Below are 55,453 nucleotides of genomic sequence, written 5' to 3' on the forward strand. Positions count from 1 at the left end.
CCGCACTGACCCAGGTGTTCAACCGTTCCGGCGGCGTGCCGCCGAACCTGGACGACGCGAAACGACTGCGCGCGCTGTTCGAGCTGGTGCAGGAAGCCAACGCCGGCGGCCTGCTGCTGGCCTACCACGACCGCTCCGACGGCGGCGTCATCACCACCTTGCTGGAGATGGCGTTTGCCGGCCACTGCGGGCTGGAGATCCACCTGGATGGCTGGGCCGAGGCGACCTTGCGCGCGCTGTTCAACGAGGAGCTCGGCGCGGTGGTGCAGGTGGCCGAGGCGAACCGCGAGGCGTTCGAGGCGCTGTTGATCAAGCACGAACTGGCCGGCGTCAGCCACCGCATCGGCCGACCGAAGGAAAAGCTGGGCATCAAGCTGTTCCTGGGCGACGAGACCTTGTTCAAGTGGCACTGGAGCACGCTGTTCAAGGCCTGGAACGAGACCAGCCATGCGATGCAACGCCTGCGCGACAACCCGCTCACCGCCGACGCGGAGTCGGAGTGGCGGCTCGACGACGCCGATCCGGGCATCACGCCGAAGCTCAGCTTCGACCCGGCGCAGGACGTCGCTGCAGCGTTCATCGGCCAGGGCGTGCGCCCGCGCGTCGCGGTGCTGCGCGAGCAGGGCGTCAACGGCCAGGTGGAGATGGCGGCCGCGTTCACCCGCGCCGGCTTCGACGCGGTGGACGTGCACATGTCCGACCTGGCCAGCGGCCGGGTGAAGCTGGCCGAGTTCCGCGGCTTCGCCGCCTGCGGCGGCTTCTCCTACGGTGACGTGCTCGGCGCCGGCCGCGGCTGGGCCACCTCGATCCTGTACAACGACTACCTGCGCGCCGAGTTCGCCGCGTTCTTCGCCGATCCCACGAAGTTCGCGCTCGGCGTGTGCAATGGTTGCCAGATGCTGTCGCAGCTGAAGGAGATCATTCCCGGCGCGCAGCACTGGCCGAAGTTCCTGCGCAACGCGTCCGAACAGTACGAGGCACGCCTGGCCACGCTGGAGATCCTCGACACGCCGAGCCTGTTCTTCAAGGGCATGGCCGGCTCGCGGATTCCGGTGGCGGTGGCGCACGGCGAGGGCCGGGTGAGTTTTCCGCACACCTGCAGCCCGTCGAAGTCGAACGGCGCCGTGCGCTTCGTCGACAACCGCGGCAGGCCGACCGAGAGCTTCCCGCTCAACACCAACGGTTCGCCCGGTGGCTTGGCCGGTTTCACCGCCGCCGACGGCCGCGTGACGATCATGATGCCGCACCCCGAGCGCGTGTTCCGCAGCGTGCAGCTGAGCTGGCATCCGGAACAGTGGGGCGAGGATTCACCGTGGATGCGCATGTTCCGCAACGCTCGCGTGTGGTGCGGCTGACCGCCTACCGCGTCGCGAGGCACTGAGTGATGGTCCGGCGTCATTCGCCGGCATGGCGTGTCGTACTGCCACTACTGGCCTGGCTGATCCTGCTGGCGCTGCTGCCGTGGTGGCTGGGCCTGCCGCTGCTGCTGGCGCTGGCGATCGCGGTGGCCGTGCTACCGCAGCGGCTGGCCGACGAGCATGCCGCCTTGATCCGGCGCACCCTGCGCTGGGGCCTGCCCGGCATGCTGTTCGCGCTGCAGCGGACGCTGGGCGGCGATGCCTTCGCCTGGGGCGCGGCCTTGCTGGGTGCGTTGGCCGGTTACACCATGCTGGCCGGGCTGGAGGCGTGGCTCGACCGCGAGCTGCGTCGCGCGCCGGCGGCGCCATCCGCCGAGTGGCCGGAACTGGCGATGGCGCCGATCGGTCCGGCGGCGGAGATCATCGAGCTGCAGCTGCCGGCATGGCAGCTCGCCACCGGCGGCCTGCCCGATCCGCTGGGAGGTTGCGTGGCCCACCGCGATGGCGCATACGTTTTCGAGATCGGCGAGCGCATCGCCGGCGCCGACGCACCGGTCGCCTTCAGCCCCGGCGGGCGCTGGTTTGCCGCGCAGCTGCGCCACGGCCGCGGCGTGCTGCTGTGGGATCGCCAGCGCGAGCGGCAGCACCGCCTGCGCGGCTGGCGCCTCGACGGCTGGTACCGCGGCCAGCCGTACCTGGTGCGCCGCGACGGCGACATGCCGCTGGCGCTGTCGACCGTGCTTGGCGGGGACGACGCGGATGAAAGCTGAAGCCGCCGCAGGCCACGGGTCGCTGGCCATGCCGTGCGGGCTGTTCTCCCTGCGCGCATCTTTGCGCATACTTGCCGAATGAGCACGCCCGCTTCCCAACGATCACCGTTCGCGCCGGCGCTCAGCGTGGTCGTGGTATCCGCCGACAGCGGCCCGAGCTTGCGCGAATGCGTGCGCAGCGTGCTGGCCAGCACGCTGGCGCTGGAGTTGATCCTGGTCGACAACGATTCGCACGACGGCGTGCCCGAGGCGATCGAGCACGTGCATGCGCACGACCCCCGCCTCCGCTTGATCTACAACTCCCGCAACCTGGGCTTCGGCCCGGCGGTGAACCTCGCCGCGAAGCAGGCGTACGGCCAGGCGCTGCTGATCCTCAACCCCGATTGCCTGTTGCCGCAGGACGACCTGCAGCGATTGCTGGACCTGCTTTCCGGGCGACCCGGAGCGGGCCTGGTCGGCGCCGTAGTGTGCGATGCCGAGGGCCACCCCGATCCCGCGTCGTGGCGCCGCGACCCGCTGCTGTGGCGCGCGCTCAACAGCCTGTTCGGCCGCACCGGCGAGAAGATCAACATCGAGCGCGAGATTCCGGCCGAGGTGGTCGAGGCCGAGGCGGTATCGGGCGCGGTGATGCTGATGCCACGCGCGCTGTTCCAGCGTCTCGGCGGTTTCGACGAGGGCTATTTCCTGCATTGCGAAGACCTGGACCTGTGCCGCCGCGTGCGCAACCTCGGCTACCAGGTGCTGCTGGCCGGCGACGTGCGCGTGCAGCACGGCAAGGGCAGCTCCAGCCGGCACCGCCCGGTGTTCGTCAGCCGCCACAAGCACCGCGGCATGTGGCGCTGGTTCCGCAAGCACGACCCGGCCGCGCGCAATCCACTGGTGGCCTGCGTGGTGTGGCTGGGCATCTGGGGACATTTCCTGCTGCAGATTCCCGGCCAGCTGCTGCGGCGGAAAGCGAGGAGCGAGTGAAGGGAAGCGGAAAAATGGAGAAGGCAAAAGCGCCTTGCAGTGTCGCTGCTGTTCTCGCACTCCTCGCTTCTCTCTATTCACCTACCGCCCTATGAACGCACGCACCATCTCCCTTCTTGCCACCCTCGGCCTGCTGGTGATGACCGCCGTGTGGGGCTCCACCTTCGTGCTGATCAAGGACGTGGTCGGGCGCATGCCGGTGGCGGATTTCCTGGCCGTGCGCTTCGTCATCGCCGCCGTGGCCATGCTGGTGCTGTTCGCGCGGCCGGTGTGGCGGCTCGGCCGGCGGCAGGTGCTGCATGGCCTGCTGCTGGGCGCGATCTACGGCATCGGCCAGTTGCTGCAGACCTGGGGCCTGTCGCTGATCGCGCCCAGCGTCAGCGGCTTCGCCACCGGCATGTACGTGGTGTTCACGCCGATCCTCGCGCTGCTGCTGCTCGGCCAGCGCATGGCCGGCGTGGTGTGGCTGGCGGTGGGGCTGTCCACCGCGGGCCTGGCGCTGCTCTCGCTCAACGGCGTATCGGTGGACCTTGGCGTGTGGCTGACGCTGGCCTCGGCGGCGCTGTATGCGCTGCACATCGTGCTGCTTGGCCAGTGGTCGCGGCAGGGCGAGGCGTTCGGCTTGTCGGCGGTGCAGATGGTGGCGATCGCCGCGGTCTGTCTGCTCGCCACCGCGCCGCACGGGCCGGTGCTGCCGCCGGATCGCAGCGCCTGGTTCGCCGTGCTGTACATGGCGCTGATCGCCGGCGCCGGCGCGATGCTGATGCAGACCTGGGCGCAGTCGCACCTGCCGGCCACCCGCGCGGCGATCGTGATGACCACCGAACCGGTGTTCGCCGCCGCGTTCGCCGTGCTGCTCGGCAGCGACGTGCTGAGCTGGCGCATGCTCGCCGGCGGCGGGCTGATTCTGGCGGCGATGTACCTGGTCGAGTTGATGCCGCGGCGCGCGGCACTGTCCGCCGAGGCGGTCCATCACGAGGTGTGAGGCCTCGATGCACGTCGTGCTGCGCGCGTCTGCAGGGCGATGCGCACCAGGTACACCACGATCGCCACGTTGCCGACCAGCGTCGCCAGCTTCAGCCAGCCGAAGCGGTGCAGCGTCTCGTACAGTTCCAGCGGGATCAGCGAGCCGGTGGCGATCACGGTGAACCATTCGGCCCAGTACTTGCCCAGCCACAGGCCGATGCCCTCGATGCCGAACAGCACCGCGTAGCCGAGCGCGACCGCACCGACCGCCACGAAGCGGCTGGGCCCGAAATCCTGCAGCAGGCCGACCAGTTTCCAGCGCAGGCCGTTGCTGTCGGTCAGCGAGAGGTGTTCCAGCCAGTGCACCAGCTGTTCGAAGCTCTGCTGGTGGTCGAGGTGGAACGCCGCCATGGCTACCAGCAGCAGGCAGGCGGTCTTGATGATCTCGTAGACCGCGATGACGCGCAGGCCGGCATGGCGCGGTTGGGTTGCGGCCGGCGCGGGAGCAGGGGCGGGTTCGGCAGTGGGCATCGAGTGGCGATCGGAGTGGTTGGCGCTATTGTCGCCGATCCGGCGCCGGCGCCGGCGCTGTGCGGCGGCCGCGGCGATCGTCCATGCGCCCGTCATGCCGCAAGCTGCCACACTACGGGTGACGACCGCGCGAGCCGGAGGCGTTCGCGAAGACCGTTTTCTTCTTTCGGAGAGCCGCCATGCCCGATCGTGCCGAGGATGCCAGCTCCGCCGCGGCGACCAGCGGCGAATCCGCGCCGCACGGACCGTCGGCCGTCGGCCTGCATGACGCGAAACTTGCCGGTTGGTATGGCGAGGACAGCGGCGAGCTGTTCCGCGGCATGCCGATCGGCGCCGGCGACGTGGTGGTGGACGTCGGCTGCGGTGCTGGCGTCAACAGCGTGTTCTGCGCGCGCCATGGCGCCCACGTCTACGCCATTGACCGCGAACCGCAGGTGATCCGCGAGCTGCGCGCCCGGTTGAGCGTCGAAGCCCGCGGCGAGTACGCCGCGCTGGTCAGCGATGCGAATCCGCTGCCGCTGGACGACGGCATCGCCACGCGGGTGGTCTGCACCGAGGTGTTGCAGCATGTCGAGGATCCGCGCCGAATGCTGGCCGAGCTGGTGCGGGTCGGCGCGCCCGGCGCGCTCTACCTGCTCAGCGTACCTGGCGCGTTGCAGGAGGCGTTGCAGGACAAAGTGTTGCCGCCCGAGTATCGCGAACTGCCCGGTGGCGCCCTGCGGGTGATCGGTCGCGACGAGTTCGCGCAGTGGGTTGGCCAGGCCGGCCTGACGGTGGTGGAGCACACCCAGCACGGCTTCTTCTGGTCGATCTGGTGGGCATTGTTCTGGGGTTGCCAGGTGGAGCTGCACGACCCCGCGCACTCGGTGCTGGATCACTGGACCGCCGCCTGGCAGTCCCTGCTGGAGATGCCGCAGGGACTGCAGCTCAAGCGGCAGCTGGACGAATTCATGCCGATCAGCCAGATCATCGTGGCGCGCAAGCCCTGAGCGCGGCACTGCGGCGAACCGTGGCCGTGCTGTCGGATACTCCCCGTGCGCCGGCCCCTCCCGCAACAGGAGAGGGGCCGGGTGCTCAGCAGCAGCGTCCGCCAGTGCCCTTGTAGCGCGCTTCCTGGCGCTCGCGGAAGAACTCCTTGTAACTGGGCACCTCGCGTTCGGGGTGATGCTCGCGCAGGTGCTTCACGTAGATGTCGTAGTCGGGCACGCCGCAGCACAGGCGGGCGGTTTGCACCGCCCACTTGCCCACGGAACGGAAGCTCGCATTCATCGCGTCGTCCTCAGCCGGCCACGCTCGCCAGCGCCACGTACGGTTCCTCGTGCGCGGTCGGGTGGTTGGTCTGCCAGCCCCTGATCGCAGCGCGCAGGCAGAAGATCACCATCGCCACGACCAGCGCCATGAACAGGCCGGTCATCGCCATGTCCACGTAGTTGTTGGTGACGATCTGCTGCATCGCCGCCTGGGTCTTGGCCGGTGCCAGCAACTGGCCCCGCTGCATCGCCGCCGCGTACTTGTTCGCGGCGGCGGTGAAGCTGATCGGGCCGACCAGTTTCTCGTAGCCGGCGGTGAGCGTGCAGATGATCAGCCACAGCGCCGGGATGCCCGGCACCCATACGTAGCGCTCGCGCTTGAGCTTCACCACCACCACCGTGGCCAGCATCAGCGCGATCGCGGCCAGCATCTGGTTGGCGATGCCGAACAGTGGCCACAGCGTATTGATGCCGCCGAGCGGATCGACCGCACCCTGGTACAGGAAGTAGCCCCACAGCACCACGCAGATCGCGGTGGCCAGCAGGTTGCCGGTCCACGACTCGGTGGCCTGCAGCGGCTTGTGGATCAGGCCGGCGATCTCCTGGATCATGAAGCGGCCCACGCGGGTGCCGGCGTCCACCGTGGTGAGGATGAACAACGCCTCGAACAGGATCGCGTAGTGGTACCAGAACGCCACCATGCCCTCGCCGGGGATGATGTTGTGCAGCAGCTGGGCCATGCCCACCGCCAGCGTCGGTGCGCCGCCGGCGCGGCTGAGGATGCTGTTCTCGCCGATGTCTTTCGCGGTCCGCATCAACTCATCCGGAGTCACCACGAAGCCCCACTGGCTGATCGTGGTGGCGGCCTGCTCCACGGTGGTGCCGATGATCGCACCGGGCGCATTCATCGCGAAGTACACACCCGGGTGCAGCGAGGCGGCGGCGACCAGCGCCATGATCGCCACGAACGCCTCCATCAGCATGCCGCCGTAGCCGACCATGCGCGCCTGGCCTTCGTTGGCCAGCAGCTTCGGCGTGGTGCCGGAGGCGATGATCGAATGCCAGCCGGATACCGCGCCGCAGGCGATGGTGATGAACAGGAACGGGAACAGGTTGCCGGCGAACACCGGGCCGGTGCCGTCGATGAACTTGGTCACCGCGGGCATCTGCAGGGTCGGCGCGGCCAGGAAGATCGCCAGCGCCAGCAGCGCGATGGTGCCGATCTTGAGGAAGGTGCTGAGGTAGTCGCGCGGCGCCAGCAACAGCCACACCGGCAGCACCGAGGCCACGAAGCCGTAGCCGATCAGCCACCAGGCCAGCGTCTTGGCATCCATGTCGAAGATCGGCGCCAGCGCGGCAGAGTCGGCCACGAACTTGCCGGCCCAGATCGAGGCCAGCAGCAGCACCAGGCCGATGATCGACACTTCCAGGATGCGGCCCGGGCGGAACCAGCGCATGTAGCCGCCCATCAGGAACGCGATCGGGATGGTGGCGGCCACGGTGAAGGTGCCCCACGGGCTGTGCGTGAGCGCCTTGACCACCACCAGCGCCAGCACCGCCAGCACGATCATCATCAGCACCAGCACGCCGATCATCGCTACGATGCCGGGCATCGGGCCCAGCTCCTCGCGCAGCATGTGGCCGAGCGAGCGCGCGTCGCGGCGCAGCGACAGGCCCAGGATCATGAAATCCTGCACCGCGCCGGCGAACACCACGCCGAACAGGATCCACAGCGTGCCGGGCAGGTAGCCCATCTGGGCGGCCAGCACCGGGCCGACCAGCGGGCCGGCGCCGGCGATCGCGGCGAAGTGGTGGCCGAACACCACCCACTTGTCGGTCGGCACGTAGTCCAGGCCGTCGTTGCGCAGGACCGAGGGTGGTGCGCGGGTCGGGTCCAGCTTCAGCACCGAGTGTTCGATGAACTTGCCGTAGAAGCGGTAGCCGATCACGAAGATCGCGATCGAGGCGGCTACCAGCCAGATTGCGTTGATCGGCTCGCCCCGGCGCAGGGCCACCACGCCCAGGCAGAACGCGCCGACGATGGCGATGGCGACCCACAATATCCTGCTGGCAGGGCTGGGCTTGGGCATGACGGCGGCTTGCATGGGCGGGCTCTCCTGGGCAGTGCCGCAAGATTCGTACCGTCGGCCGTGGCGGTCAATCCCGAAACCGGCAAAGCGGCATTAGCCATTGGTCGAATAGCGAAGCCCGCGTCGTCACGCCGTGACGAGGCGGCGACGCTACACTGGCCCCCCCCCTGACCACAAGGAATTCGTCATGCGCATCGCGGTTCGCTACGGTTTGCTGAGCCTTGTGCTCGCCGTCGCCGCGCTGCCGCTGACGGCCACCGGTTCCGGTCAGTTCAAGGGCCTGCTGAACAAGGTCAAGCAGTCGACGCAGCCGTCCAGTTCATCGCAGCTCGGCAACAACCTGCCGACCAGCGACATCGCCGCCGGGCTCAAGCAAGCACTGGCCAAGGGCACCACCAACGCGATCAACAGCCTCGGCCGTGACGGCGGCTTCTGGAACAACAGCAAGGTGCGCATCCCGCTGCCGGGCAAGCTAGAACGGGCCGGCAAGCTGGCGCGCCAGCTGGGCCAGGGCGCCAAGGTCGACGCGTTCGAGCTGAGCATGAACCGCGCGGCGGAGAAGGCGGTGCCGCAGGTGGCTGAGATCTTCGGCGACGCGATCCGCAGGATGACGCTGGACGACGCGCGCGGCATCCTCGCCGGCGGCGACCACGCGGCCACCGATTTCTTCCGCCGCACCGCCGGCGACGCACTGACCGCGCGCATCCACCCGATCGTGGCCAAGGCCACCGACAGCGTCGGCGTCACCCAGAAGTACAAGTCGTTCACCGCCGGCAGCATGGGCGGCGAACTCGGTGGCGTGCTCGGCGCGCTCGGCGGCGGCAATTCGAACAAGGGCGGCAGCCCGCTGAACCTGGACGACTACGTAACGGCGAAAACCCTGGACGGCCTGTTCACCACCATCGGCGAGCAGGAGCAGTCGATCCGCCACAACCCCGCCGCACGCACCACCGACCTGCTGAAGAAGGTGTTCGGCGTTTGAAGCCGCTTGCGACTTCAACAAATGGGTACGAGGCTTTGCCCGGCTTTCTGCCGTTGAAGCATGGGGCATCGCCGCTTGTACCGGCATCGCATCGACCACAGATCACCCAGTAACAGTGTTCAAGGCGAGGTCCTCATGGTCCGTGAAATCCTCAAGATGGGCGACCCGCGCCTGCTGCGCATCGCGCCGCTGGTGCGCCCCGCGATGCTGGGCAGCGCGGAACTCGATGCGCTGATCGCCGACATGTTCGAGACCATGCAGGCCGCTGATGGGGTCGGCCTGGCCGCACCGCAGATCGGTGTCGATCTGCAGCTGGTGATCTTCGGCTTCGAGCATTCCGAACGCTACCCGGACGCGCCCGAAGTGCCGCGCACCATCCTGCTCAACCCGGTGATCACGCCGCTGTCGCAGGACATGGAGGAGGGCTGGGAAGGCTGCCTGTCGGTGCCCGGCCTGCGCGGCGCGGTGAACCGCTGGACGCTGATCCGCTACGAAGGCATCGACCCGAAGGGCGCGCGCATCGAACGCACCGCCGAGGGCTTCCACGCGCGCGTGGTGCAGCACGAATGCGACCACCTGATCGGCCGGCTGTACCCCTCGCGCATCACCGACTTCAGCAAGTTCGGCTACACCGACGTGCTGTTTCCGGGGCAGAACATGGAGACGGCCGATGCGCGCAATGTGGAATGACACCGTGCTCGCAGAGAGCAACGATACGGTGGTGGTCGAGGGCAATCACTATTTTCCTGCCGATTCGCTCCGACGCGAGTATTTCCGCGACAGCGATCATCACAGTGTCTGTCCGTGGAAGGGCACGGCCAGTTACTACGACCTGGTGGTCGGCGATGCGGTCAATCCGCAAGCGGCCTGGTACTACCCGCAACCGAAGGATGCCGCCGCGCAGATCAAGGGTCGCGTGGCGTTCTGGCATGGTGTTGAGGTGGTGAGCTGACTACCTCGGTTGCCGTCGGGTCCAGCATGCCGGTACGCATCGCGGCCGACTGATGCCCTTGCGCAGCCAGCGGCTGCACAAGGGCATTGTTGTCGTCAGTGCTTTTGATCCTGCACGGCCTTGGCTGCCGATTCCGCGTCGTCGAACCGCCACGCCGGCTTGTTCGTCCCGTCGAGGTTCAGCTGCGCGCGCGGGAGGCCGTCCTTGCCGTTGAGCTTGATGTGGGCGCTGTTGGTATCGGTGCCCAATTCAATGCCAGTGTCCTTCGCCTTGGGATCGCCGTAGTTGATGATCATCCCGGCGAAGCCTTCCTTGTCGTCGACCATCATGCCGATCGCATCATAGGGCGGAGTGGCCCGGTCCAATCCGAACACGGCACGCCCCATGCCCATGTAGCCCATGCCGCCGCGCTCATTGCCCTTCGGGTCGTACAGCGTCAAGCCGTAGTTGTCGCCATCGCCGATGCGCTTGTAGCTCTCGCCGCCAATGAAGGGTGCGGGCATTTGTCCAAGCGCGAGGCGGTCCGCGCCGGTCGCGCCGAGGAAGATGATGCCGTCGGAGGCATCGTCCTTGCGCACGCGGTCCTTGCTGGCCGGTACCGGTGCGCCGATCAGGATGCGGTCGTGTCCCTGCGCATCGGTGATCACCAGGCCCTGTGCCCGGAGAATCGGGTCCGGTCTGGTCGGTGTGTCTGGCTTGCGCAGCAATGGCACGGCAGCCAGTGCGATCACCGCCAGCAGGGCGATGATCACCAGCATGCGCAAACGCGCTACTTCCCGTTGCAAGCGATTCCAGTCTTCCACGCGGACGTCGGTCTGTTCGGACATGCGTTGTCTTCCTTTTCCGGGTTGGGAATGCTGGGCCGGGCAGTCGCGACGCGGCATGCCGCGGACGCGCGCAGCTCTCACAGCTTACCGCGGCCGCACGAGTGCTGGTGCGCGCGGGAACACCGCCTGAACTTGCGGTGGCGTAAGCTGCTTGAGGGCGAATCTCTGCCCGGGAGAAGTTCGGTGAAGAAAGAAGATGAAACGCACATGCAGATCGTTTCGGCGGACATCAGCTCGGAATCGCTGACCGGCATGGTGATCTTCCGGCCGCATTGCATGTCCCGTGCGGGGCGCAAGGTGGACGAAGCCGGCAAGAGCGGCAACTGGTATGCCTTGCGTCCCGCCGAGGTGCGCAGCTTCGCGCGGGCGCTGCTGGATGCGGCCGATACGCTGGATCTGAAAACGAAGACGCTGCAGGCGGCGAAGACGGCGACGGGCTGACCGCTGTGCCGGCGCGCGACTCGAAGGGAGCGCGCATCGAACGCACCGCCGAAGGCTTCCACGCCCGCGTGGTGCAGCACGAGTGTGACCACCTGATCGGTTGGCTGTACCCCTCACGCATCACCGACTTCGGCAAGTTCGGCTATACCGAGGTGCCGTTTCCGGGCCAGAACATGGAGACGGCTGATGCGCGCGATGTGGAATGACACCGTTCTCGCAGAGAGCAACGATACGGTGGTGGTCGAGGGCAACCACTATTTCCCCGCCGACTCGCTCCGGCGCGAGTATTTCCGCGACAGCGATCATCACAGTATCTGTCCATGGAAGGGCACGGCGAGTTACTACGACCTGGTTGTCGGCGATGCGATCAATCCGCAAGCTGCCTGGTACTACCTGCAACCGAAAGATGCCGCCGCGCAGATCAAGGGGCGCGTGGCGTTCTGGCATGGTGTCGAAGTGGTGGGCTGACGACCTCGGCTGCCGCGGGCGCAGCGCTCGCGGATGATGCAGCACGCCCGAGAGAACATCCCCCGAGGTGGCGGCCCTGCTGGACAGCGTGTTGCTGTGGCACCTGCTGCATGACGGTTATCTGCTGGCGCTGCCCCTGTGCTGGCTGTGCGGTCGGCTGCTGCCTGGCGCGCTGGCGGCTGAATACCCATCAGTCGCTTGGCAGCAGGAAGGAATCAGCGAAGCCAGTTGAGTGTTTCGGACAACGTGGCATCGGCGGTGTGCACCGCAGCTGCAAAATCATCTTTGTTGCCGGCTTGGCTAGCACGGTACTCACCCACTACGAAGCGAAGTAGAGCAGGACTCCGGGGGTGTTGAGTGTGGCCGCCGCGGAGTGCAAAGTTGACAACCGCAAAACCATTTTATAAATTGGTTTTGCGGCATTATGTCGTACTCCGGAGAAAGTCATGCCAACCATCACACTCTCAAAGGCCCTTCACGAGGAGCTGCAGGCGCTCGCGGGTGGAGCATTCGTAACAACAGTGCCCGAGGTAATTGAGCAGCTTTTGGAAGCATGGAAGAAAAAGGACGATCACAGCGCCGCAGAAAAGGGCAGGGGGGGCGAAGACCCATCGGGGTCTCACAGGCTCAGGAGTCCTCGTGAACGCGGCATCGAAGTCGTGTTTGACGGCAACAGAATTTCTGCTGTTTCGGTACCCGATTTGTACAGACAAGTCGGCAATGCCTTGCTTGCCGGTGGGTACGCGAAAAAAATGAATGAGCTTGATCCGTTCAGTACGAGCAGTAGACGATACTTGTACTCGTCGAAGGGTTTGCATCCGACTGGAGCACACTTCGTTCAACCTGTGAAGGTCGGCCCGTTTGTGATGGAAGCGCATAAAGACTACAAGAATGCGTTGGCCCATCTTGCCAAGCTATGCGGAAAACTTGGCGGCAGTCTCGACTACTGACGTTGGACTCAAGATTAACGATGGGCGTTGATCTGAGCGCGCAGCTTCAGCGTGGCGGTGCGCGCGGTTTCGGCGAAGTTCTCGTCGTGGCCGGCGTAGAGGATCGCACGCGAAGAGCTGATCATCAGACCCGTGCCGTCGGCGGTGGCGCCGTGTTCAAGTACGGCCTCCACGTCGCCGCCCTGGGCGCCGATGCCGGGCACCAGCAGCGGCATGTCACCGACCAGGGCGCGCACCTTGCCCAGTTCCTCCGGCCAGGTGGCGCCGGTGACCAGCGCGCAGTTGCCGTTGGCGTTCCAGTCGCGGGCGACGGTCTCGGCCACACGCAGGTAGAGCGGCAGGCCGCCGCAGTCCAGCGCCTGGAAGTCGGCGCCGCCGGGGTTGGAGGTGCGGCAGAGCAGGATCACGCCCTTGTCGGCGCACTCCAGGAACGGCGCGATGGAGTCTCGGCCGAGGTAGGGGTTGAGCGTCACCGCGTCGGCGCGGTAGCGCTCGAACGCCTCGCTGGCGTAGTGCTGCGCGGTGGAGCCGATGTCGCCGCGCTTGGCATCGAGGATCACCGGCACGCCGGGATGCTTCGCGTGGACGTGCGCAATCAGTCGCTCCAGTGCGTCCTCGGCGCGCAGCGCGGCGAAGTGCGCGATCTGCGGCTTGAACGCGCAGACGAGGTCCGCCGTGGCGTCGACGATGGCGGCGCAGAAGGCGAACACCGCATCGGGCGCGCCGCGCAGGTGCGCGGGGAATTTTGCCGGTTCCGGATCGAGGCCGACGCAGACCAACGAGTGGTTGCGCTGCCAGGCGGCTTGGAGGGAAGACATGAAGTGCATCGGTGGCTCCGTTCCAGGTTCCCCTTCTCCCTTTGGCGACCTTGGGAGTCCCCTTGTGGGTGAGAAGGTGCCCCGAAGGGGCGGATGAGGGTGCGGGCGGGGCGCTGCGTCCACACCCGGCGCAAGCCCCGAACCCTCACCCCAACCCTCTCCCGGAGGGAGAGGGGGCCAACGTCAGGCCAGCTTCTTGTACTTCACCCGGTGCGGCCGCGCACCTTCGTCGCCCAGGCGGCGCTTCTTGTCGGCCTCGTACTCGTTGTAGTTGCCGGGGAAGAACTCCACGTGCGAGTCGCCCTCGAACGCGATGATGTGGGTGGCGATGCGGTCGAGGAACCAGCGGTCATGCGAGATCACCATCGCGCAGCCGGGGAATTCCAGCAGGGCGTCTTCCAGCGCGCGCAGGGTTTCCACGTCGAGGTCGTTGGACGGTTCGTCGAGCAGCAGCACGTTGCCGCCCTGCAGCAGGGTCTTGGCCATGTGCAGGCGGCCGCGCTCGCCGCCGGACAGGCTGCCGACGATCTTCTGCTGGTCGGTGCCCTTGAAGTTGAAGCGACCGATGTACGCGCGCGACTGGATCTCGAAGTTGCCGATGGTGAGGATGTCCGAGCCGCCGGACACTTCCTGCCACACGTTGTTCTTCGGGTCGAGCGCCTCGCGCGACTGGTCGACATAGGCCAGCTTGGTGGTGTGGCCCAGCTTCACCTCGCCCGAGTCCGGCGTCTCCTTGCCCATGATCATCTTCATCAGGGTGGACTTGCCGGCGCCGTTCGGGCCGATCACGCCGATGATGGCGCCCGGCGGCACCTTGAACGACAGGTCCTCGATCAGCACGCGGTCGCCGAACGACTTGGTGACGTTCTTGAACTCGATCACCTCCTGGCCCAGGCGCTCGCCCGGCGGGATGAAGATCTCGTTGGTCTCGTTGCGGCGCTGGTAGTCGACCGAGTTCAGTTCCTCGAAGCGGGCCAGGCGGGCCTTGCCCTTGGACTGGCGGCCCTTGGCGGCCGAACGCACCCACTCCAGCTCCTTCGCGATCGCCTTCTGGCGCGACTTCTCCTGGTTCGCTTCCTGCTTCAGGCGGGCGTCCTTCTGCTCCAGCCACTCGGTGTAGTTGCCCTTCCACGGAATGCCGCGGCCGCGGTCGAGTTCGAGGATCCACTCGGCGGCGTTGTCGAGGAAGTAGCGGTCATGGGTGACCGCCACCACGGTGCCGGGGTAGTCGTGCAGGAACTGCTCCAGCCAGTCCACCGATTCGGCGTCCAGGTGGTTGGTCGGTTCGTCCAGCAGCAGCATGTCCGGCTTGGACAGCAGCAGGCGGCACAGCGCCACGCGGCGCTTCTCGCCGCCGGACAACGGGCCGACCTTGGCTTCCCACGGCGGCAGGCGCAGCGCGTCGGCGGCCACTTCCAGCTGGCGCTCCAGCGCGTGCGCGTCGTTCGCGGCCAGCAGGTTTTCCAGCTGTTCCTGTTCCTTGGCCAGCTTGTCGAAATCTGCGCCATCCTCGGCGTAGGCGGCGTAGACCTCCTCCAGCCGCTTCTGCGCATCGAGGACCACGGACACGCCTTCTTCCACCACCTCGCGCACGGTCTTCTCCGGATTCAGGTCCGGCTCCTGCGCCAGGTAGCCGATCTTGGTGCCCGGCTGTGCGCGCGCCTCGCCCTGGAAGTCGGTATCCACGCCGGCCATGATCTTCAGCACGGTGGACTTGCCCGCGCCGTTGACGCCGAGCAGGCCGATCTTGGCGCCGGGGAAGAAGCTGAGCGAGATGTCCTTGATGATCTGCCGTTTCGGCGGGACGATCTTGCTGACCCCGTTCATGGTGTAGATGTACTGCGAGCTCATGCAACCTCCGAAAGCGGGCACCGCGCCGCCGGTAAGGCGGCCACGGTAAAGGGAATTCGTCAAACCGCGTATTATAGCGGTTTGCGGCCCGCTACCGCGGCCAACTGGTGGCTCGGCCGGGCGGTGGTCGCAACCGTGCGGCAGCGCTACACTTTCCGGTTGAACCCGCTCCCCACCTGCCGAGGCCAGAATGTTTCCGAAGAACTGCACGATCGCCGGTTATGACGACGAACTGGCCAAGGCCATCGCGGACGAGGGCCAGCGCCAGGAAGATCACGTCGAGCTGATCGCCTCGGAGAACTACGCCAGCCCGCGGGTGATGGAGGCGCAGGGTTCCAAGCTCACCAACAAGTACGCCGAGGGCTACCCGGGCAAGCGCTACTACGGCGGCTGCGAGTACGTGGACATCGCCGAGAAGCTGGCGATCGAGCGGCTGAAGCAGCTGTTCGACTGCGACTACGCCAACGTGCAGCCGCACTCCGGCTCGCAGGCGAACCAGGCGGTGTATCTGGCGCTGCTACAGCCGGGTGACACCATCCTGGGCATGTCGCTCGCCCACGGCGGTCATCTCACCCACGGCGCCAAGGTCAACATCAGCGGCAAGCTGTTCCACGCGGTGCAGTACGGCGTCGATGAGAACGGCCTGATCGACTATGACGAGCTGCAGCGCCTGGCCACCGAACACCAGCCGAAGATGCTGGTCGGCGGCTTCAGCGCCTACTCGCAGGTCATCGACTGGGCGCGCATGCGCCGGATCGCCGATTCGGTCGGCGCGCTGTTCTTCGTCGACATGGCCCACGTCGCCGGCCTGGTCGCCGCCGGCGTGTATCCGAGCCCGCTGCCGCATGCGCACGTGGTCACCTCGACCACGCACAAGACCATGCGTGGCCCACGCGGCGGTTTCATCGTGGCCAAGGGCGCCGGCGAGGAGATCGAGAAGAAGCTGCAGTCGATCGTATTCCCCGGCATCCAGGGCGGCCCGCTGATGCACGTGATCGCGGCCAAGGCGGTGGCGTTCAAGGAAGCGCTGGAGCCGGCGTTCAAGGAATACCAGACGCAGGTGGTGAAGAACGCCAAGGCGATGGCGAAGACGTTCATCGAACGCGGTTACAAGATCGTCTCCGGCGGCACCGAGAACCATCTGATGCTGGTCGACATGATCGGCAAGCCGATCACCGGCAAGGACGCCGAGGCCGCGCTGGGCAAGGCGCACATCACGGTCAACAAGAACGCCGTGCCGAACGACCCGCAAAAGCCGTTCGTCACCTCCGGCCTGCGCGTGGGCACCCCCGCCGCCACCACCCGCGGCTACAAGGAAGCGGACTGTGTGGAACTGGCCGGCTGGATCTGCGACGTGCTGGATGCGCCGACCGACGCGGCGGTGATCACCCGCGTGCGCGAGGCAGTGACGGCGCAGTGCAAGAAGTATCCGGTGTATGGCTGAGAGGCCGGGATTCGGGAGACGGGATTCGGGATTCGGAAGAGTCCCGGTCTCGCGGGCTTCCCGCTTTTCCGAATCCCGAATCCCCAATCCCGAATCCCGCCGCTGAATGCATTGCCCCTTCTGCCAGCACGAAGACACCCGCGTGATCGACTCGCGGCTCACCGAGGACGGCAGCACCGTGCGCCGTCGGCGCGAGTGTCCGCAGTGCGGCGAGCGTTTCAACACGTTCGAGACGGCCGAGCTGAAGCTGCCGACGGTCGTGAAGAGCGGCGAGCGGCGCGAGACGTTCGACGAGCGCAAGCTGCGGGTAAGTTTCGAGCGCGCGCTGCAGAAACGGCCGGTGACCAGCGACGCGGTGGACGCGGCGGTACGCGCCATTGTCAACGACCTGCGCCGCAGCGGCGAGCGCGAGGTGCCGTCGCGTCAGGTCGGCGAGCTGGTGATGCGCGAGCTGAAAAACCTCGACCAGGTCGCCTACGTGCGCTTCGCCTCGGTCTACCGCAAGTTCGAGGACGTGCATGCGTTCCGCGAGGAGATCGAGAAACTCGAGCGCGACCTGCCGGGTTTGTCCGAATTGCAGTTGCCCCTGCTAGGCGGCGGCAAGCGCAAACCGTAGGAGCCCGCTGGCGGGCGATGCTCTTGCCGTTACGAATCCCGAATCCCGAATCCCGGCCCCAAGAGCATCGCCCGCCAGCGGGCTCCTACAATGGACGTATGACATTTTCCGGCACTGATCACACCCATATGGCGCATGCCCTGCGCCTGGCCGAGCACGGCCTGTACACCACCCAGCCGAACCCGCGGGTGGGTTGCGTGATCGCGCATGGCGACGAGGTGGTCGGCACTGGCTTTCATCGACGCGCTGGCGAGCCGCATGCCGAGGTGTTCGCGCTGCGCGAGGCGGGTGAACGGGCGCGTGGCGCCACCGCCTACGTGACGCTGGAGCCGTGCGCGCACCACGGGCGCACGCCACCATGCGCCGATGCGCTGGTGGCCGCCGGCGTCGGGCGGGTGGTGATTGCGGCCGAAGACCCGTTCCCGCAGGTCGACGGCCGCGGCATCGGCAAGCTGCGCGCCGCCGGCATCACCGTCGAACCCGGCCTGATGCGCGAAGCGGCGCTTGCGCTGAACTGCGGCTTCTTCAGCCGGATCGAGCGTGGCCGTCCGTTCGTGCGGGTGAAGCTGGCGATGAGCCTGGACGGGCGCACCGCGCTGGCCAATGGCGAATCGAAGTGGATCACCGGTGCGGCCGCGCGCGCCGACGTGCAGCGCTGGCGCGCGCGCAGCTCGGCAATCCTCACCGGCAGCGGCACCGTGCTGGGCGACGATCCGCGGCTCACCGTGCGCTTGCCCGACGACGCGGAGTTCATGCCGCCGCTGCGCGTCGTGCTGGACCGCCGGTTGCGTACGCCGGCCGGCAGCCATGTGCTGGACGGTTCCGCGCCAACCCTGCTGCTGCACGGGGAGGCGGCTTCCTGCAAGGACGACCGCTTCGCGCGGGTCGAGCGGGTGGCGCTGGCCACGCCAGACGACGCGCTCGACCTGCGCGAAGCGCTGGTCCTGCTGGCCGGGCGCGGCTGCAACGAGGTTCAGGTGGAGGCCGGCCCGACCCTGTGCGGCGCGCTGTTCACCGCCGGCCTGGTCGACGAGCTGCTGCTCTACGTCGCCCCGCTGCTGCTGGGCGACGGCGCGCGCCCGCTGTTGCGGCTGCCCACGCTCGACGAGATGGCGCGGCGCTGGCAACTACGGGTGGTCGACCAGCGCATGCTAGGTGCCGACTGGCGGCTGCAGCTGCGCCCGGCGTGACCCGCCCGGGTGTGCGCCATGGCGAACGCTGCATTCGCCATGGCGGCACGCGAGCCGGCGTGGCGACGGTGCTAGACTTCGCCAGCCGGCGATGCCGGCAGACATTACATAGCGTCTTCAGGGCGGGGCGAAATTCCCCACCGGCGGTAGGCCCCGGTTTTTACGGTTTGGGGGCGAGCCCGCGAGCGCTCACGGCAACCGCCGTGAGGTCAGCAGATCCGGTCGAATGCCGGAGCCGACGGTTGGAAGCGGGCGATCGCTTCCTCACAGTCCGGATAAAGAGAAGACGGCAGGCGGGCGCTGCACGGCGCGCGCCGTGCCTCATGCCTTGGGGCGTACTCGCTCAACATGCTGCGGGATACGTTTCATGAAATGCAGTGCATCCATGCGGTTCGCCATCCTCCGGCCGGGGGAGCGCTGATGTTCACCGGCATCATCCAGTCCGTGGGCCGCGTCGCGCGGCTCGAACCGCGCGGCGGCGACGTGCGGCTGCACGTCGATACCGCCGACCTCGACCTTGGCGACGCGCAGCTGGGCGACTCGATCGCCGTCTCCGGCGTGTGCCTCACCGCGATCGCGCTGGAGCCGCATGGCTTCAGCGCCGATGTCTCCAACGAGACCTTGTCGCTCACTTCGCTGGGCCAGCTGAAGGCCGGTGGCCCGGTGAACCTGGAAAAGGCGTTGCGCCTGGTTGACCGCCTTGGCGGGCACCTGGTCTCCGGCCACGTCGACGGCCTCGGCAAGGTGGTCTCGATCGCGCCGGACGGGCGCTCGCAGCGCTGGACCTTCGAGGTGCCGGCGGCGCTGGCGCGTTACATCGCGGCGAAAGGTTCGGTCTGCATCGACGGCACCAGCCTCACCGTCAACGAGGTGGCCGGCAACCGCTTCGGCGTCAACCTGATCCCGCACACCGTCGAGCACACCGCGTTCCACGCGCGCCGCGTGGGCGATGCGGTGAACATCGAGGTGGACGTGGTGGCGCGCTATATCGAGCGGCTGCTGTCGCGGGGCGAGACGCCGAAGCTGGACGAGGCCTTCCTTAAGCAGCACGGCTTCGCCTGATTTGAAGCCCCTCTCCCGCCGGGAGAGGGGTTGGGGTGAGGGTCCGTGCGAAGCCACGATACCTCGCTCCGCCCGTACCTTCATCCGCCCCTTCGGGGCACCTTCTCCCAATGGGAGAAGGGAACCATCACACGGATACACGCCATGGCTTTCAATACCATTCCCGAAATCCTCGAAGACATCCGCGCCGGCCGCATGGTGGTGATCCTCGACGACGAGGACCGCGAGAACGAAGGCGACCTGATCATGGCCGCGCAGATGGTGCGGCCCGAGGACGTGAACTTCATGGTGCGCGAGGCGCGCGGCCTGCTGTGCCTCACGCTGACCGAGCAGCGCACGCGCCAGCTCGGCCTGCGCCCGATGGTCAGCGACAACACCTCGGCCTACCACACCAACTTCACTGTCTCGATCGAGGCGGCCGAGGGTGTCACCACCGGCATCTCGGCGCACGACCGTGCACGCACGATCCAGGTCGCGGTGAAGTCGGACGCGAAGCCGCAGGACCTGTCGCAGCCCGGCCACATCTTCCCGCTCACCGCACAGCCGGGCGGCGTGCTGACCCGCGCCGGACATACCGAAGCCGGTTGCGACCTGGCCGCGCTGGCCGGGCTGGAGCCGTCGGCGGTGCTGATCGAGATCCTGCACGAGGACGGTTCGATGGCGCGCCGGCCGGAGCTGGAGATCTTCGCGCGCAAGCACGGCCTGAAGATCGGTTCCATCGCCGAGCTGATCCGCTATCGCCTCGAAACCGAGAAGACCGTGCAGCGCGTGCACGAGGAAGCGGTGGAGACCGAGTTCGGTCCGTTCCGGCTGGTGGCCTACCGCGATGCGATCCGTCGCGGCCTGCACTACGCGCTGGTGCGCGGCAAGGTCGACGATGGCGCGCCGGCGCTGACTCGCGTGCACGTGCGCAACACCTTGTCCGACGTGCTGCACCTGAAGCGCGACGACCTCGGCCTCACGGTCACTGCGGCATTGCGCCGGATCGCCGACGAGGACCGCGGCGTGCTGCTGGTGCTGTCCGGTGAGGACACGCCCGAAGCGCTGCTGGCCCGGCTCAGCCGCCAGCCGGGCAAGCAGGCGCCGGAGGAAGCGCAGCAGCAGGAATGGCGCCAGCTCGGCCTCGGCGCGCAGATCCTGGCCGACCTCGGCGTGCACCGCCTGCGCGTGCTGGGCACGCCGCGCAAGCTGGTGGGGCTGGGCGGTTTCGGGCTCGAAGTGGTCGAATACGTCTAATCCGTTCTCCTCCATGTAGGAGCCCGCTGGCGGGCGATGCTTTTGGGCCGGGATTCGGGATTCGGGATTCGCAAAAGCCAAAGCATCGCCCGCCAGCGGGCTCCTACGACAGCAGGTTCGTCATTCCGAGGCTATCGTCCTGCCATGCCGTAACCGCGTCGTCACCGCATAATCGAGCTTTCTTTCAGCGGCCCAGCCCATGCCTGAAACCCGCATCCGCCTGATCGCCCCTTCCGGCTACCCGCACGATCGCCTGGCGATGGCGCGTGGCGTCGAGCGTTTGCAGGCGGCGGGCTGCCGTGTGGACGGCCTGGAGGTGCTCGAGCGCAGCGAGCTGCGCTATGCCGGCAGCGACGCGCAGCGGGCTGCCGACCTCAACGCGCTGGCTACCGCGGGCGAGTTGCCGGACATCGCGCTGGCGATCCGCGGCGGCTACGGCGCCACGCGTCTGCTGGCGCAGCTGCATTACGACGCCCTGCGCGAATGCCTCAGCGGCAGCAGCACCGTGCTGGTCGGCCACAGCGACTTCACCGCGCTGCAGCTGGCGCTGCATGCGAAGAGCGGCCTGTGCACGTTCAGCGGCCCGATGCTGGGCGCCGACTTCGGTGCCGAAACGCTCAGTGCATTCACCTGGCAGCACTTCTGGGGCACCGTGCGTGCGCCCTCGGCGCAAGTCGAATGGGCCACCGCGCCCGACGCCGAGCTCGACGTCCAGGGGCCGCTGTGGGGCGGCAACCTGGCCGTGCTGTGCAGCCTGCTCGGCACGCCGTATTTCCCGGGCGTCGACGGCCGCGGCATCGACGGCGGCATCCTGTTCGTCGAGGACGTCGGCGAGCCGCCGTTCCGGATCGAGCGGATGCTGTACCAGTTGCAGCTGTCGGGCGTACTGGGGCGCCAGCGCGCACTGCTGCTGGGCCATTTCAGCCAGTGCCGGCCCAGCAGCTACGACAACGGCTACGACCTGGCCGACAGCTTCGCGCAGATCCGCCGGGTCAGCGGCGTGCCGGTGCTCGGCGGCCTGCCGATCGGCCACGAGCCGGACAAGTGCACCCTGCCGTTCGGCGCGCCGGCGCGGCTGCGCGTCGCGGGCGGCGAGGCGCGGCTATCCTTCAGCGGCTATCCGCATTTGCCGCCCGGCGTTTGAGCGCGGCTCCTCCCCCTGCGTGCAGGGGGAGGTTGGAGGGGGTAAAGCTCTTCTTGAAGATCAAGAGCGAACCCCACCCCAACCCTCCCCTGCGAGCAGGGGAGGGAGCCTGCGCGAGCAGGCGGACGGCCAAACCCGTAAAATGCCCGCTCCATATGGGCCGCACGCCCACTCAAGGAAACCGCAATGAAGACCATCGAAGGCGATTTCGCCACCCCGAAAGGCCGTTTCGCCATCGTCGCCGGTCGCTTCAACGGCTTCGTCGTCGAGCCGCTAGTGGCCGGTGCGCGCGATGCGCTGCTGCGCCACGGCGTGAAGGACGACGCGATCGAACTGGTGCGCGTGCCAGGCGCGTGGGAAATCGCGCTGGCCGCGCACAAGCTGGCGAATTCGGGCAAGTACGCGGCGGTGATCGCGCTGGGCGCGGTGATCCGCGGCGCCACCCCGCACTTCGATTTCGTCGCCGGCGAATGTGCCAAGGGCCTGGCCAAGGCTGCGCTGGATTCCGGCGTGCCGGTGGCGTTCGGCGTGCTGACCACCGACAGCATCGAGCAGGCGATCGAGCGCGCCGGCACCAAGGCCGGCAACAAGGGCGCCGACGCTGCGATGGCCGCACTGGAAATGGTCAACCTGTACGGGAAGCTGTGATGCACCACGCCCCGCAAGGCATCGACCTGGCCGCGCGCTCGCGTGCCCGCCGCCGCGCCTTGCAGGCGCTGTATGCGTGGCAGCTCTCCGGCAGCCACATGAACGCGGTGATCGAGCAGTTCCGCCACGAACAGGACATGGAAGTGGCCGACCTCGACTATTTCGAAGATCTGCTGCACGGCGTGGAGAAAAACGTCGACGTACTGGACGCCAGCTTGCGTCCGCACCTCGATCGCGAGGTAGCGCAGGTCGACCCGATCGAACGCGCCGCGCTGCGGCTGGCCGCGTACGAGCTGAAGTTTCGCCCCGACGTGCCGTATCGCGTGGTGATCAACGAGGCGATCGAGGTGACCAAGCGCTTCGGCGCCGACCACGGCCACAGCTATGTCAACGGCGTGCTGGACAAGCTGGCCGGCGACCTGCGCGCGGTCGAGAAGCGCGGCTGATGCCGGGCGCTACGGGGGCGCCGGACGGGCAGGTGCCGGAAATCGAGACCGCGCGGTTGCGCCTGCGCGCGCACCAGGCCGGCGATCACGCCAGCTGCACGGCGATCTGGTCGGATCCCGCGGTCACCCGCCACATCGGTGGGCGCCCGTTCACCGCCGAGGAAGTGTGGAAGCGCCTGCTGCAGTATCGCGGGCTGTGGAGCCTGCTCGGCTACGGCTATTGGGCCGTCGAGGAGAAAGCCAGCGGTCGCTACGTCGGCGACGTCGGTTTCGCCGACTTGGCGCGCGAACTGCAGCCCTCGTTGCGCGGCATGCTGGAGTGCGGCTGGGTGCTGGCGCCGCAGGTGCACGGCAAGGGCTATGCGAGCGAGGCGGTGGCGGCGATCGCGCCCTGGGCCGACCTGCAGTTTCCCGACCGGCGCGTGGTGTGCATCATCGCGCCGGAGAACCAGGCGTCGATCCGGGTCGCGGAAAAAGCCGGTTTCCGTCTGTGGCAACCGTCGACCTATCACGACAGTCCCACCCTCGTGTTCAGCCGTTGACCTTGCGTGGGGATTCCCCGATGGAATTCGACCTGATCGAACTGATCCGCCAACATACCGCGCAAGCGCGCGACGACGTACGCCTCGGCATCGGCGACGACGCCGCCGTGCTGGCGGTGCCAGCGGGGAAGGAACTGGCGGTGGCGATCGACACCCTGGTCGAGGGCGTGCATTTTCCGCGCGGCACCGCGCCGGCCAATCTAGGCTGGAAGGCGCTGGCGGTGAATTTGTCCGACCTCGCCGCGATGGGCGCCAGCCCGGCCTGGGCGCTGCTGGCGCTGACGCTGCCCGGTGCGGATGCGGCCTTCGTCGAAGGTTTTGCCGAAGGCTTCGCGCAGCTGGCGCGGTCGCACCGGCTGGCCCTGGTCGGCGGTGACACCACCCGCGGGCCGTTGACGATCAGCGTGGCCGTGCACGGTTTCGTGCCGCCGGGCCAGGCGCTGACCCGCGCCGGCGCACGGGTCGGCGACGCGGTGCTGGTCACCGGCACGCTGGGCGACGCGGCCGCCGGCTTGCATGCCGTGCAGCAACTGCCGCGCGAAGACGATGGCCGCGCCGGGCTGCGCGGTTTCCTGATCGAGCGGCTGAACCGGCCGACGCCGCGACTCGCCACCGGTATCGCCCTGCGCGGGCAGGCCACGGCCTGCGTCGACGTCTCCGACGGCCTGCTCGCCGACCTCGGCCATATCTGCACCGCCAGCGGCGTCGCGGCGGAGATCGAGGCCGCCTTGCTGCCGCGCTCGTCGGCATTGCTGGAGCTGTATGACGACACCACGGCGCTGCACTTTGCGCTGAGTGGCGGCGACGACTACGAATTGTGCTTCACCGTGCCGGCGGCCCGCGTGGCCGAGCTGCAGGCCGGCCTGGCCCGGCTCGGCTGCGGCGCCACGAAGATCGGCCGCATCGTGGAAGGCGAAGGCGTGCGCGTGCGTGGCGCCGACGGCTCGTGGCTGGCGATTGATCGAGCGGGCTGGGAGCATTTCGCGTGAGCGCAAAGAAGAACCTCAGCGCGGACCAGCGGCGCGCCCTGCTGGCCACGCCGGCCGGCTGGCTGGCCTGCGGCTTCGGCTCGGGCCTGGCGCCGGTGGCGCAGGGTACGTTCGGTTCGTTGGCCGCACTGCTGCCCTGGCTGCTGCTGCGCCAGTTGTCGCTGCCGTTCTATCTGCTGGTCATCGTGGCCGGCTTCGCGATCGGCGTGTGGGCCTGCGATGTGGCCAGCCGAGCACTGGGCGTGGCCGACCACCGCAGCCTGGTGTGGGACGAATTCATCGGCCAGTGGATCGCGCTGCTGCCATTGCTGGTTCCCGCGCTGCTGCCGCCCGGCGGATTCGCGTGGTGGATGGTGCTGGCCGGCTTTGTGCTGTTCCGCCTGTTCGACGTATGGAAACCGTGGCCGATCCGCTGGCTGGACCGGCGCGTGAAGGGCGGCATGGGCGTGATGGTCGACGATGTGGTGGCAGGTATCTTTGCTGCCGTCGTGTTGGGCCTGGCGATGTCGTTGACACACTGAGGAACATCGGGGCTCTAGTAGTGCGCGAGACTCGGTGCGGTGTAAATCGACTCGAAAGTTCGTGGAAAGGTTTCCGGACAGGCAGCCCCGCATTCGATCCGGCCGGCTTCGGCGGGCGGCCAGATAATGCGGCTATGATCCCGGCGTCGGCATCACGTCGAAGGCCAGAAACCTGCCATGCCTGTCCTGCGCAACCTCGCCATCCTCATCCTCTTCGTGTGGATTTTCATCGACGCCATCGTGGTGTTCCGGCGCATGACCGGGCAGGCCGAGAATCGCGACCGTTCCTCGTTGCGCGCATTGATGATCGCCGGACCGTTGGTGTGGGTGGTCAGCATTGGCCTGGCATTCACGCCGCTGGGTGCCCTGCATTCCCCGGCGTGGCAAGTGTTCGGTCTGCTGCTGATGGGTGTGGGCGTGGCGGTGCGATCGATCGCGATCGCGCAGCTGGGACGTTTCCACACGCCGAATGTGGCGGTGCGGGCAGACCATGAGTTGAAGGTGACAGGACTGTATCGCCACGTGCGTCACCCGAGCTACCTCGGTGCGCTGATCGCCTTCGCCGGCTTCGGACTGGCGCTGGGCAACGGGTTCAGCCTGCTGGTAATCGTGCTGGTCACGCCGGCGATCTACCTTTACCGCATCCGTGAGGAGGAAGGCGCGCTCAGTGAAGCCTTCGGCGACAGTTATCGTGAGTACTGCCGGCATACCTGGCGGTTGATTCCCTGGGTGTATTGAACAGGTGGGGGACCGATCGCACCCTCAGTTTCCCGCCTCCAGCACCACGCGGTAGCGCGCCTTGCCGTCGGCAAGATGCTGCAGCGCTTCGTTGACCTTGCTCATCGGGAACATCTCGATCTGCGGGCGGATGTCGTGGCGGGCGGCGAAGTCCAGCATGCGGGCGATGTCGACCGGCGAGCCGGTGGGCGAGCCAGAGACCTCGCGCTGCTTGCCGATCAGGCTGAACGCCGGCACCGGGATCGGTTCCAGCACCGCGCCGACCACGTGCATGCGGCCCTTCGGGGCGAGCGTGCCGAGCAGCGCGTTCCAGTCCATCGGCACGTTGACGGTGACCAGCAGCAGGTCGAGCGAGCCGGCGATCGCCTTGATCGCGGCGCTGTCGCGGCTGGCGACCACGTGGTGCGCGCCGAAGCCGCGCGCCTCGTCGGCCTTGGCCAGGGTGGAGGTGAACGCGGTGACCTCGCAGCCCCACGCAGCGGCGAACTTCACCGCCATGTGGCCGAGCCCGCCGATGCCGACCACGCCGACCCGCGCGGTCGGCTTGATGTCGTAGGCCAGGAACGGCTTCAGCACGGTGATGCCGCCGCACAGCAGCGGGCCGGCGCTGGCCAGGTCGATGCCTTCGGGCAGCGGGATCGTCCACGCCCAGTGCGCGCGAAGCTTGTCGGCGAAGCCGCCGTGGTGGCCGCCGATGGTCGCCACTGCCTGCGCGCACATGTTGTGGTCGCCGGACAGGCACTGGCGGCAATGCATGCAGCTCTCAGCGGTCCAGCCGATGCCGACGCGCTGGCCCACGCTGAGCCCCTTGGCCTGCGCGCCCAGCGCGATGACGCGGCCGACCACTTCGTGCCCGGGGATGAACGGGTAGCGCGCGTTGCCCCACTCGTTGTTGATCATCGACAGGTCGGAGTGACAGATGCCGCAGTAGTCGACGGCCACCTCGACTTCCTCGGCACCCAGCTCGCCCACGTCGAACGTGGCCAGTTTCAGCGGTTGGCCGGCCGCGCTGGCGGCCCAGCCCGTGATCGAGGACATGGCGAACTCCTGCAGGGGGAAACACAAGGTTACGCCGTTGTGTCGCGCGTGTGGATTGGACATGCTGGCGATCTTTCCCGTTACAGGAGCATCCCCATGCTTTACCGCCGCCTCGGTACTTCCGGCCTGCAACTTTCCGCGCTGTCGTTCGGCGCCTGGGTCACCTTCGGCAAACAGGTGGGGCGCGCGCAGGCACGCGACCTGCTGGCGCTGGCGCACGAGCGCGGGGTGAACTTCTTCGACAATGCCGAGACCTACAACAACGGCGTGGCCGAGCAGGTGATGGGCGACGTGCTGGCCGACCTGCGCTTCCCGCGCGACAGCTGGTGTGTGTCCAGCAAGGTGTACTTCGGCGCGGTCGACAAGCCGCAGCCGACCCAGCGCGGGCTGTCGCGCAAGCATGTGATCGAGGCCTGCCACCAGGCGCTGCAGCGCCTGCGCGTGGACTACCTCGACCTGTATTTCTGCCACCGCCCCGATCCGGACACGCCGATCGCTGAGACCGTGGCGGCGATGGACACGCTGATCCGCCAGGGCAAGGTGCTGTACTGGGGCACCAGCGAATGGCCGGCCGAGGCGATCCACGAGGCGCACCGCGTCGCCCACGAGAACCATTTCTACGCGCCGCAGATGGAGCAGCCGCAGTACAACCTGCTGCACCGCGAGCGGGTCGAAGTGGAGTACGCGCCGCTGTACGAGGCCTACGGCATGGGCACCACGATCTGGTCGCCGCTGGCGTCCGGCCTGCTCAGCGGCAAGTACAACAGCGGCGTGCCGGCCGATTCGCGGCTGGCCCAGCCCGGCTACGAGTGGCTGCGCGAGAGCGTGCTGGGCCATGGCGACGAGCGCCTGGGCAAGGTGCGCGCCTTGCAGCCGATTGCCGCCGAGCTGGGCACCAGCCTGGCGCAGCTGGCGATCGCCTGGTGCCTGCTCAATCCGCACGTCTCCACCGTGATGCTGGGCGCCAGCAAGCGCGAGCAGCTGGAACAGAACCTGGACGCGCTGGAACTGCTGCCGCGACTGGACTCGGCGATGGCGCAGCGGATCCGGCAGGTCGTCGAGGCAGCCTGAGGGAAGGTGGTTGACAGACAAATGAGAATCATTATCATCTAAAACGTCACCGCTGCTGCCGGATCTCCCAATGCCCGTCCTGTCCTTGCGCCAACCGCCGTCGTCGCGCCCGATTCTGCGGCTGGCTCCACCAACCCCGTCTTCGGCACTGGTCCGGCGCGTCTCCAGCCAGGCGCTGCTGGAAGGTAAGCGCGAGCTGGTGATCCAGCATCATGGCAGCGAGTACCACCTGCGGCTGACCCGCAACGACAAGCTGATCCTGACCAAGTAGCGGCGACGCTGGTTCTTCTGGCGTGGCGGGCGATGGCCCGTGCGCCTTCGTCGGGCCGGTGGCCCTCTTCGTGTCGCTGGAGGCAGGCGATGTTCAGTCCGTGGTGGCGGCAACTGCTGCAGTGGTGCCCGCAGGCGATCGGTACCGACGCCTGCCGGCGCCGGCTGCGCATGACGCCCGCCACCCTGGCCGTCTCGCTGCCGGCGCTCGGCAGCGTGCTGTACATGCCGCTGGCCGAGAGCGGCGCGGGCTTGCCGCAGCAGCCGGACGGAGTGCTGGTGGAGACGCCCAGACTGGCGCCGCTGCTGCGCGTGCACTGGCTGTCGGCGGTCTGCGAGGTCGCGCCGGACGGGCCGCGCGAATGGATCGACGGCATCGACCGCGACGGCCGCCCTTGCGTGCGCCTGCACCTGCTGCCGGATACCGATTACCTGGGCTGGGATCGCCTGCTGGCAAGAGGCGAGCCGCTGCCCGCGACGGCACCGGCGCCCCATGTGCGGGCGCTCGACGCCTGCCTGCTGCGCTTTCGCCGGCGCCGGCTGGCCGGCTTCGACCTGCTGTGCGGCGAGGCGGTCACCTGGCTGTCGCCGCTGAGCCGGCAATTGGCCGCACGGATCGCCCGCGCGCACGCCGGGCAGGGCAACCGACAGTTCCGCTAGGAACGGCCTGAACAAGCCGTCGTCCCGGCGAGGCGCTTTTCAACAGCCGCAGGCTGGTCAAGCCGGGATGCAGTGCCTCGGCAGCGGGTGAAGGCACTGGATTCCGGCTTTAGCTGGAATGATGGGCAAAGACTTGATCAGAGCGTGTCTTGGGAACGGCCGCCGGGCGGTTGTCCGTGCGGGCGACGCAGGTCGTCAGTATCCGCGCTGTGGAAATGCCGCTTGAACGCGACCTCGCCATCGGCCGGTTCCTCCAGTTCGCGCGCGTAGCGGTGGCCGGCGTAGACCGCGTGGGCGATCAGTCCCGGCGCCTCGGCGTCGCCGATGCAGCGCAGGCTGCGGACGCCGGCATCCATCCACTCGGCTTCGCGGCGGCAGAGTTCCTGGTACAGCGCGTCGTCGGGCAGGCGGGCGGTGACGGTGACCACCGCGTCGCACGCCAGCTCGCGCTGGCGATGGGTCCACACGTCCTCGATGGTGAGCGTGCCGCCGGCGTAGCCCGTGACCTCGTGCGAGACCAGCGCCTCGATGCCGAGTTCGACCATGCGCTTGCGCACATGGCGGTAATCCAGCGTGTTCAACGTCCACGGCGCGAGGCTGTCCTCGGGCGTGAGGTGGATCACCTCGCAGCCACGAAGGCACAGTAGTTCGGCGGCGATGCTGGCGTGGTAGTAGCCATCGTCGTCGTACACCACCACCTTGCCTTCCGGCAGGCGGCCGTCCATCAGGTCGTCCACGGTGAACACGCGCGGGTTGTCCGCGAAGCCGGGGATGGCGAAGCCATGGCTGCGGCCGTAGCCGTCGCGGCGCCAGTGGCAACCGGTGGCCAGCACCACGTGCTCGGCGCCGAAGTCGAGCACGTCCTGCGCGGTCAGGGCCGAATCGAGATAGACGGCTATATTGGACAGCTTGTTGATCTGGCCAATGCGCCAGTCGCGCACGCGTGCCCATTCGGCGAGGCCGGGCAGGCGCGCCTCGCGGGTGACGCGGCCGCCGAGCTCCCTGCGTGCGTCGGCAAGGCTCACCTCGTAACCGCGCTGGCCGAGCGCGCGCGCGGCCTCCAGTCCGGCCGGTCCGGCGCCGACCACCAGCACGCGGCTGGCCGAGCGCTTCGGCGCGATGCGTTCCGGGTGCCAGCCCTTGCGCCATTCCTCGCCCATGGTCGGGTTTTGCGTGCAGCGGATCGGCGAGATGGTCATGTCGCCGGAGACGCAGACGTTGCAGCCGATGCACTCGCGAATGTCGTCGGCGCGTCCTTCCTCGATCTTCTTCGGCAGGAACGGGTCGGCGATCGACGGCCGCGCACAGCCGATCATGTCCAGCACACCGCGCTTGAGCTGCGACACCATGGTATCCGGCGAGGTGAAGCGGCCCACGCCTACCACCGGCTTGCTGGTGGCCTTCTTCACGAACGCGATGAACGGTTCCTGCGCGCCCTCGGCGGCGAAGCGCGAGGGCACCGAGTCGTTGTACCAGGCGGCCAGGTTCACATCCCACAGGTCGGGCAGCTCGGCCAGCATGCCCACGATGTCCTGCGCCTCGGCCAGTTCCACGCCGCCGGAGCCCAACCCTTCCTCGACGGCGAAGCGCAGCGCCACCGCGCAGGTATCGCCGACGGCATCTTTCGTATCCTGCAGCACCTCGCGCAGCAGCCGCACACGGTTCTCCAGCGAGCCGCCGTATTCGTCGCTGCGCTGGTTGCGCCGGCGTTGCAGGAAGTGCATCGCCAGCGACAGGTCGTGCGCGGCGTAGACATAGATGATGTCCATGCCGGCGCGCTTGCCGCGGATCGCCGCCTCGCGGTGCCAACGCCGGTACTCGCGGATGTCGTGCAGGGTCATCGCGCGCGCCTGATGCGGATAGCCGTACTTGGTCGGCTGGTGCGAGGGCGCGATCAGCACCTCGCGCGAATACAGGTTCGATGCGGTGGGGCCGTTGTGGCTCAGCTCCAGCGCGGCCAGCGCGCCGTGCGCGTGCACCTGGTCGCACATCAGCGCCAGCGCGGGGATGTCGCGGTCGTCCCACAGCCGCGCCTCGACGTAGGGCGTGAGGTCGCCGCTGGGGTGGATCTCGCATTCCTCGGTGGAGACCACCGCCCAGCCGCCCGCGGCCTTCATCTCGCGCATCGCCGCGTGCGCCAGCGGCATCGCGTGGCCCATGCCGTTGCAGTGCGGCACCTGGAAGAAGCGGTTCTTCGCGGTGACCGGACCGATCCTCACGGGTTCGAACAGGATGTCGTAGCGTGGATCTCTCATTCCGGAATGACCTCGGTGGACGGCGCGGCGCGGCGGCGCAGGCGCATCAATGCATACAGCGGCAGGCCCGCCGCGATCAGCCCCAGCGCGTACAGGAACGGCTCGTGGCCGATGCCGATGAAGGCGAACACCACGAACAGCACGCAGGTGACCCCGGCAAGCAGCGCCCGCCAGGTGGCGCAGGTGGCGCTGCGCCGCCGCCACAGCACGATCAGCGCGAGCGCGCAGCACAGGTAGAGCGGCAGGTTGGCGGCGGTCACCACCCGGGTGAGGAAGGTGAACGCCGCCACCAGCGATTTGCTGTAGCTCATGGCGATCATCACCGAGGCGAGCGCACCGGTCAGCAGCAGCGCCACCGCCGGTGCGCCGTGGCGGTTGTTGCGTGCAAGCATTGCCGGCAGCACGCCGTTGTGGGCCATGGTGCAGGTCAACTCGCCTCCCAGCAGGGTCCAGCCGTTGAGCGCGCCCAGCCCGCTGATCACCACGAACAGCGCCAGCCAGCGCCCGGAGCCGGCGGCGGCAAAGCGGTCCATCAGCAGGGCGAACGGTGCGCTCGCCTCGGCCAGCTCCGCCTGGTGGATCAGCAGCAGCGGCACGGTGGAGACGATGATGTAGATCACCGCGGCCAGCACGGTGCCGGTCATGGTCGAGCGCGGAATGGTGCGCGCCGGGTCGTCCACCCTTGCCGCTGGCACGCTGGCCGACTCGATGCCGAGCATCGCGAACAGCGCGATGGTGGCGGCCGCGGTCACCCCGCCCAGGGTGATCGGCGTGGTGGGCAGGTGCGCGGTGTAGCTCGCCGGCGAGGTCAGCAGCAGCCAGCCGCCGAGCAGGGCGATCGCCAGCATCGGCAGCAGCTTCAGCGCGGTGGTGACGATCTGCACGCCGCCGCCGGTGCGCACGCCGAACAGGTTGATCGCCACCACCGCCCACAGCAGGCCGAGCGCGAACAGCGCCGGCTGGAGCGTGCCCAGCGGCGGGAACACCACTGCCATGTAGCCGACCACGCCGGTGGCGAGCGCGGCATTGGTGAGCCACAGCGACACCCAGTACGCCCACAGCGCCAGGTACGCCGGCAACTCGCCCAGGGTGCGGCGGATGTAGCCGTATGGGCCTTCGGCATCGGGCATGGCGCGAGCCAGGTGCGAGAACACGCGGGCCAGCACCAGGCAGCCGGCCAGCACGATGATCCAGCCGATCAGCGCGTTGAAGCCGAACGGCGCCAGCGACGCCGGCAGCACGAAGATGCCCATGCCGATGACGTTGCCCACCACCAGCGCGGTGCAGGTCCAGAAGCCGATCGTGTTGCCGTTGCGCATGTCGGCTTCCGCCAGGTTTCGGTTCAGGGCTGTGGCCGGAGCCAGCGGCGCGGGCTCATGCGGATTCGCCGACGGGACTGGCGTAGGCCGCGCGCAGCAGGTTCTGGAAATGCCAGACGCCGCCCTCGCGCTTCGGACACAGCCGGCCGGGAATGTAATGGCCGGAGGCCAGCCCCTGCTGCACCGCCTCGCAGATCGCGATGTCCTCGTGCTGCACCTCGTCGCTGAACGCCTGGTCGGCGGCGATGCGCGCCTGTGCGCTCTCGTCCTGCGCGTAGTAGTAGTCGAACACGATGCGGCAGCGATTCGGCCCCAGCGGCAGGATGCGGTTGGTCTGCAGCCGGCCGGGCATGATGTTGAGCATCACGTTGGGGTAGATGAAGTAGTAGAACGCCTGGCCGTCGCCGTAGATGTCGGCGCTGTTGCGCAGCGGCGAGGATTGCAGCGAATGCCACGCGAACAGCTCGGTGTCGTAGGCGCGGTAGTCGAGCACCCGCGACAGGCCGGGGTGCACGTGCGGCAGGTGGTAGCCCTCGAGGTAATTGTCGACGTAGACCTTCCAGTTGCAGTCGATGTCGTAGTTGTCGCGGCGCAGGTAGCGCATCGCCGACAGGTCGATCGGCGCGATACGCTCGGCGATGCCGCCGTAGACCTCCTCGAACGCCGGCACCCCCGGATCGAGCGCCACGAACACCAGGCCCTGCCACTCGTGCACGTGCAGCGGCGGCAGGCGGATGTCCTCGACCTTGAAGTCGCAGGCGTCCTGCATCTCCGGCGCGCTGCGCAGCTGGCCTTCCAGCGTGTAGGTCCAGCCGTGGTACTTGCAGTGCAGGGCGCGCGCGCCCTTGCCGTCGCACAGCGCCAGCGGCCCGGCGCGGTGGCGGCACACGTTGGGGAAGGCGCGCAGCACGCCGTCGGCGCCGCGCACCAGCAGGATCGGCACGCCGGCAATCTGGCTGACCGCATGGTCGCCCGGCCCGGCCAACTGCCCCTGCTGCGCCACCAGCTGCCAGCTGCGCGCGAACACCGCGCGCTGTTCCATGGCCAGCATCGCGTCGCCGGCGTAGTAGCGGGCGGGCAGGGCGTGCGCGCGCTGGAGTTCCTCGACCACGGTGTCGTCAGGCATGGGTGGATTCAGTCCCCGGGTGGGTGGACGCGACACAGCCGTGTTCCGGAGCTTCCGTGTCCCGCCTGCCGCCCCGCGCCCGCAATGGCGTTCGTCGATCCAGCCTAGCGCCTCCGACGAAGCGGGGGCAACCGGTGCGGGCAAGCGGCGTGATTTGCCGACGCCTACTATCTACCGCCCGGAATCGGTTGTAGATTGCGACGATTCCCACAGGAGCTGCAGTCGTCCATGCCACGCGCCGTACCTCGGCTGTGCCGCCGCCCGAGACTCGACCCCCGCCGGCGTGGTGCGTCGTCGCGGCGGAGGCGGCCGTGACGAGCGCGCCAGCCATCGGCACGCTGGAACAGGCGCTGGCCCATGCCGCACGCCTGCTGGAGCGGGATCCCGCGCTGGCCATCGGACAGCTCGATGAGATACTGCAGGCGGCTGCGGGCCACCCGGTGGCCCTGCAGCTGCTCGCTGCCGCGCGCTCGCTGCAGGGAGACCTGCAGGGCGCGCTCGACATCCTGGTTCCGCTGGCGCAGGCGCAGCCGGCGTGGGCCATGGTCCATGCCGACCTCGGGCTGGCCCTGGGCCGTTGCGGGCGCGGGCAGGAGGCGATCGCCGCACTGCGCCGCGCGGTGGCGCTGAAGCCCGACCTGCCGCAGGCCTGGCGTGCGCTCGGCGACCACCTGATGGCGGCCGGCGAGCAGGCGGCGGCGGATGCGGCGTACGCCAGCCACGTGCGCTACTCCACCCGCGACCCCCGCCTGCTGGCCGCTGCGGTCGCCCTGGTCGAGAACCGCATCCCCGAGGCCGAGGCGCGGCTGCGCGAGCACCTGAAGCAGGCGCCGACCGACGTGGCGGCGATCCGCATGTTCGCCGAGGTCGCCGCCCGGCTGGGCCGCAACGAAGACGCCCTGCACCTGCTCGAGCGCTGCCTGGAGCTGGCCCCGGGCTTCCACGAGGCACGCCGCAATTACGCGCTGCTGCTGCATCGCGCCAACCGGCCGGAACAGGCGCTGGCCGAGCTCGCGCGCCTGCTGGCGGCCGATCCGGAGGATGCCGGCAGCCGCAACCTCAAGGCGGCCGTACTGTGCCGCACCGGCGATTACGAGCAGGCGATCGGCATCTACGCCGCGCTGCTGGAGCGGCATCCGGACCAGCCGAAACTGTGGGTGAGCCAGGGTCACGCGCTGAAGACCGCCGGGCATACCGAGCGCGCCATCGCCGCGTATCGCCGCAGCCTGGAGCTGGAACCGTCGTTCGGCGAGGTCTGGTGGAGCCTGGCCAACCTGAAGACCTTCCGCTTCGGCGCCGACGAGCTGGCCGCGATGCGCGCGCAACTGGCACGCACGGACCTGGCCGAGGACGACCGCCTGCACCTGGAGTTCGCCATCGGCAAGGCGCTGGAGGATGCCGGTGAGTACGAGTCGTCGTTCCGGCATTACGCGCAGGGCAACGCGATCCGTCGCGGGCAGGTGCACTACAGCGCCGACGACACCAGCGCGCGCGTGCGCTACATCTGCGCGCACTACACGCGCGAATTCTTCGCCGCGCGTGCCGGTGCCGGCAGTCTGGCGCCGGACCCGATCTTCGTGGTCGGGCTGCCGCGGGCCGGCTCCACCCTGATCGAGCAGATCCTGTCCAGCCACAGCCAGGTCGAGGGCACGATGGAGCTGCCCGAGGTCACCTCGATCGCGCGCCTGCTGCGTATGCAGGGCGATGCCGATGAGGCGATGCCCTACCACGGCGCGCTGGCGGCGCTCGATGCCGACGCGCTGCGTGCGCTTGGCGAGCGCTATCTCGAGCACACACGCATCCAGCGCAAGACCGCGGCACCGTTGTTCATCGACAAGATGCCGAACAACTTCATGCACATCGGCCTGATCCAGCTGATGCTGCCCAAGGCGAAGATCATCGACGCGCGCCGGCACCCGCTGGCCTGCGGCTTCTCGGCCTTCAAGCAGCACTTCGCGCGCGGGCAGGGCTTCAGCTACGAGCTGGCGGACATCGGACGCTACTACCGCGATTACGTGGCGCTGATGGCGCATTTCGACGCCGTGCTGCCCGGGCGCATCCACCGTGTGGTGTACGAACGCATGGTCGAGGACACCGAGGGCGAGGTGCGCCGCCTGCTCGACTATTGCGGCCTGCCGTTCGAGGCATCGTGCCTGCGGTTCTTCCAGAACCCGCGGCCGGTGCGCACGGCCAGTTCGGAACAGGTGCGCCAGCCGATCTACCGCGAGGGGGTGGATCACTGGCGCCACTACGCTGCATGGTTGGGGCCGCTCGCATCGCCGCTGGGGCCGGTGCTGCAGCGCTACCCCGACGTACCGGTATAGGAGTGATGGCTTTAATCCGATGGATTGTCTGGACTTTCGAGGGGAGGGGTTTATGCACACGACAAGATTCAAGAAGACCGCGCGGACGCCGCGATCCGGACTGGTCAGGTTGCCGCTGGCGGCAGCGATCTGCCTGGCGATGGCCGCGCCGGCCTTCGCCCAGGATACCGGGCAGGCCCAGGCGTCAAATGCACCGGCGGCGAAGCCGAAGACCACCACGTTGAGCGTGGTCAACGTAACTGCGCAGAAGCGCACCGAAAACCTGCAGAAGGTGCCGATCAGCATCGGCGTGCTGGAGAACGACCAGCTCGAGGCGCTGCACGTGCAGAACTTCAACGACTACGTGAAGTACCTGCCCAGCGTCACCTTCCAGCAGGGCGGCGGCGGCATCGCCACCGGCCCGGGCTTCGCCACCATCTACATGCGCGGCGTGGCCAGCGGCGGCAACACCAACCACTCCGGCTCGCAGCCGAGCGTGGGCGTGTACCTGGACGACCAGCCGGTCACCACGATCCAGGGCCCGCTCGACATCCACATGTACGACATCGCGCGCATCGAGGTGCTGGCCGGGCCGCAGGGCTCGCTGTACGGCGCGAGCGCCGAGGCAGGCGCGCTGCGCATCATCACCAACAAGCCTGACCCGCGCGGCTTCGCGGCGAACTACACCGTCGGCATCAACAAGGTGGCACACGGCGGCATCGGCTACTCCGCCGAGGGCATGCTCAACATCCCGCTCAGCCCCAGCGCGGCGGTGCGCCTGGTCGGCTGGCGCGAGCACGACGCCGGCTACATCGACAACAAGCCCGGTTCGCGCACCTTCCCGGTGTCCGGCATCACCGTCAGCAACGCCGACAACTGCAAGCCCGGCCCGATGCAGGAGTGCTTCGGGCATGCCCGCAAGCACTACAACGACGCCAACACCAACGGTGCCCGCGCCGCGCTGAAAGTCGACCTCGACGACAACTGGTCGATCAGCCCGACCCTGATGGGGCAGCAGACGATCTCGCACGGCACCTTCGCCAGCGATCCGGCGATCGGCGATCTGGCGGTCACCCACTTCTACCCCGAGCGGGTCAACGACCGCTGGTGGCAGGGTGCGCTGACCGTGCAGGGCAAGATCGGCAACTTCGACCTGACCTACGCCTACGCGCACCTCAAGCGCAACCAAGAGGAGCAGACCGACTACAACGACTACTCGTTCTGGTACGACACCCTGCTTTCCTACGGCGCCTACCTCCACGACAACAGCGGCGCACTGATCAACCCGTCCGAGTACATCAGCGACCGCGACAGCTACACCATCAGCAGCCACGAGCTGCGCATCGTCTCGCCCAGCGAGGACCGCCTGCGCCTCACCGCCGGCGCGTTCTGGCAGAAGCAGAAGCACGACATCATGCAGGACTACCAGATCAACAACCTGGCCACCTCGCTGTCGGTGGCGGGCTGGCCGAACACGATCTGGCTGACCCGGCAGATGCGCTACGACTACGACAAGGCCGTGTTCGGCGAACTGTCCTACGACATCATTCCCGAAACACTCACCGCCACCGTCGGCGGGCGCTACTTCCGCAGCGCCAACCAGCTGTACGGCTTCTACGGCTTCAGCAAGGGCTTCGCGCCGGGCTCCAGCTACGGCGAGGCCGGCTGCATCTCGCCGCAGCCGTTCCTCGGCGCGCCGTGTCTGGACTTCAACAAGCGCGTGCGGCAGAGCGGTTCGCTGGGCAAGTTCAACCTGACCTGGAACATCTCGCCCACCAAGATGGTCTACGCCACCCGCTCCGAGGGCTACCGCCCCGGCGGCGTCAACCGCGCCGGCCAGCTGCCGCCGTACCAGGCGGACTTCCTCACCAACCTGGAACTGGGCTGGAAGACCTCCTGGTTCGACAACCGGCTGTCGTTCAACGGTGCGGTGTTCCGCGAGAGGTGGAACGACTTCCAGTTCAACATCCTCGGCGCCAACGGCCTCACCCAGATCAAGAACGCCAACTCCGCGCGTATCGACGGCCTGGAGTCGCAGTTGGTCTGGCAGGCCACGTACAACCTGAACATCAGCACCGGCATCGCGCTGTACGACGCCAAGCTGACCGCGAACTACTGCGGCTTCACCGACGCCGGCGGCCGCGCGGTCACCTACTGTCCGCCCGGTTCGATCAACCAGTCCACCGGCGCCGTGGTGAACGGGCCGCTGGCGCCGAAGGGTACGCGGTTGCCGATCACGCCCCGCTTCAAGGGCAACCTGGTCGCACGCTACACGTTCAGCCTGGCCGGCAACGATGCCTTTGTGCAGGGCGCGCTGGTGCACGTGGGCAAGCGCACCACCGACCTGCGGCTGCTCGAGCGCAGCCTGCTCGGCAACCTGCCCGCATACAACTCGGTCGATCTGTCCGCAGGCATGCAGAAGGGCAACTGGTCGCTGGACGTCTACGTCGACAACGTGTTCGACAAGCGGGCGGCACTGTACAAGTTCACCGAGTGCGGCGTGACCGTGTGCGGCGCCCACAACGTGGTCGCGCAGTACCCGAACGGGCAGGTGTACACCGGCTTCAGTGTGCCGCGCACGTTCGGCATCCGCTTCAAGCAGGAGTTCTAGGCGGGGTAGTTCTTCCCGCCTGGCATGGACGACCACGCAAGGCCCCGGTTCGCGCCGGGGCCTTGCGCGTTTCGGCGATGGCGTCCGCGACTGGCCGGAGCATGTTCGTCCGGTTGTCCGTGCGGTGTCCGCGGACACCGCGCCGCTGCCGAGCGTGCGCGCCAAGCCATTGAAAGACATTTGATTGTTTCTTCATCTTCGAGTGGCACACGGATTGCAATGACCGCTGTGCAACCGCGCTGTACGCGGTGGGGAACGGCATTGATGATCCGCGACACTTCCGCACAGGACCGACTGGTCGAGGTCAAACCCAACCGCAAGCGCCAGCTGATCCTGCTGGGCGCCGGCGTGCTCGTGCTGGCGCTGCTGGCCTGGCTGGCGCCGGGCGTGGGCCGGCTGTTCTCGGCGTCCGCATCGGTCAGCAGCTCGCGGCTGGCCTTCGCCACCGTCGAACGCGGCCCGTTCGTGCGCGACATCGCCGCCGAGGGCAAGGTGGTGGCGGCGGTCAGCCCCACCCTGTACGCCACCTCCGGCGGCGCGGTGGCGCTGAAGGTGCATGCCGGCGACACGGTGAAGGTGGGCCAGGTGCTGGCCACCATCGTCAGCCCGGAGCTGACCAACAAGCTGGCGCAGGAACAAAGCAACGCCGACGCGATGGAAGTGGGGTACCGGCGCGCGCAGATCGACGCGCGCAAGCAGCGTTCCGCGCTGCAGGAAACCTACGACAACGCCACCATCGACCAGACCACCGCCGAGCGCAACCTCGATCGCTACCAGAAGGCGTATGCCAAGGGCGCGGTATCCAACATGGACGTGGACAAGGCCAAGGACGCGCTGGACAAGGCGAAGATCGCCACCACGCATGCCAAGGCCAACCTTGGCCTGGACAACGACAGCCTCAACTTCGACATCCAGTCGAAGAAGCTCGCGCACCAGCGCCAGCTGCTGCTGGTGAAGGACCTGCAGCGCCAGGTCGACGACCTCGACGTGAAGTCGCCGGTGGACGGCCAGGTCGGCCAGCTGTTCATCGCCGAGCGCGCCACCGTGGCCAAGGACGCGCAGCTGCTCAGCGTGATCGACCTGTCCGCGCTGCAGGTGGAGATGCAGGTGCCGGAAAGCTTCGCCCGCGACCTGGGCATCGGCATGGCCGGCGAGATCAGCGGCAACGGCCATACCTGGAAGGGCCTGGTCAGCGCGATCTCGCCGGAAGTGGTCAACGGCCAGGTCGCCGCGCGGCTGCGCTTCGACGGCGACACGCCGAAGCAGCTGCGGCAGAACCAGCGCCTGTCGGTGCGCGTGCTGCTGGACAGGCGCGACGACGTGCTGACCGTGCAGCGTGGCTCGTTCGTCGACGAATCCGGCGGCAGCTATGCCTACCTGGTGCGCGACGGCATCGCCAAGAAAACCCCGATCCGCGTCGGCGCCTCCAGCATCGACAAGGTGGAGATCCTCGACGGCCTGAAGGAAGGCGAGCGCATCGTGATCTCCGGCACCGACAGCTTCAAGGGCGCGACCACGGTCGCGATCAGCAACTGACGATTCTCCCTTCTCCCTCCGGGAGAAGGTGCCCGAAGGGCGGATGAGGGTGCGGGGCTTGCGCGGATTTCCCGCAAGCCCCGCACCCTCTCCCCAACCCCTCTCTCCCACAAGGGGACTTCCTTCGGTCGCCAAAGGGAGAGGGGCTCCAAGATCACCACCACCAAAGGACGCAACCATGCTGAAGATGACCCACCTGTCCAAGGTCTACCGCACCGAAGTGGTGGAGACCTATGCGCTGCGCGATTTCAACATCGACGTGAAGGAAGGCGAGTTCGTCGCCGTCACCGGCCCGTCCGGTTCCGGCAAGACCACCTTCCTGACCATCGCCGGTCTGCTGGAAACGTTCTCGGGCGGCGAGTACCACCTGGACGGCATCGAGGTGAGCAACCTCAACGACAACGCCCGCTCGAAGATCCGCAACGAGAAGATCGGTTTCATCTTCCAGGCGTTCAACCTGATCCCCGACCTCAACGTGTTCGACAACATCGAGGTGCCTTTGCGCTACCGCGGCATGAAGGCGGCCGAGCGCAAGCAGCGCATCATGGATTCGCTTGAGCGCGTCGGCCTGGCCTCGCGCGCCAAGCACTATCCGGCCGAACTCTCCGGCGGCCAGCAGCAGCGCGTGGCGATCGCCCGCGCGCTGGCCGGTTCGCCGCGCCTGCTGCTGGCGGACGAACCGACCGGCAACCTGGACACCCAGATGGCGCGCGGCGTGCTGGAGCTGCTGGAGGACATCCACCGCGAGGGCGCCACCATCGTGATGGTCACGCACGACCCGGAACTGGCCGCACGCGCCCAGCGCAACGTGCACATCATCGACGGCCAGGTGGTGGACCTGTCGGAAGACCCGCGTTTCCACACTGTGCATGCGGTCGTCGCCGACGAGGCGCACGGCTGAGTAGCAGGTATTCGGGATGGGGGATTCGTTGAGAGCACAAGCTCGCGAGACCGCCGCTTCTCCAAATCCCGAATCCCCCATACCGGATTCCGGAACTCGAGCATGTTCGCTTATTACCTCCAACTCGGCCTGCGCAGCCTGCGGCGCAACCCCGCCCTCACCGCCCTGATGGTGATGGCGATCGGCGTCGGCGTGGCCGCGTCGATGATCACCTGGTCGGTGTTCCGCGCGGTGTCGGGTGATCCGATTCCAGACAAGTCCGCGCAGTTGTTCATCCCACAGATCGACGGCTGGGGGCCGCAGCAGAACCTCAAGGGCGAGCCGCCGGATGCATTGAGCTATACCGATGCGATGGCCTTGATGCGGGCACATGCGGCGAAGCGGCAGACGCTGCTTTACCCGTTGCGGCTGACGGTGCCGCCGGGCGGCGGCCGCAGCCTGCCGGTGGCGGCGGAGGGCTATGCGGTATATGGCGATTTCTTCCCGATGTTCGAGGTGCCATTCCAGTACGGCAACGGTTGGAGCGCGGCCGACGACGAGAGCCGTGGCGCCGCGGTGGTGCTCAGCGCGGAATTCAACCAGAAGCTGTTCGGTGGCGCCGACAGCGTGGGGCGCGAGATCACGCTGAATGGGCATGACTACCGCATCGTCGGTGTGACCAGGCACTGGAACCCCAAGCCGCGCTTCTTCGATCTGTTCAGCAGCAGCGGCTTCGTGGATGCCACGGATTTCTATCTGCCGTTCACCCGCGCGCTGGATCTGCAGATCAACAGTGCGGGCAGCAACAGCTGCCGCGGAAAATTGAACTTCACCGGCTGGGACGGCTGGCTGCACAGCAATTGCGTGTGGGTCACGCCGTGGGTGGAACTGGACAGCGCAGCGGATGTTGCACACTACCGCCAATTCCTCGAGGGCTATGCCGCCGATCAGCAGCGGGCCGGGCGTTTCGCGTGGACGCCGAACGTGCGCCTGCGCGACGTGATGCAATGGCTCGCGCACGAGCATGTGGTGCCGCCGGAAAGCCGCATTTCGCTGATCGTCGCGCTGGGCTTCTTCGCGATCTGCCTGGTCAACACCATTGGCCTGCTGCTGGCCAAGTTCCTGCGTCGTGCCGGCGAGATCGGCGTGCGCCGCGCGCTGGGTGCCTCGCGCCGGGAAATCTACGCGCAATACCTGCTTGAAGCGGCCACGGTGGGGCTGGCCGGTGGCGTGCTGGGCCTGCTGCTCACTGCGGCAGGGGTTACCGGCGTGGGCCTGCTGTTTCCCCCGCAGATCGCGCGGCTGGCGCAGCTGGACTTTTCGCTGGTGGCGCTGACCCTGGCGGTCGCGATCTTCGCCACCGTGGCGGCGGCGTTCTACCCGGCCTGGCGCGCGGCACAGGTGCAGCCGGCCTGGCAATTGAAATCCAACTGAGGCGATGGCGATGCAGATCAAACCCATCCTCGCCGCGCTGCGCCACCACAAGGCCGGCACCGTGCTGCTTGCGCTGCAGATCGCGCTGACCCTGGCGATCGTGTGCAACGCCCTGTTCATCATCCACCAGCGGTTGGCGCATCTGTCCCAGCCCAGCGGTGTGGACGAAGCCAACCTGTTCGTGATCTACAGCGAATGGGCGGGGCCGACAACCCCGTCGCAGATCGATGCGCAGGTGCAGGCCGACCTTTACGCGCTGCGGCAACTTCCCGGCGTGCGCGATGCGGCGCCCGCCAGTTCCTACCCGTTGAGCGGCGGCGGCGACGACATTCCCGCCAGCCTCACTCCGGATCAGCTCCAATGGACTGCCGACCCGGCGATATACGCAAGCGACGAACACCTGATCGATACGCTGGGGCTGAAGCTGATCGCCGGACGCAATTTCCGCGCCGACGGAATCGGCCGGATGGGTTCGCGCGATTTCACCAATCCGCCCGAGGTCATCGTAACCAAGGCGCTGGCCGATCGCATGTTCCCCGACGGCACGGCACTGGGCAAGCCGATCTACCTGATGAGCAGCACACCCAGCACCATCATCGGCATCGTCGATCGCCTGCAACGGCAAAACGTGGGCACCTGGACGAGGGCTTACGCCTATCAGGTCGTGCTGTGGCCGAAGCGTCCGAATTTTCCACAAGGGGTGTTCTACCTCGTGCGTGCGAAGCCGGGCCAGCTTGCCGCCGCGATGCGCCAGGCGCCCAAGGCGCTGTATGCGCAAAGCCGCATGCGCATCATCGATCCCAAGGACGGGTTGCTGAGTTTCGCCGAGGTGCGCCGGCGCATCTACGACAGCGACCGTGGCATGGCGATCCTGATGGGCATCATCAGCGTGGTGCTGCTGGCGATCACGGCCGCCGGCATCGTGGGCCTGACCAGCTTCTGGGTCGGCCAGCGGCGCAAGCAGATCGGCGTGCGTCGCGCGCTGGGCGCCACCCGCGGCGACATCCTCAATTACTTCCTCACCGAGAACCTGCTGATCGGCCTCGGCGGGGTGCTCGTCGGGGCGGTGCTGGCGATTGGCATCAACCTGTGGATGGTGACCCAGTTCGAGATGGCGCGACTGTCGCTGGCCTATGTGGTGGCCGGCGTGGTCGCGTTGCTGCTGCTCGGTCAGGGCGCGGTGCTCGCGCCGGCGTTGCGCGCCTCCCGCGTTTCGCCGGTGGAGGCGACGCGCAGCGTGTGATTCTGGTTTTTCCCCCTCTCCCTTTGGGAGAGGGGCGGGGGAGAGGGTACGGGCGGAGCGCGGCGCCGCGCGCTGCCGGACCCTCACCCCAACCCATCTCACCCGCAAGGGGGCTCCCTCAGGGTCGCCAGCGGGAGAGGGGCTCAAACGACGGAGAGACGAAATGTTCAGCTACTACCTCGAACTGGCCTTGCGCAGCCTGAAACGCAGCCCCGGTCTCACCGCCCTGATGGTGCTGGCGATCGGCTTCGGCGTGGCCGCGTCGATGACCAGCTGGTCGGTGTTCCGCGCGGTGTCGGGCGATCCGATTCCTTGGAAGTCCGCGCAGCTGTTCGTGCCGCAGATCGACAACTGGGGGCCGAACGGACGCAGCAGCGACGGCGAGCCGCCGAACGCGATGGACTACGCCGACGCGATGGCGCTGATGCGCGACCATCGCGCCAAGCGGCAGTCGGCGATGTACCAGATCTCGCCGTCGGTGGTGCCGGCCGAGACCGGCAAGCATCCGCTGAACGTCAGTGGCCATGCCGTCTACGGTGAGTTCTTCCCGATGCTGGACGTACCGTTCAAGTACGGCAGCGGCTGGAGCGCGAGCGACGACGAGAGCCGCGCGCCGGTGGCGGTGATCAGCAGCAAGCTCAACCAGAAGCTGTTCGGCGGGGCAGCCAGCGTGGGCCGGTCGGTCGACATCGATGGCAGGGATTACCGGGTGGTCGGCGTGCTCGACGACTGGAACCCGCAGCCGCGCTTCTACGACGTGGTCAACAGCGGCGGCTTCTCGGTCAACGGCGACGATGTGTTCCTGCCATTCCTCACTGCGATCCAGACGGGCATGTCGAACGACGGCAACACCAACTGCAACGCGGTGCCCAAGGAGTCGGGCTTCGTCGGCCTGCAGCGCTCCGAATGCGTGTGGATCGCCTTCATGGCCGAGCTGGACACCGGAGCGGTGGCCGCCTACCGCGACTACCTCGACGGTTACGCACGCGACCAGCAGCGCGCCGGGCGCTTCGCCTGGGCGCCGAACGGCCGCCTGCGTGACCTGCGTGCGTGGCTGGACAACCAGCACGTGGTGCCCAGCGACACCAAGGTCTCGTTGCTGGTGGCGCTGGGCCTGCTGCTGGTGTGCCTGGTGAACACGGTGGGCCTGCTGCTGGCGAAGTTCCTGCGCCGCAGCAGCGAGATCGGCGTGCGCCGCGCGCTGGGTGCGCCGCGTGCGGCGATCTACACGCAGTTCATCACCGAGGCCGGCATCGTCGGCCTTGCCGGCGGCGTGCTGGGCCTGCTGCTCACCGGCGTGGGCGTGGCCAGCGTGGGCTGGGTGTTGCCGAAGGACATCGCCGCGCTGGCGCGGGTGGACCTGTCGCTGCTGCTGCTCACCCTGCTGGTGGCCGTGATCGCCACGGTGCTGGCCGGCCTGTATCCCACCTTCCGCGCCTCGCGCGTGCAGCCTGCCTGGCAGCTGAAGAGCAATTAGTGCGCTGTCCCTGCGCGTGAAAGCGGCCATCCGTGGCCGCACTCCCCAGACAAAGCAGGCTCAATCGTTAGATCTACGCAAGGAACAAGGCTCATGAAACTGCACCCCATCCTCGCCGCGCTGCGCAAGCACAAGGCTGGCACCGTACTGATCGCGCTGCAGATCGCGTTGACCCTGGCGATCGTGTGCAACGCCGTGTTCATCATCGGCCAGCGGATCGAGCGGGTGAACCGGCCCACCGGGCTGGACGAGAGCAACCTGTTCCTGGTCAGCCAGCAGTGGGTGGGCGCGCCCAGCGCCGACACGCCAGAGGGCGTGGAGAAACTGGACGCAATGCAGCGCGAGGACCTCGCCGCGCTGCGCCAGCTGCCGGACGTGGTGTCGGTGGCGCCGATCAACTCGATACCGCTGCTCAACTCCTCCTGGACCGGTTCGGTGTCGCTCAAGCCGGGCGCCAAGCTGGGCGGCAACGGCAATACCCGCAGCGCGTACTACTTCACCGACGAGCAGGCGCTGTCCACGCTGGGGCTGCGCCTGGTGGCCGGCCGCGCGTTCACGGCCGGAGACGTGCAGCACCAGGGCTTCCGCGACCAGCGCGAGCGGCCGATCGCGATCATCACCCAGCAGCTGGCGGACAAGTTGTTCCCGCACGGCGACGCGGTCGGCAAGGTGATGTACACCGACGGCAGCAGCGCACCCACCACCATCGTCGGCGTGGTGGCGCGCCTGCAGATCCCCGCCACCGGCAGCTGGGGCAACGACTTCGCATGGCACTCGACGCTGATCCCGACCCGGCTGGACGCGAACTTCTCGCGCTACGCGGTGCGCACCAAGCCGGGCCGGGTGGACGCGGCGATGCGCGCGGTGGCGCCGACGCTGTACAAGGTGAACCCGCTGCGCGTGCTCGACGACGACAGCGTGCGCCTGTTTGACGAAATCCGCGCCAAGGCCTACCGGGCCGACCGCGGCATGGCGATCCTGATGGGCGTGGTCGCGCTGATCCTGCTGTGCGTCACCGCCGCCGGCATCGTCGGCCTCACCAGCTTCTGGGTCGGCCAGCGCCATCGGCAGATCGGCGTGCGTCGTGCGCTGGGCGCGCGCAAGGTGGACATCCTGCACTACTTCCAGATCGAGAACCTGCTGATCGCCGGCGCCGGCGTGGTGCTCGGTGTGCTGCTGGCGGTAGGCCTGAACCTGTGGCTGATGAGCCACTACGAGATGAGCCGCATCCCGCTGCTGTACGTGCTGACCGGCGTGCTGGCGATGCTGGCGATGGGCCAGGCCGCCGTGTTCGTGCCGGCCCGGCGCGCGTCCAACGTGCCGCCGGTGGAAGCGACGCGGGCGGCGTGACGCTTTTACTCTCTCCCCTGCAACGCAGGGGAGGGTTGGGGAGGGGTGCCTTTGATCTTTGAGGCAAGAGCACCCCCTCCCGACCTCCCCCTGCAAGCAGGGGGAGGAGATGCTCCAAGGAGATGTGGAATGTTCGGTTACTACCTCGACCTGGCCCTGCGCAGCCTGAAGCGCAACAGGGCGCTCACCGCGCTGATGGTGCTGGCGATCGCGCTGGGCATCGGCGCGTCAATGACCACGCTCACCGTGCTGCACGTGCTGTCGGGCGATCCGCTGCCGGGGCGCAGCGGCACGCTGTACTACCCGCAGGTCGATCCGCGCGACAACAGCGGCATCATGCCGGGCAGGGAGCCGCCTATGCAGCTCACGGAGATCGACGGCTTCAACCTGCTGCATGCGAGGCGGGCGGATCGCCAGGCCTTGATGACGGGCGGTGCGGTTCCGATCCAGCCGGATTCCGTCGCGATCGATCCGTTCTACGTGGAGGCGCGCTACACCACGGCGGATTTCTTCGCGATGTTCGGGGCGCCGTTCCGCTACGGCCGCGGCTGGAGCGCGGCCGACGACGAGGCCAAGGCGCGCGAGGTGGTGATCGGCAGCGAGTTGAACGAGCGCCTGTTCGGCGGCACCAACAGTGTGGGCCGCACCTTGCTCGTGGCCGGCAGCCTGTTGCGCATCGTGGGCGTGCTCGACCACTGGACGCCCAGCCCGCACTTCTACGACCTCAACACCGGCTCCTTCGGTTACGCCGAACAGGTGTTCATCCCGCTGCAGACGATGCTGGACATGCACCTGGATCACAACGGCTCCACCGACTGCTGGGGCAACGGTACCGGCGGCGTGGGGACCATCTATCCCGCGCCGAGCTGCGTGTGGATGCAGTTCTGGGTGCAGCTGGACACGCCGGCCAAGGCGGCCGACTACAGGGAGTTTCTGGTCCATTACTCCGAGCAGCAGAAGGCGCTGGGACGTTTCATGAAGGCGCCGAACGTGCGCCTGCGCAATCTGATGCAGTGGCTGGCCTACCAACAAGTGGTGCCCGACGACGTACGCCTGCAGGCCGGGATGGCGTTCGGCTTCCTGCTGGTGTGCCTGGTCAACACGGTGGGCCTGATGCTGGCGAAGTTCCTGCGTCGCGCCAACGAACTCAGTGTGCGGCGCGCGCTGGGCGCCTCGCGGCGCGCGCTGTTCGCGCAGCTGCTGATCGAGTCGGGCGTGGTGGGGCTGACGGGCGGCATGGGCGGCCTGCTGCTGGCCCTGCTCGGCCTGTGGGTGGTGCGCCAGCGGCCTTCCGACTATGCCGCGCTGGCGCACCTCGATCCCGCCATGCTGCTGACCACTTTCCTGCTGGCGCTGGGCGCGAGCCTGCTGGCCGGCCTGCTGCCGGCCTGGCGCGCCTGCCAGGTGGCGCCCGCGCTCCAGTTGAAAAGCAATTAGTGCGCTTTCCCTGCGCGTGGAAGCGGCCATCCATGGCCGCACTGCTCAAGAAAAGCCGCTCCGATCAGGGGCATGGGACAAGACTCATGGAACTGCGACCGATACTTTCCACGCTGCGACGGCACAAGATCACCTCGTGGCTGCTGATCCTGGAGATCGCGCTGACCTGCGCGATCGTGTGCAACGCGGTGTTCATGATCGGCCACCGGCTGCAGCACATGCACATGTCCAGCGGCATCGACGAGCATGCACTGGTACAAATCCAGCTGGCCCAGATCGCACCCACGCCCGACATCTTCGTCCGGGCGAGGGAAGACCTTGCCGTGTTGCGGCAGGCGCCGGGCGTGCAGGCGGCGGCGCTGACCAACCAGTTGCCGATGGAGGGCTCCTCGTCGAACGCCAGCCTCAAGCTGGATCCGGCGCAGCGCGAGCCCACGCTCAGCGCCGGCACCTACTTCGGCGAGGACCTGCCGCAGACCATGGGCGCGCGGCTGGTGGCCGGGCGCAACCTCCAGCCGGACGAGATTGTCAATGCGGATGTGGTGGTCAAGGCGCTGTCCAGCGGCAATACCAATGGCCTGCCTGCCGCGGTCACGGTGATCACCCAGGCGCTGGCCGACCGCCTTTGGCCGGGGCAGAGCCCGCTGGGCAAGACGATCTACCTTACCGACCAGGTGGGCGTGCGGGTGGTCGGCGTGCTGGCCGACCTGGCGCGTGCCAACGCCTACAACGACGCCACCGCGCATTACTCGGTCGTCCTGCCGCTGTTCATGGGCGTGGGCAGGAACCAGAGCTATGTCATCCGCACCCGGCCGCAGGATCGCGAAGCCGTTCTCAAGGCTGCCGTGGCCGCGCTGAAGAAGGCCGATCCGGAACGGGTGGTGACCCAGCAGCGCACCTACGACGAGCTGCGCGAGAAGTTTTTCGCCAACGACCGAGCGATGGCCGGCATCCTGGTGGGCGTGATCGTGGCGCTGCTCATCGTCACCGCGCTGGGCATCGCAGGCCTGGCCAGTTTCTGGGTGGCGCAGCGGCGTCGCACCATCGGTGTGCGCCGCGCGCTGGGCGCCACCCGCGGCGACATCCTGCGCTACTTCCAGACCGAGAACTTCCTGATCGTCACGGGCGGCATCGTGCTGGGCATGCTGCTGGCCTTCGCACTGAACCTGGTGCTGATGCAGCACTACGAGTTGCCGCGATTGCCGCTGTATTACCTGCCGATCGGTGCGCTGCTGCTGTGGGGGCTGGGACAGCTGGCGGTGCTCGGCCCGGCAATGCGCGCCGCGGCGGTGCCGCCGGTGGTGGCGACGAGGTCGGTATGAAAGGCGGCTCCGCGGGTATACGCATGACCATAGTCATGGCAACCTTTCCGGCCGGGGCGGCATCCATTGCCGCATGTGCAGAAAGAAGATGACCCGTACCGTCCTGATCATCGACGACAACCCGGCCGTGGGCGAGGCGCTGTCGCTGGCGCTTTCGCTGCACGAGATCCGCGCGCTGGTCGCGCTGACTCCGGGCGAGGGCCTGGCGCTGCTGCAGCGCGAGGCGGTCGACGTGGTGATCCAGGACATGAACTTCACCGCCGACACCACCTCGGGCGAGGAGGGCGTGGCGCTGTTCCGGGCGATCCGCGAGCGCCACCCGGACCTGCCGGTGATCCTGCTGACCGCGTGGACGCACCTGGAAACCGCGGTGGAGCTGGTCAAGGCCGGCGCCGCCGACTATCTGGCCAAGCCGTGGGACGACCACAAACTGCTGGCCACGGTGGAGAACCTGCTGGAGCTGTCCGAGTCCACCCGCGAACTGAGCCGCAGCCGGCGCGAGCGCCGCCAGCGGCGCGAGCAGTTGCGCAGCAAGTACGATCTCGACGGCCTGGTGTTCGCCTCCGAGGCGATGGGGCGCACGCTCAACCTGGCCTGCCAGGTGGCCCGCTCCGACGTGCCGGTGCTGATCACCGGCCCCAACGGCACCGGCAAGGAGCGCATCGCGGCGATCGTGCACGCGAACTCGGCGGTGAAACGCGGCCCGTTCGTGGCGGTGAACTGCGGCGCGCTGCCGGGCGAGCTGATCGAGGCCGAGCTGTTTGGCGCCGAGGCCGGCGCGTACACCGGCGCGAACAAGGCGCGCGAGGGCCGCTTCGAGCTGGCCGACGGCGGCACGCTGTTCCTGGACGAGATCGGCAACCTGCCGCTGCCCGGCCAGATGAAGCTGCTGCGCGTGCTGGAGACCGGCCAGTTCGAACGGCTCGGTTCCGGCAAGACGCGGCAGGCGAAGGTGCGCGTATTGAGCGCGACGAATGCCGACCTCAAGGCGATGATCCAGGCCGGCACCTTCCGCGAAGACCTGTACTACCGGCTCAACGTGATCGAGGTGAACCTGCCGCCGCTGAGCGAGCGCAACGACGACATCCTGCCACTGGCCGAGTTCTTCCTGGACGGCCGCGCGGAGCTCGGCGACGCCGCGCGCGAGGCCTTGCTGGCTTATCCGTGGCCAGGCAACGTGCGCGAACTGAAGAACGCGATCGAGCGCGCCGCGCTGCTGTCCGGCGAGCAGCCGATCACCGCCGAGCTGCTTAACCTGCCGCAGCACGCGGCAGTCGTCCCGGCGGCGCGCAACCTGGACGAGCCCAGCCGCGAGGCGGTGGAGGGCGCGCTGCACAAGGCCGATGGCGTGGTCAGCCGCGCGGCGCAGAGCCTGGGCCTGTCGCGCCAGGCGTTGTATCGGCGGATGGAGCGCTACGGCCTGGCCACCACGGCGTGAGCGGCCGCCCACCGTGACGCCTGCCCCCGAGCCAGAGGCATAGACAGATGGCCGTCCGCACCCTGCAACAGAAACCTTATGCGCCGCGCGATGCCTTCGGCGGACGAGGGGTGCCCCCGGGCCGGCCTTCCCCGCTCGAGGAGAACAGCCGATGTGGCGTCGCCTGAATTCGCTGCAGGGACGCCTGACCCTGCTGCTGGCGGTGGCCGGCCTGGCCGGCGCGCTGGTCTACGCCGGCGTCACCCAGTGGCCGCTGCCGCAATTGTTGGTGTGGCTGCGCAGGGACCTGGCGCTGTCGATCCGCGCGCCGATGCAGCTGGGCGTCTACGGCGGCCTGCTGGCCAGCGTGGTGGTGCTGCTGCCGCTGGCGTTCTGGCTGGCCGGCCGGGTGATGGCGCCGGTGAGTCGGCTGCTGCGCGCGCTGGAGGGCGCGGTGGCCAGTTACCGCGACGGCGATTTCAGCTTCTCGATCGCGATCCACCGGCGCGACGAGCTGGGCGAGCTGATCCGCATGCACAACGCGCTGGGCCAGACCCTGCGCGAGCAGCGCCAGCACCTGGTGCAGCGCGAGCTGCTGCTCGACACGGTGGTGCAGAACACCCCGGTGGCGCTGGTGCTGACCGATGCGATCGGCAAGGTGGCCTACGCGAACATCGCCTCGCGGCACCTGTTCAACGAAGGCCGCAGCCTGGTCGGGCTGGATTTCGCCGAGCTGCTGGCCGAAGCGCCCGAGGCGTTGCGCAAGGCGGTGGAAAGCGGCGAGGATGCCCTGCTCAGCGTGGAGATGGATGGCAGCGAGGAAACCTTCCACCTGTCGCAGCAGGCGTTCCGGCTGCAGGGCCGACCGCACCGGCTGCACCTGTTCCGGCGCATGACGCGCGAGCTATCGCGGCAGGAGGTGGCGACCTGGAAGCGGGTGATCCGGGTGATCAGCCACGAGCTCAACAACTCGCTGGCGCCGATCACCTCGTTGGCGCATTCCGGTGCCGAGCTGGCGCGCCGCGGCCAGCTGGAGCGCTTGCCCGGCGTGTTCGCCACCATCGGCGAGCGCGCGCTGCACCTGCACCGCTTCATCGCCGGCTACGCCAGCTTCGCCAAGCTGCCCACGCCGCAGCCGGCGGACGTCGCGTGGAAGCCGTTCCTCGACGGGCTGGCGCTGCATTGCCAGTACTGCCTGGCGACGCCGGTACCGCTGCGGCCGGGGCATTTCGATGCGGTGCAGATCGAGCAGGTGCTGATCAACCTGATCAAGAACGCGCACGAGTCGGGCGGGCCGGCCGACGAGGTCACGCTGTCGATCGTGGAGGTCGGCAGCGAGCTGCGCATCGAGGTGGCCGACCGCGGCCCCGGCATGAGCGAGACGGTGCTGGCGCAGGCGCTGTTGCCGTTCTATTCGACCAAGCGTTCCGGCACCGGCCTGGGCCTGGCGCTGGCGCGCGAGATCACCGAGGCGCACGGCGGCCGCGTACTGCTGGCCAACCGCGAGGGCGGCGGCCTGCGGGTAAGCCTGCGCCTGCCGCAGCCGCGCTAGCCGTCGGCTCGCCTATACTCGAACCTTCTTCAAGGAATGGGGGTAGGCAATGGGACAGCTTCTCGCGTTGGTCATCGTGGCCGTCGTCGTCATCGGCGTGGCCAAGCTGGTGCGCATCGTGCCGCAGGGCTTCGAGTGGACGGTGGAGACATTCGGCAAGTACACCCGCACGCTCAGCCCCGGGCTGCATTTCCTGGTCCCGATCTATCAGGCGGTGGGGCGCAAGATGAACATGATGGAGCAGGTGCTGGACGTGCCCAGCCAGGACGTGATCACCAAGGACAACGCGGTGGTGCGCGTCGACGGCGTGGTGTTCTACCAGGTGCTGGACGCGGCCAAGGCGGCCTATGAGGTGGCCAACCTGGAAGGCGCTGCGCTGGCGCTGATCATGACCAACATTCGCACCGTGCTCGGTTCGATGGACCTGGATGAATCCTTGAGCCAGCGCGACGCGATCAACGCCAAGCTGCTCAGCGTGGTGGACGAGGCGACCCACCCGTGGGGCGTCAAGGTCAACCGCATAGAGATCAAGGACATCTCGCCGCCGCGCGACCTGGTCGATGCGATGGCGCGGCAGATGAAGGCCGAGCGCGAGAAGCGCGCCAATATCCTCGACGCCGAGGGCTTCCGCCAGGCGGCGATCCTCAAGGCCGAGGGCGAGAAGCAGTCGGTGATCCTGGCCGCCGAGGGCGAGAAGGAAGCCGCGTTCCGCGCTGCCGAGGCGCGCGAGCGTTCGGCCGAGGCCGAGGCGAAAGCGACCACGATGGTGTCCGACTCGATCGCCAACGGCAACGTCAACGCGCTGAACTACTTCGTCGCCAATAACTACGTCGAGGCGCTGAAGGCGATGGCTGCCTCGCCGAACCAGAAGATGCTGCTGCTGCCGATCGAGGCCACCGGCGTGATCGGCGCGCTGGCCGGCATTGGCGAGCTGGCGAAGGAATCGCTCGGCCAGCAGCAGAAGGCCGCGGCCGTCCAGCCGCCGCTGCGCTGAGGGCGCCGCCATGGGGGAGCTTTCGACGCATTACCTGTGGTGGATCCTGGCCCTGCTGCTGATCGCCGGCGAGCTGTTGCTGCCGGGCTATTTCCTGCTGTGGATCGGCCTGGCCGCGGCGGCGATGGGCGTGGTGCTGTGGCTAGACCCCGCCTTGGGCGCGCTGGCGCAGGCGGTGCTGTTCGGGCTGCTCGCGTTCGCCTCCTGCGTGGGCTACGCGCGCTGGCTGCGGCCGCGGCTGGAGCGGCGCGCGGCCGGTGACGAGCGGCTGAACCGTCGTGCCGAGCAGATGATCGGGCAGCGCTACGAGCTGATCGAACCGATCGTCAATGGCCGCGGCAAGGCGCGCGTGGGCGACGGCCAGTGGCTGGTCAGCGGGCCGGACCTGCCGCGCGGCACCACGGTGGAGGTGGTCGCAGTCGACGGCACCACGCTCAAGGTGCGCGCCGCCGCATGAGCGCCGGCGAGGCCATCGACCGCCAGCAGTTCGCCACCACGGCGCTGACCACGCGCATCGCTTTCGTGCTGGAGCTGGCGCGGCGGCTGCACCAGTACGGCACCTCGGCGCCGCGGCTGGAAATGGCCATTGCCGGTGCGGCGCAGCGGCTGGGGATGTCGGCCGACGTGTGGTCCAGCCCCACCGCGATCATCATCTCGTTCGCCGACCTCGCCCAGGGCGAGGAAGGCGTGGCGCAGACCACCCAGGTGATGCGGCTGGCGCCGGGCGAGGTGAATCTGGAGCGGTTGTGCCAGGCCGACGACATCGCCGATCGCGCAATCGCCGGCGAACTGGGCCTGCGCGAGGGTTTCCGCCGCTTGCGCGAGCTGGGCCGGCCCGACACGCGGCGCGAGAAGATCGGCTCGATCGCCAGCTACGGGCTGTCCGCGGCCAGCATCGCGGCGTTGTTCCTGCACAGCGCCTGGGTGGACCTGGTGGTGGCCGGCGCGATCGGCGCCGGCATCGGCTGGATCACCCTGCTCGCCGGCAGCCGGCCGCGACTGGCGGTGGCCAGCGATGCGATCTGCGCGCTGGTAGCCACCACGGTGGCGATCGTGGTGAGCGCGTTCGTGGTGCCGCTGGCGATCAAGTCGGTAGTGCTGGCCAGCCTGATCATCCTGGTGCCGGGCATGTCGCTGACCAACGCCGTGCGCGAGATCTCCAGCGGGCACCTGGTTTCCGGCACGGCGCGCATGGGCGGCGCCATGTCGACCCTGCTCAAGCTCACCTTCGGCACCATCGCGGCGACCCAGCTGTGCGCCGCCGTGGGCATCACCGCGCGCGACTTCGCACTGCCGGCGCTGCCGGCATGGACCGACTATCCGGCGCTGCTGGTCGCGGCGGTCGCGTTCGCCATCCTGTTCCGCGCGGCGCGGCGCGACTGGCCGGTGGTGATCGTGGCGGTGGTGCTCGGCTACCTGGCCACGCGCTGGGGCGGGGCGATCTCCGGCTCGCTGCCGGGCGCGCCGGTGGGGGTGTTCCTGGGCGGGCTGCTGCTGGGCGCGCTGGCGAACGTGTACGCGCGCTTTGCGCATCGCCCAGGCGCGGTCGTCCGCGAGCCGGGCATCCTGCTGCTGGTGCCGGGCAGCGTGGGCTTCCGCAGCGTATCGCTGCTGCTCGAACGCGATACCACGCCGAGCGTGGACACCGGCCTGCTGCTGGTGACCCTGCTGGTGTCGCTGGTTGCCGGGCTGATGTTCGGCGATCTGCTGGTATCGCCGCGCAGGTCGTTGTAGGAGCGCACCCTGTGCGCGATGCTCTCCGTCACGTGACGAAAGGCATCGCGCACAGGGTGCGCTCCTACAAAATAATGCCGGCTATGCTTGCGGGAGCCGAACAAAAAAACGCCGGCGCGAGGCGGCGCTTTTATTCGGACGGCAGCAATCAGACCGCCAGATCCTTTTCCTTCTTGCCGGCCTTCAGCGCGTCGTTGAACCAGTGCGGGCGCTTGCCGCGGCCGGACCAGGTCTGCGCGGGGTTGGCCGGGTTGCGGTATTTCGGCGGAACCGTTCCGGTGCTGCGTTTGGCCTTGCCGCGCGCGCCGCCGAAGATGTCCTCGAAGGCATAACCCTCGGCCTTGATCAGCGCATGCACTTTCTCGCGCAGCTTGACGACTTTTTCCTTGCGCAATTCATTCTGGCGTAGCTGGGCCTTGCTGATCAGGTCGGTGAGCTGGTTGTGATTCAGGTTCTTGATGTCGACGGCCATGATTGACTCCCGGTAAGTATCGGTATTAAGCGGTCTGGCGATGGTTTGGCCATTATCGGGAACAAAGCCCGACGCACTGGAAATTGTTGCAGTGGGCATTCTCGCTGATTTGCAGAATTGTTGTAAAGCGCAACACCACACGTGGACGATAGC

Annotated in this window: 53 protein-coding genes, 1 pseudogene and 1 riboswitch (1 of these 55 running past the window's edge); of the genes and pseudogenes, 43 read left to right on the forward strand and 11 right to left on the reverse strand. The window is 68.0% G+C overall.

The window, feature by feature from the left end; translation table 11 throughout:
- The 4 genes from purL to AC3WTD_RS04405 all read left to right on the forward strand — a co-directional run.
- On the forward strand, positions 1 to 1,355 hold the final stretch of the coding sequence (purL, locus tag AC3WTD_RS04390) for a phosphoribosylformylglycinamidine synthase (protein ID WP_492613020.1). 2,524 nt of this gene lie to the left of the window's left edge; the window shows 1,355 of its 3,879 coding nt (coding positions 2,525-3,879); the start codon falls outside the window, past its left edge; it ends in the stop codon at positions 1,353 to 1,355.
- 29 nt (positions 1,356 to 1,384) lie between these two features.
- Positions 1,385 to 2,128 carry a hypothetical protein gene (locus AC3WTD_RS04395; RefSeq protein WP_492613021.1) on the forward strand — a complete coding sequence of 248 codons (744 nt, stop codon included), beginning with the start codon at positions 1,385 to 1,387 and terminating at the stop codon, positions 2,126 to 2,128.
- Between the two features lie 78 nt (positions 2,129 to 2,206).
- Positions 2,207 to 3,097: a glycosyltransferase family 2 protein gene (locus AC3WTD_RS04400; RefSeq protein ID WP_492613022.1), complete on the forward strand. Its 891-nt coding sequence runs from the start codon at positions 2,207 to 2,209 to the stop codon at positions 3,095 to 3,097.
- Between the two features lie 91 nt (positions 3,098 to 3,188).
- Positions 3,189 to 4,082: a DMT family transporter gene (locus AC3WTD_RS04405; protein ID WP_027493095.1), complete on the forward strand. Its 894-nt coding sequence runs from the start codon at positions 3,189 to 3,191 to the stop codon at positions 4,080 to 4,082.
- Here the strand turns inward: AC3WTD_RS04405 and AC3WTD_RS04410 are convergent.
- A complete protein-coding gene (locus AC3WTD_RS04410; protein ID WP_235642650.1) occupies positions 4,070 to 4,594 on the reverse strand; it encodes a DUF2127 domain-containing protein in 525 nt (174 codons plus the stop codon). The two genes, AC3WTD_RS04405 and AC3WTD_RS04410, sit on opposite strands and share 13 nt — an antisense overlap.
- Before the next feature lie 179 nt (positions 4,595 to 4,773).
- On the opposite strand from AC3WTD_RS04410, the gene AC3WTD_RS04415 reads away from it, so the two are divergent.
- Positions 4,774 to 5,583 carry a class I SAM-dependent methyltransferase gene (locus tag AC3WTD_RS04415; protein ID WP_492613023.1) on the forward strand — a complete coding sequence of 270 codons (810 nt, stop codon included), beginning with the start codon at positions 4,774 to 4,776 and terminating at the stop codon, positions 5,581 to 5,583.
- 85 nt (positions 5,584 to 5,668) lie between these two features.
- Here AC3WTD_RS04415 and AC3WTD_RS04420 read toward each other — a convergent pair whose 3' ends face one another.
- On the reverse strand, positions 5,669 to 5,863 hold the full coding sequence (locus AC3WTD_RS04420) for a YbdD/YjiX family protein (protein WP_027493093.1): 195 nt from the start codon (positions 5,861 to 5,863) through the stop codon (positions 5,669 to 5,671).
- A 10-nt stretch (positions 5,864 to 5,873) separates the two neighbouring features.
- Entirely contained in the window at positions 5,874 to 7,949 is a 2,076-nt protein-coding gene (locus AC3WTD_RS04425; protein WP_492613024.1) for a carbon starvation CstA family protein, read from the reverse strand.
- Between the two features lie 172 nt (positions 7,950 to 8,121).
- On the opposite strand from AC3WTD_RS04425, the gene AC3WTD_RS04430 reads away from it, so the two are divergent.
- From AC3WTD_RS04430 to AC3WTD_RS04440, 3 genes are all read left to right on the forward strand, one after another.
- The gene (locus AC3WTD_RS04430) at positions 8,122 to 8,916 is read left to right on the forward strand and encodes a DUF4197 domain-containing protein (RefSeq protein ID WP_492613025.1); all 795 of its coding nucleotides are present in this window, start codon (positions 8,122 to 8,124) and stop codon (positions 8,914 to 8,916) included.
- 135 nt (positions 8,917 to 9,051) lie between these two features.
- A complete protein-coding gene (gene def / locus AC3WTD_RS04435; RefSeq protein ID WP_027493090.1) occupies positions 9,052 to 9,606 on the forward strand; it encodes a peptide deformylase in 555 nt (184 codons plus the stop codon).
- Entirely contained in the window at positions 9,587 to 9,868 is a 282-nt protein-coding gene (locus AC3WTD_RS04440; RefSeq protein ID WP_027493089.1) for a DUF427 domain-containing protein, read from the forward strand. Before def ends, AC3WTD_RS04440 begins: the two co-directional genes overlap by 20 nt.
- A 95-nt stretch (positions 9,869 to 9,963) precedes the next feature.
- On the opposite strand, the gene AC3WTD_RS04445 is transcribed toward AC3WTD_RS04440, so the two are convergent.
- On the reverse strand, positions 9,964 to 10,695 hold the full coding sequence (locus AC3WTD_RS04445; protein WP_027493088.1) for a hypothetical protein: 732 nt from the start codon (positions 10,693 to 10,695) through the stop codon (positions 9,964 to 9,966).
- 207 nt (positions 10,696 to 10,902) lie between these two features.
- On the opposite strand from AC3WTD_RS04445, the gene AC3WTD_RS04450 reads away from it, so the two are divergent.
- The 5 genes and pseudogenes from AC3WTD_RS04450 (at position 10,903) to AC3WTD_RS04470 (ending at position 12,554) form a co-directional block, all read left to right on the forward strand.
- A complete protein-coding gene (locus AC3WTD_RS04450; protein ID WP_037089933.1) occupies positions 10,903 to 11,136 on the forward strand; it encodes a hypothetical protein in 234 nt (77 codons plus the stop codon).
- A 17-nt stretch (positions 11,137 to 11,153) separates the two neighbouring features.
- Positions 11,154 to 11,342, forward strand: a pseudogene (locus AC3WTD_RS04455) (peptide deformylase); the annotation flags it as partial.
- Complete coding sequence (locus AC3WTD_RS04460) at positions 11,323 to 11,604, forward strand: DUF427 domain-containing protein (RefSeq protein WP_027493085.1); 282 nt, start codon at positions 11,323 to 11,325, stop codon at positions 11,602 to 11,604. The pseudogene AC3WTD_RS04455 and the gene AC3WTD_RS04460, both read left to right, overlap by 20 nt.
- 67 nt (positions 11,605 to 11,671) lie before the next feature.
- The gene (locus tag AC3WTD_RS04465; RefSeq protein WP_185754659.1) at positions 11,672 to 11,836 is read left to right on the forward strand and encodes a hypothetical protein; all 165 of its coding nucleotides are present in this window, start codon (positions 11,672 to 11,674) and stop codon (positions 11,834 to 11,836) included.
- Between the two features lie 214 nt (positions 11,837 to 12,050).
- The gene (locus tag AC3WTD_RS04470; protein WP_492613026.1) at positions 12,051 to 12,554 is read left to right on the forward strand and encodes a hypothetical protein; all 504 of its coding nucleotides are present in this window, start codon (positions 12,051 to 12,053) and stop codon (positions 12,552 to 12,554) included.
- 14 nt (positions 12,555 to 12,568) lie between these two features.
- On the opposite strand, the gene pyrF is transcribed toward AC3WTD_RS04470, so the two are convergent.
- Together pyrF and ettA are read right to left on the reverse strand one after the other, a co-directional pair.
- Positions 12,569 to 13,381, reverse strand: a complete 813-nt coding sequence (gene pyrF / locus AC3WTD_RS04475; protein ID WP_492613027.1) for an orotidine-5'-phosphate decarboxylase — start codon at positions 13,379 to 13,381, stop codon at positions 12,569 to 12,571.
- Positions 13,382 to 13,555: 174 nt separating this feature from the next.
- On the reverse strand, positions 13,556 to 15,223 hold the full coding sequence (gene ettA, locus AC3WTD_RS04480; RefSeq protein ID WP_008435933.1) for an energy-dependent translational throttle protein EttA: 1,668 nt from the start codon (positions 15,221 to 15,223) through the stop codon (positions 13,556 to 13,558).
- Between the two features lie 190 nt (positions 15,224 to 15,413).
- Between ettA and glyA the strand changes: the two genes are divergently transcribed.
- The 12 genes from glyA to AC3WTD_RS04540 all read left to right on the forward strand — a co-directional run bounded on the left by glyA (position 15,414) and on the right by AC3WTD_RS04540 (position 25,799).
- Positions 15,414 to 16,667 (forward strand): serine hydroxymethyltransferase, encoded by a 1,254-nt coding sequence (gene glyA / locus AC3WTD_RS04485; protein ID WP_492613028.1) that lies wholly within the window; start codon positions 15,414 to 15,416, stop codon positions 16,665 to 16,667.
- Positions 16,668 to 16,773: 106 nt separating this feature from the next.
- Positions 16,774 to 17,283, forward strand: a complete 510-nt coding sequence (nrdR, locus tag AC3WTD_RS04490) for a transcriptional regulator NrdR (RefSeq protein ID WP_027493082.1) — start codon at positions 16,774 to 16,776, stop codon at positions 17,281 to 17,283.
- 128 nt (positions 17,284 to 17,411) lie between these two features.
- On the forward strand, positions 17,412 to 18,473 hold the full coding sequence (gene ribD / locus AC3WTD_RS04495) for a bifunctional diaminohydroxyphosphoribosylaminopyrimidine deaminase/5-amino-6-(5-phosphoribosylamino)uracil reductase RibD (RefSeq protein ID WP_492613029.1): 1,062 nt from the start codon (positions 17,412 to 17,414) through the stop codon (positions 18,471 to 18,473).
- A 109-nt stretch (positions 18,474 to 18,582) separates the two neighbouring features.
- A riboswitch (FMN riboswitch) is annotated at positions 18,583 to 18,765 on the forward strand.
- A gap of 128 nt (positions 18,766 to 18,893) precedes the next feature.
- A complete protein-coding gene (locus AC3WTD_RS04500; RefSeq protein ID WP_492613030.1) occupies positions 18,894 to 19,535 on the forward strand; it encodes a riboflavin synthase in 642 nt (213 codons plus the stop codon).
- Positions 19,536 to 19,679: 144 nt separating this feature from the next.
- The gene (gene ribB, locus AC3WTD_RS04505; RefSeq protein WP_027493079.1) at positions 19,680 to 20,771 is read left to right on the forward strand and encodes a 3,4-dihydroxy-2-butanone-4-phosphate synthase; all 1,092 of its coding nucleotides are present in this window, start codon (positions 19,680 to 19,682) and stop codon (positions 20,769 to 20,771) included.
- 199 nt (positions 20,772 to 20,970) lie between these two features.
- Positions 20,971 to 21,915, forward strand: a complete 945-nt coding sequence (gene ldcA, locus AC3WTD_RS04510) for a muramoyltetrapeptide carboxypeptidase (RefSeq protein WP_492613031.1) — start codon at positions 20,971 to 20,973, stop codon at positions 21,913 to 21,915.
- Positions 21,916 to 22,101: 186 nt separating this feature from the next.
- Positions 22,102 to 22,563 (forward strand): 6,7-dimethyl-8-ribityllumazine synthase, encoded by a 462-nt coding sequence (gene ribH, locus AC3WTD_RS04515; protein WP_027493787.1) that lies wholly within the window; start codon positions 22,102 to 22,104, stop codon positions 22,561 to 22,563.
- On the forward strand, positions 22,563 to 23,009 hold the full coding sequence (gene nusB, locus AC3WTD_RS04520) for a transcription antitermination factor NusB (protein ID WP_027493786.1): 447 nt from the start codon (positions 22,563 to 22,565) through the stop codon (positions 23,007 to 23,009). Before ribH ends, nusB begins: the two co-directional genes overlap by 1 nt.
- Entirely contained in the window at positions 23,009 to 23,551 is a 543-nt protein-coding gene (locus AC3WTD_RS04525) for a GNAT family N-acetyltransferase (protein ID WP_027493785.1), read from the forward strand. The genes nusB and AC3WTD_RS04525 overlap by 1 nt, the downstream gene beginning before the upstream one ends.
- 20 nt (positions 23,552 to 23,571) lie before the next feature.
- Entirely contained in the window at positions 23,572 to 24,540 is a 969-nt protein-coding gene (thiL, locus tag AC3WTD_RS04530; protein WP_492613032.1) for a thiamine-phosphate kinase, read from the forward strand.
- On the forward strand, positions 24,537 to 25,061 hold the full coding sequence (locus AC3WTD_RS04535) for a phosphatidylglycerophosphatase A family protein (RefSeq protein WP_492613033.1): 525 nt from the start codon (positions 24,537 to 24,539) through the stop codon (positions 25,059 to 25,061). Before thiL ends, AC3WTD_RS04535 begins: the two co-directional genes overlap by 4 nt.
- Positions 25,062 to 25,238: 177 nt before the next feature.
- Positions 25,239 to 25,799 carry a methyltransferase family protein gene (locus AC3WTD_RS04540; RefSeq protein ID WP_492613034.1) on the forward strand — a complete coding sequence of 187 codons (561 nt, stop codon included), beginning with the start codon at positions 25,239 to 25,241 and terminating at the stop codon, positions 25,797 to 25,799.
- Between the two features lie 24 nt (positions 25,800 to 25,823).
- On the opposite strand, the gene ahr is transcribed toward AC3WTD_RS04540, so the two are convergent.
- Positions 25,824 to 26,837 carry an NADPH-dependent aldehyde reductase Ahr gene (gene ahr / locus AC3WTD_RS04545; protein WP_492613035.1) on the reverse strand — a complete coding sequence of 338 codons (1,014 nt, stop codon included), beginning with the start codon at positions 26,835 to 26,837 and terminating at the stop codon, positions 25,824 to 25,826.
- A 96-nt stretch (positions 26,838 to 26,933) separates the two neighbouring features.
- Between ahr and AC3WTD_RS04550 the strand changes: the two genes are divergently transcribed.
- From AC3WTD_RS04550 to AC3WTD_RS04560, 3 genes are all read left to right on the forward strand, one after another.
- The gene (locus AC3WTD_RS04550; protein WP_369491098.1) at positions 26,934 to 27,908 is read left to right on the forward strand and encodes a potassium channel beta subunit family protein; all 975 of its coding nucleotides are present in this window, start codon (positions 26,934 to 26,936) and stop codon (positions 27,906 to 27,908) included.
- Positions 27,909 to 27,978: 70 nt separating this feature from the next.
- Positions 27,979 to 28,179: a hemin uptake protein HemP gene (gene hemP, locus AC3WTD_RS04555; RefSeq protein WP_369491100.1), complete on the forward strand. Its 201-nt coding sequence runs from the start codon at positions 27,979 to 27,981 to the stop codon at positions 28,177 to 28,179.
- 89 nt (positions 28,180 to 28,268) lie between these two features.
- Positions 28,269 to 28,838: a hypothetical protein gene (locus tag AC3WTD_RS04560; protein WP_492613036.1), complete on the forward strand. Its 570-nt coding sequence runs from the start codon at positions 28,269 to 28,271 to the stop codon at positions 28,836 to 28,838.
- 137 nt (positions 28,839 to 28,975) lie between these two features.
- Here AC3WTD_RS04560 and AC3WTD_RS04565 read toward each other — a convergent pair whose 3' ends face one another.
- The 3 genes from AC3WTD_RS04565 to AC3WTD_RS04575 are packed head-to-tail and all read right to left on the reverse strand — an operon-like array spanning position 28,976 to position 33,538.
- Positions 28,976 to 31,093 (reverse strand): oxidoreductase, encoded by a 2,118-nt coding sequence (locus tag AC3WTD_RS04565; protein ID WP_492613037.1) that lies wholly within the window; start codon positions 31,091 to 31,093, stop codon positions 28,976 to 28,978.
- Positions 31,090 to 32,412: an APC family permease gene (locus AC3WTD_RS04570; RefSeq protein WP_492613038.1), complete on the reverse strand. Its 1,323-nt coding sequence runs from the start codon at positions 32,410 to 32,412 to the stop codon at positions 31,090 to 31,092. The genes AC3WTD_RS04565 and AC3WTD_RS04570 overlap by 4 nt, the downstream gene beginning before the upstream one ends.
- Before the next feature lie 55 nt (positions 32,413 to 32,467).
- A complete protein-coding gene (locus AC3WTD_RS04575; protein ID WP_492613039.1) occupies positions 32,468 to 33,538 on the reverse strand; it encodes an aromatic ring-hydroxylating oxygenase subunit alpha in 1,071 nt (356 codons plus the stop codon).
- A gap of 311 nt (positions 33,539 to 33,849) precedes the next feature.
- On the opposite strand from AC3WTD_RS04575, the gene AC3WTD_RS04580 reads away from it, so the two are divergent.
- The 15 genes from AC3WTD_RS04580 to AC3WTD_RS04650 all read left to right on the forward strand — a co-directional run bounded on the left by AC3WTD_RS04580 (position 33,850) and on the right by AC3WTD_RS04650 (position 54,828).
- Positions 33,850 to 35,862, forward strand: a complete 2,013-nt coding sequence (locus tag AC3WTD_RS04580) for a tetratricopeptide repeat-containing sulfotransferase family protein (protein ID WP_492613040.1) — start codon at positions 33,850 to 33,852, stop codon at positions 35,860 to 35,862.
- Between the two features lie 52 nt (positions 35,863 to 35,914).
- Positions 35,915 to 38,452, forward strand: coding sequence for a TonB-dependent receptor (locus tag AC3WTD_RS04585; RefSeq protein ID WP_492613041.1), 2,538 nt, complete (start codon positions 35,915 to 35,917; stop codon positions 38,450 to 38,452).
- A 264-nt stretch (positions 38,453 to 38,716) separates the two neighbouring features.
- On the forward strand, positions 38,717 to 39,988 hold the full coding sequence (locus AC3WTD_RS04590; RefSeq protein ID WP_492613042.1) for an efflux RND transporter periplasmic adaptor subunit: 1,272 nt from the start codon (positions 38,717 to 38,719) through the stop codon (positions 39,986 to 39,988).
- Between the two features lie 178 nt (positions 39,989 to 40,166).
- Positions 40,167 to 40,889: an ABC transporter ATP-binding protein gene (locus tag AC3WTD_RS04595; RefSeq protein ID WP_027493776.1), complete on the forward strand. Its 723-nt coding sequence runs from the start codon at positions 40,167 to 40,169 to the stop codon at positions 40,887 to 40,889.
- 102 nt (positions 40,890 to 40,991) lie between these two features.
- Positions 40,992 to 42,302 carry an ABC transporter permease gene (locus tag AC3WTD_RS04600; RefSeq protein WP_492613043.1) on the forward strand — a complete coding sequence of 437 codons (1,311 nt, stop codon included), beginning with the start codon at positions 40,992 to 40,994 and terminating at the stop codon, positions 42,300 to 42,302.
- Positions 42,303 to 42,306: 4 nt separating this feature from the next.
- A complete protein-coding gene (locus AC3WTD_RS04605) occupies positions 42,307 to 43,545 on the forward strand; it encodes an ABC transporter permease (RefSeq protein WP_492613044.1) in 1,239 nt (412 codons plus the stop codon).
- Positions 43,546 to 43,708: 163 nt separating this feature from the next.
- Positions 43,709 to 45,022, forward strand: coding sequence for an ABC transporter permease (locus AC3WTD_RS04610; RefSeq protein WP_492613045.1), 1,314 nt, complete (start codon positions 43,709 to 43,711; stop codon positions 45,020 to 45,022).
- A gap of 93 nt (positions 45,023 to 45,115) precedes the next feature.
- Positions 45,116 to 46,372 carry an ABC transporter permease gene (locus tag AC3WTD_RS04615; RefSeq protein WP_492613046.1) on the forward strand — a complete coding sequence of 419 codons (1,257 nt, stop codon included), beginning with the start codon at positions 45,116 to 45,118 and terminating at the stop codon, positions 46,370 to 46,372.
- A 129-nt stretch (positions 46,373 to 46,501) separates the two neighbouring features.
- Complete coding sequence (locus AC3WTD_RS04620) at positions 46,502 to 47,809, forward strand: ABC transporter permease (RefSeq protein ID WP_492613047.1); 1,308 nt, start codon at positions 46,502 to 46,504, stop codon at positions 47,807 to 47,809.
- 86 nt (positions 47,810 to 47,895) lie between these two features.
- A complete protein-coding gene (locus tag AC3WTD_RS04625; protein WP_492613048.1) occupies positions 47,896 to 49,131 on the forward strand; it encodes an ABC transporter permease in 1,236 nt (411 codons plus the stop codon).
- An 88-nt stretch (positions 49,132 to 49,219) separates the two neighbouring features.
- Positions 49,220 to 50,569: a sigma-54-dependent transcriptional regulator gene (locus AC3WTD_RS04630; protein ID WP_492613049.1), complete on the forward strand. Its 1,350-nt coding sequence runs from the start codon at positions 49,220 to 49,222 to the stop codon at positions 50,567 to 50,569.
- A 151-nt stretch (positions 50,570 to 50,720) separates the two neighbouring features.
- Entirely contained in the window at positions 50,721 to 52,100 is a 1,380-nt protein-coding gene (locus AC3WTD_RS04635; protein WP_492613050.1) for a sensor histidine kinase, read from the forward strand.
- Positions 52,101 to 52,149: 49 nt separating this feature from the next.
- Positions 52,150 to 53,094: an SPFH domain-containing protein gene (locus AC3WTD_RS04640; protein ID WP_369491113.1), complete on the forward strand. Its 945-nt coding sequence runs from the start codon at positions 52,150 to 52,152 to the stop codon at positions 53,092 to 53,094.
- A gap of 10 nt (positions 53,095 to 53,104) precedes the next feature.
- Positions 53,105 to 53,551 carry an NfeD family protein gene (locus AC3WTD_RS04645; protein ID WP_492613051.1) on the forward strand — a complete coding sequence of 149 codons (447 nt, stop codon included), beginning with the start codon at positions 53,105 to 53,107 and terminating at the stop codon, positions 53,549 to 53,551.
- Positions 53,548 to 54,828 (forward strand): threonine/serine exporter family protein, encoded by a 1,281-nt coding sequence (locus AC3WTD_RS04650; protein ID WP_492613052.1) that lies wholly within the window; start codon positions 53,548 to 53,550, stop codon positions 54,826 to 54,828. Before AC3WTD_RS04645 ends, AC3WTD_RS04650 begins: the two co-directional genes overlap by 4 nt.
- Before the next feature lie 148 nt (positions 54,829 to 54,976).
- Here the strand turns inward: AC3WTD_RS04650 and AC3WTD_RS04655 are convergent, their stop codons facing one another.
- Positions 54,977 to 55,300: an H-NS histone family protein gene (locus AC3WTD_RS04655; protein WP_027493765.1), complete on the reverse strand. Its 324-nt coding sequence runs from the start codon at positions 55,298 to 55,300 to the stop codon at positions 54,977 to 54,979.
- Positions 55,301 to 55,453 lie beyond the last annotated feature (153 nt).

The sequence above is a fragment of the Rhodanobacter sp. FW106-PBR-R2A-1-15 genome (genome assembly GCF_058789735.1).

Bases quoted from the DNA above. Each gene is read 5' to 3' on its own strand.
- AC3WTD_RS04395 (WP_492613021.1), top strand. From the start codon at position 1,385: ATGGTCCGGCGTCATTCGCCGGCATGGCGTGTCGTACTGCCACTACTG.
- AC3WTD_RS04400 (WP_492613022.1), top strand. From the start codon at position 2,207: ATGAGCACGCCCGCTTCCCAACGATCACCGTTCGCGCCGGCGCTCAGC.
- AC3WTD_RS04405 (WP_027493095.1), top strand. From the start codon at position 3,189: ATGAACGCACGCACCATCTCCCTTCTTGCCACCCTCGGCCTGCTGGTG.
- AC3WTD_RS04410 (WP_235642650.1), bottom strand. From the start codon at position 4,594: ATGCCCACTGCCGAACCCGCCCCTGCTCCCGCGCCGGCCGCAACCCAA.
- AC3WTD_RS04415 (WP_492613023.1), top strand. From the start codon at position 4,774: ATGCCCGATCGTGCCGAGGATGCCAGCTCCGCCGCGGCGACCAGCGGC.
- AC3WTD_RS04420 (WP_027493093.1), bottom strand. From the start codon at position 5,863: ATGAATGCGAGCTTCCGTTCCGTGGGCAAGTGGGCGGTGCAAACCGCC.
- AC3WTD_RS04425 (WP_492613024.1), bottom strand. From the start codon at position 7,949: ATGCAAGCCGCCGTCATGCCCAAGCCCAGCCCTGCCAGCAGGATATTG.
- AC3WTD_RS04430 (WP_492613025.1), top strand. From the start codon at position 8,122: ATGCGCATCGCGGTTCGCTACGGTTTGCTGAGCCTTGTGCTCGCCGTC.
- def (WP_027493090.1), top strand. From the start codon at position 9,052: ATGGTCCGTGAAATCCTCAAGATGGGCGACCCGCGCCTGCTGCGCATC.
- AC3WTD_RS04440 (WP_027493089.1), top strand. From the start codon at position 9,587: ATGCGCGCAATGTGGAATGACACCGTGCTCGCAGAGAGCAACGATACG.
- AC3WTD_RS04445 (WP_027493088.1), bottom strand. From the start codon at position 10,695: ATGTCCGAACAGACCGACGTCCGCGTGGAAGACTGGAATCGCTTGCAA.
- AC3WTD_RS04450 (WP_037089933.1), top strand. From the start codon at position 10,903: ATGCAGATCGTTTCGGCGGACATCAGCTCGGAATCGCTGACCGGCATG.
- AC3WTD_RS04460 (WP_027493085.1), top strand. From the start codon at position 11,323: ATGCGCGCGATGTGGAATGACACCGTTCTCGCAGAGAGCAACGATACG.
- AC3WTD_RS04470 (WP_492613026.1), top strand. From the start codon at position 12,051: ATGCCAACCATCACACTCTCAAAGGCCCTTCACGAGGAGCTGCAGGCG.
- pyrF (WP_492613027.1), bottom strand. From the start codon at position 13,381: ATGCACTTCATGTCTTCCCTCCAAGCCGCCTGGCAGCGCAACCACTCG.
- ettA (WP_008435933.1), bottom strand. From the start codon at position 15,223: ATGAGCTCGCAGTACATCTACACCATGAACGGGGTCAGCAAGATCGTC.
- glyA (WP_492613028.1), top strand. From the start codon at position 15,414: ATGTTTCCGAAGAACTGCACGATCGCCGGTTATGACGACGAACTGGCC.
- nrdR (WP_027493082.1), top strand. From the start codon at position 16,774: ATGCATTGCCCCTTCTGCCAGCACGAAGACACCCGCGTGATCGACTCG.
- ribD (WP_492613029.1), top strand. From the start codon at position 17,412: ATGGCGCATGCCCTGCGCCTGGCCGAGCACGGCCTGTACACCACCCAG.
- AC3WTD_RS04500 (WP_492613030.1), top strand. From the start codon at position 18,894: ATGTTCACCGGCATCATCCAGTCCGTGGGCCGCGTCGCGCGGCTCGAA.
- ribB (WP_027493079.1), top strand. From the start codon at position 19,680: ATGGCTTTCAATACCATTCCCGAAATCCTCGAAGACATCCGCGCCGGC.
- ldcA (WP_492613031.1), top strand. From the start codon at position 20,971: ATGCCTGAAACCCGCATCCGCCTGATCGCCCCTTCCGGCTACCCGCAC.
- ribH (WP_027493787.1), top strand. From the start codon at position 22,102: ATGAAGACCATCGAAGGCGATTTCGCCACCCCGAAAGGCCGTTTCGCC.
- nusB (WP_027493786.1), top strand. From the start codon at position 22,563: ATGCACCACGCCCCGCAAGGCATCGACCTGGCCGCGCGCTCGCGTGCC.
- AC3WTD_RS04525 (WP_027493785.1), top strand. From the start codon at position 23,009: ATGCCGGGCGCTACGGGGGCGCCGGACGGGCAGGTGCCGGAAATCGAG.
- thiL (WP_492613032.1), top strand. From the start codon at position 23,572: ATGGAATTCGACCTGATCGAACTGATCCGCCAACATACCGCGCAAGCG.
- AC3WTD_RS04540 (WP_492613034.1), top strand. From the start codon at position 25,239: ATGCCTGTCCTGCGCAACCTCGCCATCCTCATCCTCTTCGTGTGGATT.
- ahr (WP_492613035.1), bottom strand. From the start codon at position 26,837: ATGTCCTCGATCACGGGCTGGGCCGCCAGCGCGGCCGGCCAACCGCTG.
- AC3WTD_RS04550 (WP_369491098.1), top strand. From the start codon at position 26,934: ATGCTTTACCGCCGCCTCGGTACTTCCGGCCTGCAACTTTCCGCGCTG.
- hemP (WP_369491100.1), top strand. From the start codon at position 27,979: ATGCCCGTCCTGTCCTTGCGCCAACCGCCGTCGTCGCGCCCGATTCTG.
- AC3WTD_RS04560 (WP_492613036.1), top strand. From the start codon at position 28,269: ATGTTCAGTCCGTGGTGGCGGCAACTGCTGCAGTGGTGCCCGCAGGCG.
- AC3WTD_RS04565 (WP_492613037.1), bottom strand. From the start codon at position 31,093: ATGAGAGATCCACGCTACGACATCCTGTTCGAACCCGTGAGGATCGGT.
- AC3WTD_RS04570 (WP_492613038.1), bottom strand. From the start codon at position 32,412: ATGCGCAACGGCAACACGATCGGCTTCTGGACCTGCACCGCGCTGGTG.
- AC3WTD_RS04575 (WP_492613039.1), bottom strand. From the start codon at position 33,538: ATGCCTGACGACACCGTGGTCGAGGAACTCCAGCGCGCGCACGCCCTG.
- AC3WTD_RS04585 (WP_492613041.1), top strand. From the start codon at position 35,915: ATGCACACGACAAGATTCAAGAAGACCGCGCGGACGCCGCGATCCGGA.
- AC3WTD_RS04590 (WP_492613042.1), top strand. From the start codon at position 38,717: ATGATCCGCGACACTTCCGCACAGGACCGACTGGTCGAGGTCAAACCC.
- AC3WTD_RS04595 (WP_027493776.1), top strand. From the start codon at position 40,167: ATGCTGAAGATGACCCACCTGTCCAAGGTCTACCGCACCGAAGTGGTG.
- AC3WTD_RS04600 (WP_492613043.1), top strand. From the start codon at position 40,992: ATGTTCGCTTATTACCTCCAACTCGGCCTGCGCAGCCTGCGGCGCAAC.
- AC3WTD_RS04605 (WP_492613044.1), top strand. From the start codon at position 42,307: ATGGCGATGCAGATCAAACCCATCCTCGCCGCGCTGCGCCACCACAAG.
- AC3WTD_RS04610 (WP_492613045.1), top strand. From the start codon at position 43,709: ATGTTCAGCTACTACCTCGAACTGGCCTTGCGCAGCCTGAAACGCAGC.
- AC3WTD_RS04615 (WP_492613046.1), top strand. From the start codon at position 45,116: ATGAAACTGCACCCCATCCTCGCCGCGCTGCGCAAGCACAAGGCTGGC.
- AC3WTD_RS04620 (WP_492613047.1), top strand. From the start codon at position 46,502: ATGTTCGGTTACTACCTCGACCTGGCCCTGCGCAGCCTGAAGCGCAAC.
- AC3WTD_RS04625 (WP_492613048.1), top strand. From the start codon at position 47,896: ATGGAACTGCGACCGATACTTTCCACGCTGCGACGGCACAAGATCACC.
- AC3WTD_RS04630 (WP_492613049.1), top strand. From the start codon at position 49,220: ATGACCCGTACCGTCCTGATCATCGACGACAACCCGGCCGTGGGCGAG.
- AC3WTD_RS04635 (WP_492613050.1), top strand. From the start codon at position 50,721: ATGTGGCGTCGCCTGAATTCGCTGCAGGGACGCCTGACCCTGCTGCTG.
- AC3WTD_RS04640 (WP_369491113.1), top strand. From the start codon at position 52,150: ATGGGACAGCTTCTCGCGTTGGTCATCGTGGCCGTCGTCGTCATCGGC.
- AC3WTD_RS04645 (WP_492613051.1), top strand. From the start codon at position 53,105: ATGGGGGAGCTTTCGACGCATTACCTGTGGTGGATCCTGGCCCTGCTG.
- AC3WTD_RS04650 (WP_492613052.1), top strand. From the start codon at position 53,548: ATGAGCGCCGGCGAGGCCATCGACCGCCAGCAGTTCGCCACCACGGCG.
- AC3WTD_RS04655 (WP_027493765.1), bottom strand. From the start codon at position 55,300: ATGGCCGTCGACATCAAGAACCTGAATCACAACCAGCTCACCGACCTG.